The organism is Pontibacterium granulatum, from assembly GCF_029961155.1.
In the GTDB taxonomy this organism is placed as follows: Bacteria; Pseudomonadota; Gammaproteobacteria; order Pseudomonadales; family Balneatricaceae; genus Pontibacterium; species Pontibacterium granulatum.
In genome coordinates, this window is record NZ_JASBRH010000002.1 from 284,187 (window position 1) to 332,858 (window position 48,672).

At 49.6% G+C, this 48,672-nt stretch carries 38 protein-coding genes and 1 tRNA gene (1 of these 39 cut by a window edge); 34 read left to right on the forward strand and 5 right to left on the reverse strand.

Annotated features, from left to right (window positions below):
• The 3 genes from astA to QKW35_RS03175 form a co-directional block, all read right to left on the reverse strand.
• Positions 1-105, reverse strand: partial view of an arginine N-succinyltransferase gene (gene astA, locus QKW35_RS03165; RefSeq protein WP_282350707.1) — the start only. 927 nt of this gene lie to the left of the window's left edge; the window shows 105 of its 1,032 coding nt (coding positions 1-105); its start codon is at positions 103-105; its stop codon lies off the left edge, out of view.
• Positions 96-1,337, reverse strand: a complete 1,242-nt coding sequence (locus QKW35_RS03170; protein ID WP_282350709.1) for a hydrolase — start codon at positions 1,335-1,337, stop codon at positions 96-98. Before QKW35_RS03170 ends, astA begins: the two co-directional genes overlap by 10 nt.
• A gap of 197 nt (positions 1,338-1,534) precedes the next feature.
• Positions 1,535-2,764, reverse strand: coding sequence for an aspartate aminotransferase family protein (locus QKW35_RS03175; RefSeq protein WP_282350710.1), 1,230 nt, complete (start codon positions 2,762-2,764; stop codon positions 1,535-1,537).
• 307 nt (positions 2,765-3,071) lie between these two features.
• Here QKW35_RS03175 and QKW35_RS03180 point away from each other — a divergent pair, with 307 nt between their 5' ends.
• From QKW35_RS03180 to QKW35_RS03255, 16 genes are all read left to right on the forward strand, one after another.
• The gene (locus QKW35_RS03180; protein WP_282350711.1) at positions 3,072-4,112 is read left to right on the forward strand and encodes a GlxA family transcriptional regulator; all 1,041 of its coding nucleotides are present in this window, start codon (positions 3,072-3,074) and stop codon (positions 4,110-4,112) included.
• A gap of 282 nt (positions 4,113-4,394) precedes the next feature.
• Positions 4,395-5,165, forward strand: coding sequence for an ABC transporter ATP-binding protein (locus QKW35_RS03185; protein WP_282350712.1), 771 nt, complete (start codon positions 4,395-4,397; stop codon positions 5,163-5,165).
• 78 nt (positions 5,166-5,243) lie between these two features.
• On the forward strand, positions 5,244-6,002 hold the full coding sequence (locus tag QKW35_RS03190; RefSeq protein WP_282350713.1) for an ABC transporter substrate-binding protein: 759 nt from the start codon (positions 5,244-5,246) through the stop codon (positions 6,000-6,002).
• 127 nt (positions 6,003-6,129) lie between these two features.
• Entirely contained in the window at positions 6,130-6,819 is a 690-nt protein-coding gene (locus QKW35_RS03195; protein ID WP_282350714.1) for an ABC transporter permease, read from the forward strand.
• Positions 6,819-7,517, forward strand: coding sequence for an ABC transporter permease (locus QKW35_RS03200; protein WP_282350715.1), 699 nt, complete (start codon positions 6,819-6,821; stop codon positions 7,515-7,517). Before QKW35_RS03195 ends, QKW35_RS03200 begins: the two co-directional genes overlap by 1 nt.
• Before the next feature lie 187 nt (positions 7,518-7,704).
• Positions 7,705-12,528, forward strand: a complete 4,824-nt coding sequence (locus QKW35_RS03205; RefSeq protein ID WP_282350717.1) for an NAD-glutamate dehydrogenase — start codon at positions 7,705-7,707, stop codon at positions 12,526-12,528.
• Between the two features lie 82 nt (positions 12,529-12,610).
• Positions 12,611-12,826: a hypothetical protein gene (locus tag QKW35_RS03210; protein WP_282350719.1), complete on the forward strand. Its 216-nt coding sequence runs from the start codon at positions 12,611-12,613 to the stop codon at positions 12,824-12,826.
• 202 nt (positions 12,827-13,028) lie between these two features.
• Positions 13,029-14,945, forward strand: a complete 1,917-nt coding sequence (thrS, locus tag QKW35_RS03215) for a threonine--tRNA ligase (RefSeq protein ID WP_282350720.1) — start codon at positions 13,029-13,031, stop codon at positions 14,943-14,945.
• 66 nt (positions 14,946-15,011) lie between these two features.
• Positions 15,012-15,509, forward strand: coding sequence for a translation initiation factor IF-3 (gene infC, locus QKW35_RS03220; protein WP_282350721.1), 498 nt, complete (start codon positions 15,012-15,014; stop codon positions 15,507-15,509).
• Positions 15,510-15,609: 100 nt separating this feature from the next.
• Positions 15,610-15,804, forward strand: coding sequence for a 50S ribosomal protein L35 (gene rpmI, locus QKW35_RS03225; RefSeq protein WP_282350722.1), 195 nt, complete (start codon positions 15,610-15,612; stop codon positions 15,802-15,804).
• 51 nt (positions 15,805-15,855) lie between these two features.
• On the forward strand, positions 15,856-16,212 hold the full coding sequence (rplT, locus tag QKW35_RS03230) for a 50S ribosomal protein L20 (RefSeq protein WP_282350724.1): 357 nt from the start codon (positions 15,856-15,858) through the stop codon (positions 16,210-16,212).
• Between the two features lie 200 nt (positions 16,213-16,412).
• Positions 16,413-17,396: a phenylalanine--tRNA ligase subunit alpha gene (pheS, locus tag QKW35_RS03235; protein ID WP_282350726.1), complete on the forward strand. Its 984-nt coding sequence runs from the start codon at positions 16,413-16,415 to the stop codon at positions 17,394-17,396.
• Between the two features lie 52 nt (positions 17,397-17,448).
• Positions 17,449-19,848 (forward strand): phenylalanine--tRNA ligase subunit beta, encoded by a 2,400-nt coding sequence (gene pheT / locus QKW35_RS03240; protein ID WP_282350727.1) that lies wholly within the window; start codon positions 17,449-17,451, stop codon positions 19,846-19,848.
• 18 nt (positions 19,849-19,866) lie between these two features.
• Positions 19,867-20,172, forward strand: coding sequence for an integration host factor subunit alpha (gene ihfA, locus QKW35_RS03245; protein ID WP_282350729.1), 306 nt, complete (start codon positions 19,867-19,869; stop codon positions 20,170-20,172).
• Positions 20,150-20,512, forward strand: coding sequence for a MerR family transcriptional regulator (locus tag QKW35_RS03250; protein WP_282350730.1), 363 nt, complete (start codon positions 20,150-20,152; stop codon positions 20,510-20,512). The genes ihfA and QKW35_RS03250 overlap by 23 nt, the downstream gene beginning before the upstream one ends.
• Before the next feature lie 72 nt (positions 20,513-20,584).
• Positions 20,585-20,661, forward strand: a tRNA-Pro gene (locus QKW35_RS03255).
• 39 nt (positions 20,662-20,700) lie between these two features.
• On the opposite strand, the gene QKW35_RS03260 is transcribed toward QKW35_RS03255, so the two are convergent.
• The gene (locus tag QKW35_RS03260) at positions 20,701-21,534 is read right to left on the reverse strand and encodes a hypothetical protein (protein WP_282350731.1); all 834 of its coding nucleotides are present in this window, start codon (positions 21,532-21,534) and stop codon (positions 20,701-20,703) included.
• A 160-nt stretch (positions 21,535-21,694) separates the two neighbouring features.
• On the opposite strand from QKW35_RS03260, the gene QKW35_RS03265 reads away from it, so the two are divergent.
• Together QKW35_RS03265 and QKW35_RS03270 are read left to right on the forward strand one after the other, a co-directional pair.
• Positions 21,695-23,017: a MarR family transcriptional regulator gene (locus QKW35_RS03265; RefSeq protein ID WP_282350732.1), complete on the forward strand. Its 1,323-nt coding sequence runs from the start codon at positions 21,695-21,697 to the stop codon at positions 23,015-23,017.
• A gap of 207 nt (positions 23,018-23,224) precedes the next feature.
• Positions 23,225-23,881, forward strand: coding sequence for an inovirus Gp2 family protein (locus tag QKW35_RS03270; RefSeq protein ID WP_282350733.1), 657 nt, complete (start codon positions 23,225-23,227; stop codon positions 23,879-23,881).
• Positions 23,882-23,905: 24 nt separating this feature from the next.
• Here QKW35_RS03270 and radC read toward each other — a convergent pair whose 3' ends face one another.
• Complete coding sequence (gene radC / locus QKW35_RS03275) at positions 23,906-24,382, reverse strand: RadC family protein (RefSeq protein WP_282350734.1); 477 nt, start codon at positions 24,380-24,382, stop codon at positions 23,906-23,908.
• A 457-nt stretch (positions 24,383-24,839) separates the two neighbouring features.
• Between radC and QKW35_RS03280 the strand changes: the two genes are divergently transcribed.
• From QKW35_RS03280 to QKW35_RS03355, 16 genes are all read left to right on the forward strand, one after another.
• Positions 24,840-25,028: an AlpA family transcriptional regulator gene (locus tag QKW35_RS03280; RefSeq protein WP_282350735.1), complete on the forward strand. Its 189-nt coding sequence runs from the start codon at positions 24,840-24,842 to the stop codon at positions 25,026-25,028.
• Between the two features lie 130 nt (positions 25,029-25,158).
• Positions 25,159-26,661 (forward strand): sigma-54 interaction domain-containing protein, encoded by a 1,503-nt coding sequence (locus tag QKW35_RS03285; protein WP_282350736.1) that lies wholly within the window; start codon positions 25,159-25,161, stop codon positions 26,659-26,661.
• A 64-nt stretch (positions 26,662-26,725) separates the two neighbouring features.
• Positions 26,726-30,172 (forward strand): DEAD/DEAH box helicase family protein, encoded by a 3,447-nt coding sequence (locus tag QKW35_RS03290; protein WP_282350737.1) that lies wholly within the window; start codon positions 26,726-26,728, stop codon positions 30,170-30,172.
• A 32-nt stretch (positions 30,173-30,204) separates the two neighbouring features.
• On the forward strand, positions 30,205-31,746 hold the full coding sequence (locus tag QKW35_RS03295) for a type I restriction-modification system subunit M (protein WP_282350738.1): 1,542 nt from the start codon (positions 30,205-30,207) through the stop codon (positions 31,744-31,746).
• Positions 31,746-32,942 (forward strand): restriction endonuclease subunit S, encoded by a 1,197-nt coding sequence (locus tag QKW35_RS03300; RefSeq protein WP_282350739.1) that lies wholly within the window; start codon positions 31,746-31,748, stop codon positions 32,940-32,942. Before QKW35_RS03295 ends, QKW35_RS03300 begins: the two co-directional genes overlap by 1 nt.
• Positions 32,943-33,145: 203 nt before the next feature.
• Positions 33,146-34,873: a DUF3696 domain-containing protein gene (locus tag QKW35_RS03305; RefSeq protein ID WP_282350740.1), complete on the forward strand. Its 1,728-nt coding sequence runs from the start codon at positions 33,146-33,148 to the stop codon at positions 34,871-34,873.
• On the forward strand, positions 34,870-35,781 hold the full coding sequence (locus QKW35_RS03310) for a hypothetical protein (RefSeq protein WP_282350741.1): 912 nt from the start codon (positions 34,870-34,872) through the stop codon (positions 35,779-35,781). The genes QKW35_RS03305 and QKW35_RS03310 overlap by 4 nt, the downstream gene beginning before the upstream one ends.
• A gap of 235 nt (positions 35,782-36,016) precedes the next feature.
• On the forward strand, positions 36,017-37,369 hold the full coding sequence (locus QKW35_RS03315) for a phospholipase D-like domain-containing protein (RefSeq protein ID WP_282350742.1): 1,353 nt from the start codon (positions 36,017-36,019) through the stop codon (positions 37,367-37,369).
• 48 nt (positions 37,370-37,417) lie between these two features.
• Positions 37,418-38,485 carry a PDDEXK family nuclease gene (locus tag QKW35_RS03320; protein ID WP_282350743.1) on the forward strand — a complete coding sequence of 356 codons (1,068 nt, stop codon included), beginning with the start codon at positions 37,418-37,420 and terminating at the stop codon, positions 38,483-38,485.
• Between the two features lie 218 nt (positions 38,486-38,703).
• Positions 38,704-39,975: a DUF2130 domain-containing protein gene (locus QKW35_RS03325; RefSeq protein WP_282350744.1), complete on the forward strand. Its 1,272-nt coding sequence runs from the start codon at positions 38,704-38,706 to the stop codon at positions 39,973-39,975.
• A 105-nt stretch (positions 39,976-40,080) separates the two neighbouring features.
• Positions 40,081-41,601 (forward strand): AAA family ATPase, encoded by a 1,521-nt coding sequence (locus QKW35_RS03330; protein WP_282350745.1) that lies wholly within the window; start codon positions 40,081-40,083, stop codon positions 41,599-41,601.
• A gap of 37 nt (positions 41,602-41,638) precedes the next feature.
• Positions 41,639-43,150, forward strand: a complete 1,512-nt coding sequence (locus QKW35_RS03335) for a VWA domain-containing protein (RefSeq protein ID WP_282350746.1) — start codon at positions 41,639-41,641, stop codon at positions 43,148-43,150.
• 30 nt (positions 43,151-43,180) lie between these two features.
• On the forward strand, positions 43,181-43,711 hold the full coding sequence (locus QKW35_RS03340; RefSeq protein ID WP_282350747.1) for a HEPN domain-containing protein: 531 nt from the start codon (positions 43,181-43,183) through the stop codon (positions 43,709-43,711).
• 247 nt (positions 43,712-43,958) lie between these two features.
• Positions 43,959-46,373 carry a dynamin family protein gene (locus QKW35_RS03345; RefSeq protein ID WP_282350748.1) on the forward strand — a complete coding sequence of 805 codons (2,415 nt, stop codon included), beginning with the start codon at positions 43,959-43,961 and terminating at the stop codon, positions 46,371-46,373.
• Positions 46,370-47,266: a diguanylate cyclase regulator RdcB family protein gene (locus QKW35_RS03350; protein WP_282350749.1), complete on the forward strand. Its 897-nt coding sequence runs from the start codon at positions 46,370-46,372 to the stop codon at positions 47,264-47,266. Before QKW35_RS03345 ends, QKW35_RS03350 begins: the two co-directional genes overlap by 4 nt.
• Positions 47,247-48,395: a patatin-like phospholipase family protein gene (locus QKW35_RS03355; RefSeq protein ID WP_282350750.1), complete on the forward strand. Its 1,149-nt coding sequence runs from the start codon at positions 47,247-47,249 to the stop codon at positions 48,393-48,395. The genes QKW35_RS03350 and QKW35_RS03355 overlap by 20 nt, the downstream gene beginning before the upstream one ends.
• Positions 48,396-48,672: the final 277 nt, after the last annotated feature.

Here is a 48,672-nt window from a genome sequence, read left to right on the forward strand (position 1 = left end):
GTGGTCGCGATTTGCAGGGAGGGTGGTCATGCTGCCGCCGGAGATTACCGCCAGACGTTCGAGGCCCTGGATATCGGTGAAGTTCAGGGGGCGTACTAACAGCATTGGTTTTCCTCCAGCCAGCTCAGGTCGTCGCTGGCAGCCAGTTTCATAAGCATCAGCGCACTCAGCTTAGCGCGTTCGGTGAGGCTTTTCACTTTCAGGTACTCATCGCTGGAGTGGATCTTGCCACCCTGTACCCCGAGGGTATCGATGTTAGGGATACCGGCGGCCGCCAGGTTGTTGCCGTCGCAACAGCCGCCGGTAGGTAACCACTGCAGTTCCATGCCCAGGGTGTGGCCGCATTCACGCGCCAGTTCAAACAGTTTCTTGTTGGCGCCGCTCAGCACTTTGGGTTTACGGCCAAAGCCGCCCAGCAGCTCGATGCTGATACCGTCACGGTCGTTGATCATCGCCACCAGTTCATCAAGTCGGTCCAGACACCATTGCTCATCTTCCGGACGTTCAAGGCGGATGTTGAAGCGGGAGATACAGAGATCCGGCACGATGTTTACCGCACCGCCACCTTCGATAAAGCCCGGGTTGATGGTGACGCCGTTGCGCTGACCGTTAAGGTCATCCAGTGCGGCAACAAAGTCACACATGGCACGTACGGCATTGCGACCCAGGTGGTGTTCGCGACCTGCATGTGCGGCCTTGCCGGTCACTTTGACGCTGAAGTTGCCGCTGCCTTTGCGCTCGCCCGCCAGGTTTCCGTCCGGGAAGCTGGGTTCGTAGATCATGCCCAGATGCACGCGCTTGGCGGCCTCTTCGATCAGTGGGGCAGAGCCCGGGGAGCCTATCTCTTCATCCGGATTAAACAGGATCTCCCAGCCGATCTGTTCGGCAAACGGGCTTCGCTCCAGTGCCTGCAGCGCTTTGATCATCACCAGGATGCCGCCTTTCAGGTCGGCTACGCCCGGACCGTTCAGGGTTTCGTCATCCAGCCACTTCACCTGCTGAAATGGGTGATCGATGGCAAAAACCGTGTCCATGTGGCCGCAGAAGAAGATCTGCAGCGGGGCTTCGGGGCGCTTGCGGATGCGCAGGGCGTCACCCAGCGGGAAGGTTTCAATTTCACCGTTGCTGCCCAGATGTTCGTAGGGCGCAACCGGAACCACGTCTACCTCACCGTCCAGCACCTGGCAGTATTCGGTCAGCAACGCACGCACCTTGTTCACACCGTCGGCGTTGAGGGTGCCGGAGTTGATCTCTGCCAGTTCGATGGTTTTGGCCAGCATCTCGTCGTGCTGGGCGTCAAGCCATTCGATCCAGGGGGTAAAGTTGGTCGTGGTCATTGCTGGGTTCCTTCTATTCCGTTCTATCCATTATTGGAGATCAGCGCGATAGAATCTGTCAGTGATGCGACCCGAACTTCAGAAATTAGGGCGCGTTTGACGGGGGATTTTAGAAGAGCGGATGCGCAGCAAACCGCCCTGAGGACGGTCGCTGCGCGGGGAGAAAAGTTCGAGCTTATTTTACGGGCTTTGTGGGATTAGGCTTCGGCAGTTTCTGTTTCCAGAACGTGGGCAATGGCCTTTTCCAGACGCGCCATACCTTCACGGATGTCCGCTTCCGGGATGATCAGGGATGGGGTCATACGCAAAACGTTAGGGCCGGCTACCAGAATCATCACACCAGCATCGCGTGCTGCGGCCAGGAACTTGGCTGCCTTTCCATGCCATACGTCAATCAGCTCAGCACCGATCAGCAGGCCTGCACCACGGATCTCTTTGAAGATCTGGTGTTTGGCGTTGATCTTCTCCAGCTCTTCCACAAAGATCGCGCGCTTGTCAGCCACGCCGGACAACACTTCCGGGGTGTTGATGGTGTCGATTGCCGCTTCTGCTACAGCACACGCCAGCGGGTTGCCGCCGTAGGTGCTGCCGTGGGTACCAAAGCCCAGGCTTGGCGCTACTTTGTCGGTGCACAGCATGGCGCCAACCGGGAAGCCGCCACCCAGTGCTTTTGCGGTGGTCATGATGTCCGGCGCTACGCCCAGACCTTCGTAAGCATACAGATGACCGGTACGGCCAACGCCAGTCTGAACTTCATCGTATACCAGCAGGGCGTTGTGCTCGTCACACAGTTCACGCACCGCGCGGGCAAACTCAGGATCGGCCGGGATAATGCCACCTTCGCCCTGGATCGGTTCCATCACCACAGCGCAGGTCTTGTCGGAGATCGCTGCTTTCAGAGCGTCGATATCGTTGAACGGTACGTGGCTGATGCCGCCTGGTACCGGCTCAAAACCTTCACGGTATTTCTGCTGGCCACCCACAGACACGGTAAACAGGGTGCGGCCGTGGAATGCCTGGGTGAAAGCGATGATTTCGTGCTTCTCTGGGCCGAAGTTGTCGTAGGCGTATTTACGCGCCAGCTTGAATGCCGCTTCGTTGGCTTCACCGCCGGAGCTGCAGAAGAATACCTTGTCGGCAAACGTCGCGTCGGTCAGTTTCTTAGCCAGGCGCAGTGCCGGCTCGTTGGTGCAGGTGTTGCTCAGGTGCCACAGTTTGTCAGCCTGGTCTTTCAGTGCGGAAACCAGGGCAGGGTGTGCGTGACCCAGTGCATTTACCGCGATGCCACCGGCAAAGTCGACGTACTCACGGTCGTCCTGATCCCACACGCGGGAACCTTCGCCACGTACCGGCACGAACTGCTGTGGGTTGTAGTTAGGGACCATTACATCATCAAAAAGCGCGCGGGTTACTGGCACTGTAGTCATAGCGATTTTCCTCATTTCCGGCCGCTGACGATAACGGCGACCTGGTGAACTCTGTTCTAATGTTTGTTTTGAGCTTTGCGTGATCAGCCCATGGATTGGTCAGGGCTGTTGCACGGGAGCGGCTATATTTAGTATCAGCAAAAGGGATCGCCTAGTGCCAGATGGAGAATTTCTATAGGGCGACATGAACTTGCACTAAGTTGACATTTAGGTCGGCTGAAGAAGTCAGTGATCTGGAATATCAGTATCCTGCACACTCCGAAATTTAATTTGCCCGAGCCACATTTGCCCGGAGGAAAACGTTTTAGTGGGTAATCCGTTGTCAAACGACAGTTCTCAGCGCAAACCGCACCGTTTTGGTTTTCTGTTGCTGCCCAACTTCTCCTTGATCGCCTTCTCCTCGGCGATTGAGCCGTTGCGTATGGCCAACTGGGTGACCGGCGAAGACTGTTACGAGACGGTGCTGATCAGTCACGACGGTGAAGCGGTATCGAGCAGCTTTGGTGTACAGACGCTGGTGGACTGCAGTCTGAAGGAGATTCCCCCGCTCGACGCGATCTTTGTTTGTGGTGCCAGCCCGATTGCCCGTACCGGCAACGAGGCGGTGATTGGCTGGTTGCGCCGTCAGGGGCAGGCCAGTATGGCGTTGGGTGGTATCGGTACCGGCTCTTATCTGCTGGCTTGTGCAGGTTTACTGAATGACTATCGGGCGACAATTCATTGGTGGGATCTGGATGCGTTGCGCGAAGAGTTTCCAGACACCCAGGTGACCAACAACCTCTACGAAATTGATGGTAACCGTTACACCTGCAGCGGCGGCACGGCATCGATGGATATGATGCTGTTCCTGATCGGACAACACTACGACATGAATCTGGCTGCCAAGATCTCCGAGCAGTTTATCTGCGAACGTATGCGCACCAGCGATGACCAGCAACGGATTCCTCTCAAGGCGCGTATCGGAGCCAGTCAGCCTAAGCTGATCGAAGCGGTGACGCTGATGGAAGCTAATATCGAGGAGCCACTGAGCACCGACGATCTGGCGTTTCATGTGGGTGTATCCCGCCGACACCTGGAGCGGCTGTTTAAGAAACACCTGCAGACGGTGCCGTCGAAGTACTACCTGGAGCTGCGCTTGGAAAAAGCCCGCCAGATGTTGCGCCAGAGCGACAAGCCTGCTTTACAGGTCGGGTTGGCCTGCGGTTTTTCCAGTGCGTCCTATTTCAGTACCGCCTACCGCAACCATTACGGTGTGACACCGCGTGAAGAACGCAAGCGCGCTGCCGAAACTGAAGAACGTCAGCCTGTGGGTACTCAGTTCGGTCGCTCGACCTTGATAAATAACTGATCTCGTAGAAGTTTTTTCTGAAAAAAGGGGCGTTTTCCGCCGATTCTTTCGTTTTCCTGTCTTTTGGTCAAGTCGCGATGACTGAAATTGGTGGCCGAATTTCAAAATATCGACCTCCTGCAATTTGTTACCTTCAAATTGCGCGCTATGGCCTGTGGCAAAACACGTTCATTTAGAGTGTCTTGCATTGTGCGGCACACATAGCACGTTCCCCCGGTTAGCCCTAAGCAGGCTGGATCAGAGAGCCGGGTAATTAACCTGGCAATATAGAGAACAATAAAAATGCCTGAGAATTCTGCTATCTACCTGAAGAACATTCATAAGTCGTTCGGCGATCTCGAAGTCCTGAAAGGGATCGATTTGCAAGCCCATGAACACGATGTGATTTCGATCATTGGTTCCAGTGGTTCAGGTAAAAGTACTTTCCTGCGTTGCATCAACCTGCTGGAAACCCCAACCGAAGGGGAGATCTACATCACCGGTGAAAAACTGAGCCTCAAACGCAACAAACAGGGGGACCTGGATGCCTCTGATGCCCGTCAGCTGGCGGCAATGCGCTCCCGCGTTGGTTTCGTATTCCAGAATTTCAACTTGTGGCCACACAAGACACTGATCGAAAACGTAATCGAAGGTCCGATCCAGGTACTGGGTAAGAAACGTGAAGAAGCCATTGCCCACGCCGAAGAGCTGCTGGGCAAAGTTGGCCTGCTGGAGCGTAAGGATTTCTATCCGAACCAGCTGTCGGGTGGTCAACAGCAGCGTGTAGCGATTGCCCGTACCCTGGCGATGGAACCGCAGGTGCTGCTGTTTGATGAGCCAACCTCTGCACTGGACCCGGAGCTGGTAGGTGAGGTGCTGAACGTAATGCGTGATCTGGCGGCCGAAGGTCGCACCATGCTGATCGTCACCCACGAGATGACTTTTGCCCGCGAAGTTTCCAACAAGGTGATGTTCCTGCATCAGGGACAGGTGGAGGAGTTTGGTCCTCCTGAGCAAGTTTTTGAAAACCCGACATCCGAACGGTGTCGTGAGTTTATCTCCAGTATTTTCTGATGCCCGGCATCTGAGAATCTCCAACGCCCATCCTTGGGTTACTCCTGCAAATCAAAAAAATAAGAAAGGAAGTGCAAGATGAAACTGAAAACGACTCTGGTTGGCGGTCTGCTGGCTGCTGCAATGTCTCTGAGCGCGGGCCTGGCACAGGCTGGCGACACAATCCGTATCGCAACCGAAGGCGCGTATGCACCGTTCAACATGGTGGATGCCAGTGGTCAGCTGCAGGGCTTTGACGTGGATATCGCCAAAGCGCTGTGTGCCGAGATGAAAGCGGACTGCGATATCGTGGCTCAGGACTGGGATGGCATCATTCCGGGTCTGCGTGCTAAGAAATACGACGCGATCATTGCGTCCATGTCGATCACTGAAGAACGCCAGCGCGTCGTAGACTTCACCGATGCTTACTACTCCAACGTACTGGCGTTTGTAGCGGCGAAAGGCAAATCCCTGGATACCAGTAAAGACGGCCTGAAAGGTCTGGTGGTAGGTGCGCAGCGTGCGACTATCGCCGGCCAGCACCTGGAAGACCAGTTGGGTGATGTAGTTACCGTTAAGCTATACGACACTCAGGACAATGCGTACCTGGACCTGGAAGCAGGCCGCCTGGATGCACTGCTGTCCGACAAATTCCCGGCCTACGACTGGCTGAGCACCGATGCGGGCCAGACGTTTGAGTTCAAAGGCAGCGACATCGACATCAACGACAAGATCGGCATCGCGGTACGTAAAAATGATCCGCTGACCGACAAGTTCAACCGCGCTCTGAAAGCGATCGTGGATAACGGCAAATACGCCGAGATCAACGCCCGCTACTTCCCGTTCTCTATTTATTAAGGAAATACAGGTCCGAATCTGTTCAGGCTCTCAGAAACTTTTCGGACCAGTTTCCCTTTCGTATAGCGAACGATTTCCCGCCAGCGCTCCGTTGGCGGGCTGCTCCATCTCCCGTTGAGGATTACCGATGTTTGATATCAGAGGATTCGGCGACCAGCTTTGGGCTGGTACGTTAGTCACCATCGAGCTGGCGTTGGCCAGTCTGTTACTGGGCTTGGTCCTAGGCTTGTTGGGTGCGACGGCCCGACTGTCGGGTAACCGCGTTGCCCGTACGATCTCCACCGCCTATACCACCGTGATTCGTGGCATTCCCGAGCTGCTGACGGTGCTGATCATCTACTTCGGTGCGACAACGGTCCTGATGAGCGTGGCCAGCATGTTTGGCTACGACGAATATATCGAAGTGGGTCCGTTTGCCGCCGGTGTGGTGGCGCTGGGCCTGACCTTTGGTGCCTATGCCAGTGAAGTATTCCGCGGTGCGATTCAGGCAATCCCGAAAGGCCAGCAGGAAGCGGGCTTGGCGATTGGTATGACACCGTTGAAGATCTTCTGGCGTATCACCATGCCGCAGTTGTGGCGCCTGGCGCTTCCTGGGTTGGGTAACCTGTTTCTGGTGTTGCTGAAAGATACGGCACTGGTGTCCGTGGTGGGTTTGCACGACATCATGCTGAAAACCCGCGATGCGGTGAGCTACACCAAAGAGCCGTTCCTGTTTTATATGGCCGCAGCGTTTATCTATCTGACACTGACCATTATCTCCATGGTGTTTATTCACTACATGGAAAAACGTAACAACCGCTGGGTGGGGAGAGCGTAATGGATTTTTCTGTTGTTATTGAGTACTTCCCACGCCTCATGCAGGGGGCGTTGACCACCCTTGAGCTGGTTCTGATCTCCGGCATTATCGGCTCGGTGCTGGCACTGCCTATTGGCCTTGCGCGTCATTCACGCCGCCTGTGGCTGCGTGCGATCCCGTATTGCTACATCTTTTTCTTCCGTGGCACACCGCTGCTGGTGCAGATCTTCCTGGTGTACTACGGCCTGGCCCAGTTTGAAGAGGTTAAAAACAGTTCGCTCTGGCCGTACCTGCGCGAGCCGTACTGGTGCGCCATTATCGCCTTCTCTCTTAATACCGCTGCCTATACCGCAGAGATCCTGCGTGGCGCGCTGGCGGCCGTGCCCAAAGGAGAGGTCGAAGCTGCAAAAACTATCGGTATGCGCCAGGTGCAATTGTACCGCCGCATTATGCTGCCGCGTGCGTTTGGCATGATCATGCCGGCGTACGGTAACGAGGTGATCCTGATGCTGAAGGGCAGTGCGCTGGCATCCACGATTACTCTGCTGGACCTGACTGGCATGGCACGCACGATTATTGCCCGTACCTACACCCCAATTGAGATCTTCCTGGCGGCGGGAGGTATTTATCTGGTGATCAGTATGGTGATCATCATGCTGTTCCGTCAGCTGGAGCGTCGCCAAAATCGTCATCTGCAACCGATTGCAGTGCGAGGGTAGATCGCGGTAGGTTAAGACATAAATGTTCAGGTTGAATTGGTTCTTTTGTCGCGCATCGCCGCTGCAAACGTACCGATTCGACTATGATTGATCTTTAAGGAAAGAACGACTGTGTCTTGATCGTGCAGCGGTAAGCTTATTTCAGGCAGGAGCCACATTGCGGCTCCGAATGGAGAATAAATACAAGATGTCCAACCATTGCAGCCGTAAAGAAAAACTTCTCAACCAACTGGCAGAGCAGGTTAACCACAACCTGCCTGCGGATGTTGCCACCAAACTCAACACCTTCTCCGAACTCTATTACCAGGTCTCTCCCGACGAAGAAGTGTCGGCGCGTCCTCTGGAGCAGCTGTACGACGCCACGCTCTCCTGTTGGGAGTTCATTCAGGATTATGATTACGAAGCGCCGAAGGTACGCGTCTTCAACCCGGATCTGGAAAAGCACGGTTGGCACAGCAACCACACGGTGATTCAGATCCTGTTCCCGGATATGCCGTTTCTGGTGGATTCGGTACGGATGGAGTTGAACCGTCGTGAGGTGTCGATCCATGCGATCCACAATGCGGTATTGCAGGTTGAGCGTGACGGCGACAAGCTGAAAGGTTTCTCCCATGAAGGGCGTGATGAGTCCTTTATCTACTTGGAAGTGGACCGCCACAGCGATAAGGAGTGGATAAAAACTACGTGTGATGCCTTGGTTGAGATACACCGCATTGTCGAATGTGCGGTGCATGACTATAAGCCGATGAAGGCTCGAGCCCAGGAAATGGTGTCAGAGCTGCGCGCCGCAGAGCATGTGCGCGACCGCACAGAAGCCGAAGAAGCGGCTGAGTTCATAGCCTGGCTGTTGGATGATCACTTTACCTTCCTGGCGTACGACGAACTGGATTTTGAGCAAGGTGAAGACAGCTTCAGCGCGTCGCTGAAGAAGGATAGTGTGCTCGGCACCCTGCGCTTGGAAAATATTTCGGCCTTGGCGCAACGTTACGCGTCGCTGAGTGCCGATGAAGAGTGCTCCATGCAGGACAATGCGCCGTTGCTGCTGGCTAAGTACAGCAAGCGCTCTCGAGTGCATCGCCCGGCCTACATGGACCTGATCGTGGTAAAACGTTTTGACGATGAAGGTCGTGTAGTCGGTGAACGTCGTTTCTACGGTTTGTATACTTCTCCGGTCTACCATGAGCGCCTGAATCGTATCCCGCTGATCCGTCGCAAGGTCGAGCGCACCTTGCATGCCAGTGGCTTCTCCCACAGCGGGTACAGTGGCAAAGCACTGTTGACGATCCTGAACGATATGCCGCGGGATGAGTTATTCCTCTCTACCGACAGTGAGTTGATGGATCTGGCGATGGGGATCCTGAACCTGCAGGAGCGTCGCAAAGCCCGTCTGCTGATGCGCCGGGACCGTTGCGGCAAGTTCTGTACCTTCCTCTACTACGTACCGCGTGATGTGTTTGGGACCGTGCTGCGTTTGCAGGTCCAGGACATCATTGCAGGCGCCCTGAAGGCAACGGATTCAGAGTTTACCACCACCTTCACCGAGTCGGTCCTGGCGCGTGTGTATTACGTGATGCGTATCGATCCGACTACAGAGTCCGAGATCGACTTTGATGCAATCGAGGCGGAAGTGGTACAGGCATCCCGTTCTTGGGACGATGATCTTCACCATGCGCTGGTGGAAACCTGCGGTGAGGAGAAGGGCAACCGCTATACCAACCAGTACCGCCATGCATTTAGGTCCGCCTACCGTGAGCACTTCTCGCCGGCCAGTGCTGTGTATGACATTCAACGCATTGAGGCGTTGTCGGAAGACAATCCGGTAACCATGAGTTTCTATCGCGTGCTGGAGCAGACCCAGGACCTGCTGCGCTTTAAGCTGTTCAATGCAGATAAACCGCTGATTCTCTCCGATGTGATCCCAGTGTTGGAAAATCTGGGGATGCAGGTGGTGGGGGAGCACCCGTACGAGGTGCACAAGACTAATGGCAATGTGTATTGGATTCACGATTTTACCCTGATCTATCACCACGGCGAGACCGTGGTTTTGGAAGATGTGAAGCAGGTTTTTCAGGAAGCCTTTGCCAGCATCTGGAGTGGTCGAGCGGAGAATGATGAATTTAACAAACTGGTTATTGGTGGCAACCTGAGCTGGCGTGAAGTGGCGATGTTGCGCGCCTATGCTCGCTATAATCAGCAGATCCGTTTTGGTTTCTCCCAGCCGTATATCGCCGATACGCTGGCGCGTCACTTGCAGGTTTCCAAGCTACTGGTGGCGCTTTTCCGCGCGCGGTTTGAGCCGAGTCGTCAGGACAGCAGTAAGGTAGAAGCCCTGGTCGGTCGTATCGAGTCGAGCATTGTGGATGCTCTGGATAAAGTGGATAACCTCAATGATGACCAGATCCTGCGTCGCTACCTGGAGCTGATTAAAGCGACCCTGCGTACCAACTACTTCCAGAAGGATGCTCAGGGCGAATTGAAGGATTACTTCTCATTCAAACTGAGCCCGCATGCGATTGCGGACATTCCATTGCCGCGCCCGATGTTCGAGGTGTTTGTGTACTCCGCCCGTGTGGAGGGCGTGCACTTGCGCGGCGGTAAGGTGGCCCGTGGTGGCTTGCGCTGGTCCGATCGACTGGAGGATTACCGCACCGAGGTGCTGGGTCTAGTGAAGGCCCAGCAGGTGAAAAACGCAGTCATCGTGCCGGTGGGGGCTAAAGGTGGCTTTGTCGCTAAGCAGCTGCCAGAGCGTGGTAGCCGTGAAGAGATCCAGGCGGAAGGCATCGCTAGCTATCAGACATTTATCAGTGCACTGCTGGATATCACTGATGACCTGAAAGCGGGTGAGGTGGTGCCACCGGTGGATGTGGTGCGTCTTGATGAGGACGACCCGTACTTTGTCGTGGCCGCCGATAAGGGCACCGCAACCTTCTCCGATATTGCCAACGAGATCGCGGAAAGCCGAGATTTCTGGCTGGGTGATGCGTTTGCCTCCGGCGGCTCCCAGGGATACGATCACAAGGGCATGGGGATCACCGCCCGTGGCGCCTGGGAGTCTGTAAAACTGCACTTCCGCGAGCTGGGTCTGGATACCCAGAGCGAAGACTTCACCGTGATCGGTATCGGCGATATGGCGGGTGATGTGTTTGGTAACGGCATGCTGCTGTCTGAGCATATCCAGCTCTGTGCCGCCTTTAACCACATGCATATCTTTATCGATCCGAACCCGGATGCGGCTAGCACCTACGTTGAGCGCAAGCGTATGTTCGAGCTGCCACGCTCCAGCTGGGAGGACTACGACAAGTCACTGATTTCCGCTGGTGGCGGCGTTTTCTCCCGTGCTGCGAAGTGGATTGAGATCAGTCCGGAGATGAAAGCGCGCTTTGATATCAAAGAAGACCGCCTCTCTCCGAATGATCTGTTGCGTGCGCTTCTGAAAGCACCGGTAGACCTGATCTGGAACGGCGGTATTGGTACGTACGTGAAGGGCTCCGGCGAAACCCACGCCGATGTGGGGGACAAAGCTAACGACAGTCTGCGTATCAACGGTAACGAGCTGCGCTGCAGGGTGCTGGGCGAGGGCGGCAACCTGGGCTTCACCCAGCTGGGCCGTGTTGAGTTCTGTGCCAAAGGCGGTAAATCCAATACCGACTTTATAGACAACGCTGGTGGCGTGGACTGCTCCGACCACGAAGTCAACATCAAGATCCTGCTCAACGAGGTGGTGGCGAACGGTGATATGACCGTGAAACAGCGTAACGCCTTGTTGCGCGAAATGACCGACGAAGTAGCCGAGCTGGTGCTGCAGAACAACTATCACCAGGCGCAGGCGATCAGTGTGGCGGAAGGTCATGCCCGTAATTCCATTGACGACTATATCCATCTGATCGACCGTCTCGAGGACGAGGGCAAACTGAATCGTGCCCTGGAGTTTATCCCGGCGGATGATGATCTGCAGGAGCGCAAAGCACGGCAGCAAGGGCTTACCCGCCCAGAGTTGTCGGTACTGATCTCGTATGTTAAAGCAGAGTTAAAAGAGAGTCTGATCGATTCCTGGATTACCTCCGATGATTACCTGAGTAACGAGATCCTGACCGCGTTTCCGCAGCGTCTGGTGAGCGACTTCGAGCAGGAGATCCGTCAGCACCGACTGTACCGTGAAATCATCGCGACCCAGACTGCCAACGGCATGGTGAATACCATGGGTATCACCTTCGTGGAACGCCTGCGTCAGAGCAGTGGTGCAGGCCTGTCCGAAATCTCTGCCGCCTACGTGATCGCCCGGGATGTCTTTGATATCCAGCAACTGTGGGCAGATATAGAAGCCCTGGATAACCAGGTGCCATCTGCGCTGCAGCAGAAAATGATGGCCGACATGATCCGTCTGGTGCGCCGCGCAACCTTGTGGTTCCTGCGTCATCGCCACCAGGAAACATCGGTAAGCGATATAGTTGCTGAATTCCGTCCGGGTGTGCGTACCGTCCGTAACATGATGGCTGATCTGATCAAGGGTGATCCGCGGGAAAGCTGGCAGCGTAAAAACGATGCGCTGGTGGACGCGGGCATCCCAGAGGAGCTGGCAGCCGTCGTGGCCGGATCTGACAGCCTTTATTCGTTGCTGGGTATCATTAAAGCAGTGGAAGAGACCGGGCAGCCGCTGGAACGTGTGGCACAGATCTACTTTGATCTGGGCGAGCGTTTGGAGTTGCATTGGTTTGACCAGCAGTTGAAGGAGATCAAAGTCAGTAACCTGTGGCAGACAATGGCCCGTGACGGCTGCCGCGAAGACCTCACCAGTCACCAGCAAGCGATAACCGTGTCGCTGATCAACGCTGCGCAGGCATCCGGTACAGAGGACAGTGAGCTCTGCGCTGAAGAGTGGCTGAGTAAACGCGAAGCCTTGCTGCACCGCTGGCAGCGTTTCCTGTCTGAGATTCGTAGCAGCAGCAGCAATGATTTTTCTATCTTTAGTGTGGCAACCCGCGAGTTGCTTGAACTGGCACAGGCGCGGTAACCCCGCGCTTTAGCCTCCTAATCAACAAAAATAATAATTCCGGACTGGTTACCCATCGGTCCGGCTCATCGCGAGACTATCCATGACCGCTATTCACTCCTTTGCACCCATCCGCACCGCTTATCGAATTCACCAGGCCGCTGCCGACAGCTGGTGGGTGTACCACCACAACGTGGGTAAAAACGGTAACCTGAGCCTCGCGTCCCGCGTGGTGTTCTTTGGTAACAGTCAGTCCCAGATCAAGGAGTGGCTTCAGCGCCGTGATGATCAGCAGGTGTTCCTGTTGGGTGATATCTGATCCATTCTCATAATGCTGTGTAGGACGGATGACGCCCACTAAAAAACAGGCAAATTTCTTAGTCTCGGTTCTGGGTTATCCAGTGCCTTTGCGTTAAAATATCGCCCCTTTGTCGGTAGCTCCGGCTAGAATTTATTTATCACTCAAACGCAAAGTACTTATGTGGCCTGTCGTAGGGGCCACCACTGAGCAAGGATTAAAAATGCCTGTAATTACCCTCCCTGACGGAAGTAAACGTGAGTTCGAACAGTCAGTTACTGTCTTTGACGTAGCCGCGGATATTGGCGCTGGTCTGGCAAAAGCGACCCTGGCTGGCAAAGTAAACGGTGAGCTGGTTGACGCAAGTTTCACCATCACCGAAGACAGCGAACTTTCGATTGTCACGGCTCGCGATGAAGAAGGCCTGGAAGTGATCCGTCACTCTTGTGCTCACCTGATGGCGATGGCTGTACAGGAACTGTTCCCGGGTGCACAGGTAACCATCGGTCCGGTTATCGAAGACGGCTTCTACTACGACTTCGCTTATGAGCGTCCGTTTACCCCGGAAGACCTGGTTGCGATTGAGAAGAAAATGGGCGAACTGGCCAAGCAGAACCTGCCGGTAAGCCGTTCTCTGATGAACCGCGACGAAGCGGTTGCGATGTTCGAGAAGATGGGTGAGAAATACAAAGTCGAGCTGCTGGAAGCGATTCCGGACGAGCAAGACCTGTCTTTTTACTCCCAGGGCGACTTTATCGACCTGTGTCGTGGACCACACGTACCGTCCACCGGTCATATCAAAGCGTTCAAATTGATGAAAGTTGCCGGTGCATACTGGCGCGGCGACTCCAACAACGAGATGCTGCAGCGTATCTACGGCACCGCGTGGGGCGACAAGAAAGCGCTGAAAGCGTACCTGCACCGCCTGGAGGAAGCAGAGAAGCGCGACCACCGCAAACTGGGTAAACAGCTGAACCTGTTCCATCTGCAGGAAGAAGCGCCGGGTATGGTGTTCTGGCACCCGCACGGCTGGACCCTGTATCAGGAGATCGAGCAGTACATGCGTGGCAAGCTGCGCCGTCGCAACTACGTTGAGGTGAAAACCCCTCAGGTTGTTGAGCGTACGCTGTGGGAGAAATCCGGTCACTGGGAGAAATTCTCTGAGGAGATGTTTACCACTCACTCCGAGAGCCGTGATTTTGCTGTTAAGCCGATGAACTGCCCATGTCATATTCAGGTGTTCAACCAGGGCCTGCGTTCCTACCGTGACCTGCCGTTGCGTATGGCGGAGTTTGGTTCTTGTCACCGTAACGAGCCGTCTGGTGCATTGCACGGTATCATGCGCGTGCGTGGCTTCGTGCAGGATGATGGTCACATCTTCTGTGCTGAAAACAGCATCCAAAGCGAAGTATCCGAATTTATCGACTTCCTGCACGAAGTGTACGAAGACTTCGGCTTTAACGAAATTCAGTATAAGCTGTCTACCCGTCCTGAAAAGCGCGTGGGTAGCGATGAAGTGTGGGACAAAGCTGAGAAAGCGTTGTCCGATGCACTGGACAATGCAGGTCTGAAATGGGAACTGCTGCCGGGTGAAGGCGCGTTCTACGGACCTAAAATCGAATTCTCCCTGAAAGACTGCCTGGGCCGTGTATGGCAGTGCGGTACTATTCAGGTGGACTTCTCTATGCCAGGACGTCTGGACGCACAATTCGTAAACGAAGAAGGCAACCGCGAAACTCCGGTTATGTTGCACCGTGCGATCCTGGGTTCTTTTGAACGTTTTATCGGTATTTTGATTGAAAACTCCGCGGGCGCACTGCCAACCTGGTTGGCTCCGGTGCAGGCGGTTGTGATGAATATTACCGATAAACAGGGCGAATATTGTGAAAAAGTAGCTCAACGTCTTGAAGATGCTGGCTTTAGAGCACAAGCAGACTTGAGAAATGAGAAGATCGGCTTTAAAATTCGCGAGCGCACTTTACAGAAGGTGCCGTTCCTACTAGTTGTAGGTGATAAGGAAGTAGAGTCTGGATCCGTAGCCGTGCGTACTCGGACGGGTGAGGACCTGGGTACCTTATCCGTAGACGAGTTTATTGCTCTTCTTGGCAACGAGGTTGCTAAGAAAGGCCGCCAGGAATAAATCTGATCAGGAGATATAACCATCAGGCGCGATAACAGAAGGAACCCTCGCCGCGAGCAGGGTCCAATGATCAACGATAATATCCGAGCAAAAGAGTGCCGACTGATTGGTCCAGACGGTAGCCAGATTGGTATCGTACCGTTTAAAGATGCTCTTGAGGCTGCTCAAGATGCAGGACTTGACCTAGTACAGATCGCTGATTCCGATCCCATCGTATGTAAGGTGATGGATTACGGTAAGCACGTGTACGAACAGAAGAAGCAGGCTGCTGAAGCGAAGAAGAAGCAGCACCAGATTCAGGTCAAGGAAGTGAAATTCCGTCCTAATACGGAAGAAGGGGATTATCAGGTAAAACTACGCAACCTGATACGTTTCCTTGAAGCCGGAGACAAAGCGAAGGTAACCCTGCGTTACCGTGGTCGTGAGATGGCCCACCAGGAGCTGGGTATGCAGCTGATGCGTCGGATCGAGGAAGATCTGATTGAGCTGGGTACCGTTGAGCAGCGTCCTAAGATGGAAGGCCGTCAACTGACCATGATGATTGCTCCGAAGAAGAAAAAGTAACCTGTATTTCAGCATACCCGTAACTGCTTCCAGGTGGAGCAGCTACGGGTTTTGTTGTTTGTCAGGTGAAAGATAACTAACGAATGCGTGGAGATTAGTAATGCCTAAAATTAAATCTTGCCGCGGTGCGGCTAAGCGTTTCAAGAAAACTGCCAACGGCTTCAAGCACAAGCAGTCTTTCACTAGCCACATTCTGACTAAGAAATCTACCAAGCGTAAGCGTCAGCTGCGCCCTATGATGCAGGTTCACGCTGCTGATCAGGCTCTGATCAAACGCATGCTGCCATACATCTAAGTATTGGTTTTTATTTTTTAGTTTAAGAATTTGTAAAGAAGGAAGATTGTCATGGCTCGCGTTAAACGTGGTGTGATTGCACGTCGTCGTCATAAGAAAGTCCTGAAGCAGGCAAAAGGTTACTACGGTGCTCGTTCTCGAGTATTCCGCGTAGCTAAACAGGCAGTTATCAAAGCTGGTCAGTATGCATACCGTGACCGTCGTCAGCGTAAGCGTCAGTTCCGCGCTCTGTGGATTGCACGTATCAACGCTGCTGCACGTATCAACGGCATGTCTTACAGCCGTTTCATTGCTGGCCTGAAAAAAGCCAACATCGAAATCGACCGTAAGGTTCTGGCTGACCTGGCTGTATACGAGCAGGCTGGTTTTGCTGCTGTTGTAGAGAAAGCGAAAGCTGCTCTGGCATAAGCGACCCACCTCTTGTAGGTAATTGATTATTTGAATAGGGGAAGGGCGCAAGCTCTTCCCTTATTTTTTGGGAACTCTGGTGAGCCTGTTTGGCAACTCGTACCAGAGATTTATAGCCAAGTTGGCTGAGCAGAGTTTCCTGGAACACGCTGCACGTATATATCTGAAGCAGCATTCCATCCCAGAATTTGGAGCCGGAAATGGAAAACATCGAAACCCTTTTGGCAGAAGGTATTGCAGCCGCAGAGAAGGCTGAAAACGCGCAGGATCTGGATCAGGTTCGCGTTGAATATTTGGGTAAAAAAGGCGCACTGAGTCAGCTGCGTAAAGGTCTGGGTAAACTGTCTCCGGAAGAGCGTCCGGCAGCCGGTGCCCGCATCAACGAAGTGATTCAGGCGGTAACCGCTAAGCTGAATGCGCGTAAAGCTGAGTTTGACGCAGCAGCGCTGGAAGCAAAACTGGCGTCCGAAACGATCGACGTTTCCCTGCCGGGTCGTGGTGAAGAGCTGGGTGGTCTGCACCCGGTAACCAAAACCATGGCGCGTATCGAAGAGTTCTTCGCAGGTATCGGTTACAGCGTAGCGGAAGGTCCGGAAATCGAAGACGATTACCACAACTTCGAAGCTTTGAATATTCCTGCGCACCACCCGGCACGTGCGATGCACGATACCTTCTATTTCGATGCTCACACTCTGCTGCGTACCCATACTTCCGGTGTTCAGATCCGTACCATGGAAAACCAGAAACCACCGGTACGAATCGTCTGCCCGGGTCGCGTATACCGTTGCGACTACGACCAGACCCACTCTCCGATGTTCCACCAGGTAGAAGGTCTGCTGGTCGACAAAGATGTGAGCTTCGCTGACCTGAAGGGTACGCTGGAACAGTTCCTGCGTGAGTTCTTTGAAGAGGACGTAAAAGTCCGTTTCCGTCCTTCCTACTTCCCGTTCACCGAGCCATCCATCGAAGTGGATATTGACCGTGGTGACGGTAAGTGGATGGAAGTACTGGGCTGCGGCATGGTACATCCGAAAGTCTTTGAATCTGTTGGTATCGATCCTGAGGAATACACCGGCTTTGCCTTTGGCATGGGTGTAGAGCGACTGGCGATGCTGCGTTATGGCGTAAACGATCTGCGCCTGTTCTTTGAGAACGACCTGAAATTCCTGCGTCAGTTTTCGTAAGCAGGTCAGGACACACGATAGCGGTTAACAACAGAATTCCCAGGAAAGATAAATGAAATTCAGCGAACAGTGGTTGCGCGAGCTGGTAAACCCAGCGGTAGATACAGATGAACTGGCCCATCAGGTGACTATGGCCGGTCTGGAAGTGGACGACGTCGAGTCAGTTGCCAAAGATTTCTCCGGTGTGGTTGTTGGTGAGATCCTGACGGCGGAGCAGCACCCGAATGCGGATAAGCTGCAGGTCTGTAAAGTTTCCAACGGCGTCGAAGAGTTTCAGGTGGTATGCGGTGCACCAAACGCCCGTGCCGGTCTGAAGACTGCGTTTGCAATGGTGGGGGCAAAACTGCCGACACCGGAAGGTGACACGTTCAAAATCAAGAAAGCCAAGCTGCGTCATGTAGAGTCCTTCGGCATGTTGTGCGCGGAAGACGAGCTGGGCCTGTCTGAAGACCACGGCGGTATCATGGAGCTGGCTGCAGACGCACCGGTTGGTACCGATCTGCGCGAGTACCTGAACCTGGATGACAAGATCATCGACGTAGACCTGACGCCGAACCGCGCTGACTGTCTGAGCATCAGCGGTATCGCGCGTGAAGTGGGTGTGCTGTTTAAAGCACCGGTAACCTACGTTGAAGCGAAACCTACCGAAGCGGTTATCAACGATACCTTCCCGGTTGCGCTGGAAGCGCCACAGCAGTGCCCACGTTTTGTGGGGCGTGTGGTTCGCAACGTTAACGTACAGGCTCAGTCGCCGCTGTGGATGGTTGAGAAGCTGCGTCGTGCGGGTGTACGTTCTATTGATCCGGTTGTGGATATCACCAACTACGTACTGCAGGAGCTGGGTCAGCCGATGCACGCGTACGATCTGGACAAGCTGACTGGTGGCATCTTTGCACGTATGGCGGATCAGGGCGAAAAACTGACCCTGCTGGATGGCCAGGAAATCGAACTGAACAACGACACACTGGTTATTGCCGACCAGAACGGTCCGCTGGGTATCGCGGGTATCATGGGTGGCGAAGCATCCGGTGTGAATGCTGAAACCAAGGATGTATTCCTGGAAGCGGCGTTCTTCAACCCAATTGCTATCGCGGGACGCGCGCGTTCTTACGGCCTGCACACCGATTCCTCCCACCGTTTTGAGCGCGGTGTGGACTGGCAGCTGCAGGCAAAAGCGATGGAGCGTGCGACCGAACTGCTGATCGAGATCTGCGGTGGTGAAGCCGGTCCTGTGATTGAAGTGGCCAGCGAAGAGAACCTGCCAAAGGTTGAAAAAATACGTCTGCGTCACGCTAAAGTGAACAGCTACCTGTCTTTCGATATGCCGGTGGAAGAGATTGAAGAGATCCTGATTCGCTTGGGTATGTCGATCACTAAAGATGGCGACGATGCATGGCTGGTGGATGTTCCTTCCTACCGTTTCGACATCAGTATCGAAGTGGATCTGATCGAAGAGCTGGCACGTGTTTACGGCTACAACAACCTGCCGGTACGTGTACCAAAAGCATCCCTGCCGTTCAAAGCGGACGTTGAAGCGAACATCGGCCTGACCCACATCCGTCGCACGCTGGTGGCACGCGGTTACCAGGAAGCGATCACCTACAGCTTCATCGAAGCGGGTCTGCAGGAAAAATTCGATAACGAAAACAAAGCGGTTGCGCTGGCTAACCCGATATCTGCGGAGATGGCGGTCATGCGTACCACCGTATGGCCTGGCCTGGTGAAAGCGGTTCAGTACAACCAGAACCGTCAGCAGAGCCGTGTACGCCTGTTCGAAACCGGTCAGCGCTTCCTGCCTCGCGGCGAGAACATGGCTGACATGCTGCAGGAGAACGTGGTGTCCGGTGTTGTGACCGGTGCTCGTCACCCTGAAGGCTGGACCGCAGGTAACGATGCCGTTGATTTCTTCGACGTTAAAGGCGATGTGGAAGCCCTGCTGGCACTGGGCGGTGCTGCGGATGAGTTTTCCTTCGTTGCCGATCGCCACGTTGCTCTGCACCCAGGTCAGACTGCACGCATCGAACGTAACGGCGAGACCATCGGTTACATGGGCGCACTGCACCCAAGCTTGGCGAAGGATCTGGGCATGAACGGTGCGGTATACCTGTTTGAACTGAGCATGGATGCAATCACTGCAGGTCGTCTGCCACGCTATGCTGAACTGTCTAAATTCCCTGAGTCCCGCCGTGACCTGGCACTGATCGTTGATGAGAAAGTTGCCTTCGAAGAGCTGCGTCAGGGGGCACTGGAAAATGCCGGCGAATACCTGAAAAACATCACCCTATTTGACGTTTATCAGGGCCAAGGTATTGAAGTTGGACGAAAAAGTATCGCCTTGGGCTTGACCTGGCAGCATCCATCGCGCACTCTTAATGATGATGAAATTAATGGAGCAGTAGACTCCGTTATCACTGCGCTGAAAGAAAAGTTCGGTGCATCATTACGAGAGTAAACGACAAGGGTGACTGTCATGGGCTCGTTGACTAAAGCTGATATGGCCGAGCGTCTGTTTGAAGAACTTGGTTTGAATAAACGTGAAGCCAAAGATATGGTTGAGTCGTTTTTCGATGAGATTCGCGAAAGTCTGGCGACCAATGAGCAAGTGAAGTTGTCGGGTTTCGGCAACTTCGATCTGCGGGATAAAGGTCAGCGTCCTGGCCGTAATCCAAAGACGGGTGAAGAGGTGCCGATCTCGGCGCGTCGGGTTGTCACCTTCCGTCCTGGGCAGAAACTAAAGGATCGTGTAGAGGCTTATGCGGGACAGCGAGAACAGTAACGCTCCAGATTCTGTTCCTATTCCCAATAAGCGATACTTTACGATTGGTGAGGTTGGCAAACTCTGTGACCTGAAGCCGCACGTATTGCGCTACTGGGAACAGGAGTTTGAACAGATTGAGCCGGTCAAACGGAACAACCGTCGCTACTATCAGTGTCAGGATGTTCTGCTTATCCGTCAGATCAAAGGCCTGCTGCATGAGCAAGGCTATACCATCAGTGGTGCCCGCCAATATCTGGCAGGGGATAACAACGGTGACGATCAGACGAAATATAAGCAACTGCTCAGACAGACCATCACCGAACTGGAAGACCTGCTTGTAACCCTGAAGCAGGTCTGAAACCTTCCCTGAATCAAACTCTTAAGCTAGTATGGCTAGCTCTAACAGAGCGTTTCTCGCTCTGGCCACAGTCGGGATGTAGCGCAGCTTGGTAGCGCACCTGCATGGGGTGCAGGGGGTCGAAGGTTCAAATCCTTTCATCCCGACCATATAAATCAATAAGTTGAAGAGTTTTGTTTCTCTCTCTTTTATTGTCTGGTAAGTTTTCTTGGTTTTGGTGCCCGTTTCGTGCCCAATTGTCTTTGTCTAACCTGTTCTTGAAGTTTTTTGCTCAGGCGCTTTCTGCGCCTCTCTGAGAGTATGTTTTTTGTACTGCGTCTCTTCTTTACAACTAATGTGATTGTTTTTCTCTTGTGTAGAGGCTCTTTGGAAGAGCTTGTTTGAGAGAGGGCTTGGACTGTTGCTGGCGTATGGCTGCTTTCTGGAGATTTTCTTAGGGCTTCGAGTTCGTCCTTTGTTTCTTCGTGCTTCCGATTAAGTAGATTTAAGGTTTCCTGCAGCTCTTTGTATTTCTGGTTGAGAGTTTCTAGGTCCGATAGAGCTTTCTGATGGTCCTTCAGTGGGATAGCGCCGAGGACTTCGTTCCATCTTTCTCTGTTACGTATCTCCCGTACCTCAAGCTGTCGTTTCTTTCTTTCCTGTTTCTCCTGCTTATATTGGTCAGTAATCAGAGCCTCAAGCGCTTGATTGCGTGTGCCTCCAAGCTGTCTGGCTAAGTAGTCTAGTTGCGTATTTACACTCTTGGATAGCACGAAACTGTGTTGTTCTTTATTACGTTTTCTATTCGACTTGCGGTATCGCTCTTGCCGCCAGGCGGCCCTCATCTTTTCTATTAGCTCTCTGTCTTCAGGAATGTCTCTGACTGTGTTTATAAAACTAACGATTTGAGTGCTTGGTTCTAAGTGATGGTATTGGTTGCTTAAAAATCCGGGCCATTTTTTGGTTAGGTATTTGTATGTCCACTCACACTGTTGCTGATCGTTGAGGTCAATCCATTGAGTAATTTTTTCAGTGTGTGACATATTTCGTCCTACTAAGTCGTTTAGAACTGATTCATCAATAAGATAAATTAAGACACGTTACATGTAACGTTACACGTAACGAAAATAAATAGTACTATTTTTAACCCAGGGGTTATCATGAGATAAAAGTTACTTACGTTACATGTTCATTGGAGAGGATATGCATATAGCTGTATTGCAGACGGAGTTGATTGGAGCTAGCCCAGAGATTAGATATTTCTTAGTTGCCTATATTTATCAGTTTGGCGACAGGGTTGTGCATCATACGGTTAAGGAATTATCGCTAAAGCTAGGTGTATCTACTCATGTGGTTTCGGACGCAATTAGTTACTTTGAGAAACGAGGATGGTTGGTCCGAGAAAGGAATGTATCAGGCCGTGGTCGGCCTAGTTTCACTTATGTTCTTAAGAGTCAATGTAGAAGCTCTCTTCAGACTTGTTCTGATGAGATTTCATTGAAGCAGACAGGTGCTATCGCATCGTTGCTCAAACTGGATTGTTGTTCAGAAAAGATTTCCAAAACGCAGCGCCTAAGCATATCGAATAAATTGTTTCTTGGGGTGTTGCTGGCACATATGGATGCATGCGGCGTAGTGAGGTCTCTTGGTCGTTCGGACTTAAGGAGATTAACTGGGATGAGTGATGAGCGATTAAAGTCTCAGCTCAAGAAAATGCTCGCTCTTGGTTATGTCCGAACTTACGTCGCTGGCGCAACGCATCGTTTGTTGTTTGGGGCCGCCAAGGGCTCTTACTATCTAAATCTACCTAAACTGTACGATGGGTACTCCACAGCTGGAGTTATAGTGTTTTGTAAGAATACCAATTTCCGAATGGGGGCGGGGGCGTTGTTTAGCGAAATGAATCGGCTTCAGGGAATTGGTAGGTACAAAGAATGTGAAGAAGGGCTATTGAACCCGGACAGAGTAGTGTTACAGATGGAAGGTAGGGTTTGTTTAGTAGCGAAGGGGGTTGAAAAGCTGTTCATGTTTTTTAACGAGAAGACCTCATCTCGTTTTCAAATGTATTTTCAGTCCAAGTTGAACGAATATGCATCTGACCTGCTTTCCAGAAGTTGGGGTAATTTGCTTTGCGAGACATGGGAGGGGGATAAGTATGTGAAAGATAAAATTGAGAAAGAACTTAAAAATATTTCGCTATCAAATCCTTCTTTTCAAAAAGATCCAACAGAAGATCAGTGGAATGAGCTAGCCTCTCTGATCTATCGGTTGTCGCTTCGAATAGCTGTGAAAGTTCGTAAGCTACAGCATGCAAGCACAGAGATTCCTATGTGTGAAATGGATCATGTGATTCACCTGTCTCCCTTTCTTCAAGGTGTTTTCACTCTAGTTGTTGAATCACATCCAAAGGAGCTGGAGTCATCCGCAAAAGAGTGGCGGAAAGTTGGTGTTGATGGAGATGTCATGGTGCGATACGAAAGCGAGGAAAAGGTGCCGAAAGAGCTGCGAGAACTCCTCAAACTATGAAGTGCGACAATGCCCGTCTATGAACTAATTCCAGAGCTGGACTTGGCCCAAAGGGACTGGCATCTAAGGGATGTAGTTCATCAAATTTACGCTGCAATGAGGTTCAGAATTGTTGGTTTGGTAGTATTTATTAGGTTTTGAGGGCATGTAGTAAAAAAATATTATCTTTGCCTCTCCTATGAATCAAAACATCATAGGAAGGGTTTCATGAACAGTAATCAACTAGCTAGCTACGGTCCACTAAATAACCACTATCAGTCGAGAATAGAAGAGACAATACAATATGCTCTATCCGAGTATCCACGAACTTTGGCAATTAGGGTAGATCTGCGGTTGCCTGATCAAGTGGGTTCCTTGTACGGAAGTTCGGATGATCCCCTGATAGCATCTATACGAACAGATTCGGCTGTGATTTCAAGATTCTTTGCGTCTCTAAATGCTCAGATCTCAGCGGATGTTCAGCGCAAGATTGTCGAAGGAAAAAGAGCCTACCCATGTACGTTGAGGTACGTGTGGGTGAGGGAAAAAAATAAACAGCACAAAGATCACTACCATGTAGTGCTGCTGTTGAATAAAGATGCTTACCATACATTGGGTAGCTACCAATCTTCTGGACCTAACTTGGCTAACCGCATTCGTAAAGCATGGCTTAGTGCTTTAGGCTTGTACCCAGATACGGAGGTTGGTTTTTTTGGGAGTTTGGTTCATTTTCCTGAAAATCCCTATTACATTCTGAATGTTAATGATCCCGCTCAGTTCAATGAAACGTACAGAAATCTAATATTTCGGACGAGCTATTTAGCCAAAAAAGAAACCAAGCATTACGATGACGGAAATCGTTGGTTTGGTTGCAGTCGACGTTAGGTCGACTGCATACCCTGTTCCTCCTCACAGAAGCCCTCGTTCAGCAAAAGAAACGCTGTTCTGTCCCACCACGATGTGATCCAGGACGCGGACATCAATCAAGGCCAAAGACTCAACAAGCCGTTGGGTGATTGATATGTCAGCGCTGGATGGCTCGGCGATACCTGAAGGGTGGTTGTGGGCGAATATGACGGCAGCGGCATTATCCGCCAAAACAGCTTTTACGACTTCTCTTGGATAAATGCTTGCTGAATCAATCGTGCCAAAAAACAGCTCTTTGAAATCGATAAGTCTGTGCCGGTTGTCTAGTAGCATCACCCCGAAAACCTCGCGTTCATAATGACTCATTTTGAACTCTAAAAAGGCTTTAGCTTTTTCTGGGGCGCTATAGACGTCTGATTCTATCAGTTGCTGAGCAAGGATCTCAGAGGCTTTTTCCAGGATCTGGTGCTGAGTTAAAGGGCCGTTGAGGACATAAGTGGTATCTGCAGAGTTGTGCATAGTTTCTTCTCCAGTGTTTTTGGGTTATGCACATAGGTGATATAGGTTCAAAAAAAAGCTGAATGTAAGAACGGGAGAGCCAGTAGGCTCTCCCGTTTGTTTTTCTGCCTTAGTGACTAGAGGTCTTCGGATACTGCCCAGTTGTAACCAGCAACAACACCGATGACAAAGAGCTCTGCAGCAGGTTTAGCGGTTAAAAATGCGAACATTGTCGTTCTCCTTTAGGGAGCAATAGATGCCAACACCGGTGATAAAGCCAGCAACGAATACAATTGGCATAAGGTTCTCCTTACTTGCGTTTTGAAGTGAATGAGCGTCGGTTATCCACCGAGCGTTTGGATGGTGCAGGTAGGTAATATCTATCTGAAATTTCGGTGAAACAGCTTTAGGCGTTGGACTCAGAATAATTTATTACTAGCGCCCCGTATCTCATGACCTAATTCAAGAGGAACGAGTCATGAGACTGATCAAACTGAAGGAAGTAATGAACACCACAGGGTTGGCACGCTCTACTATCTACAAATACATCTCGGAGGGGGCTTTTCCAAAGCCAGTTTCGCTGGGAGAACGCGCGGTTGCATGGGTAGAAAGCGAAGTAAGCGACTGGATTCTAGACAAGATCGAGAAGCGTGATTTGGCGAGCTAAGTTGAGCTTATTATCCTGTTCCCACCAGCTATGCAGACGGCTGGTGGGGAGGCTTTGGGTTCGTCGCATAGTCGGATTGATAACTGTGTGGTAATTTATTTTACAAATCTGCATAAGGATTTGTGGTGATATGAAGAAGCAGTTGCTCCTCACATGGCTTGGCAAGCACGATCTGGATGCCGAGAGTAACCAAGAACTCGGTGCCATCGGGTCAATTCTGATGGAAACACCTTTTCCATTTGATGAAGTGCATATCCTGGTCCAGAACTGGAAGGAACAGGCCCAGCAGTATGAATCTTGGTTGAAGCAGGTACTTCGAAAGCAATCCCGAAATACAAGAATAGTTCTCAAGCCCGTTGAGCTCAGTAGTCCTATTGATTACGAGGCTATCTATGGGATTGTCCATGAGCAGCTGGCGGCTCTGACGAGTAGTGACTTTAAAGTAACACTGAATCTAACCTCTGGGACGCCAGCGATGACCGCTATCTGGGTTTTGCTGGGTAAAGGGGTGTTTGATTGTCAGTTAACTCAAACTTCACGTCAGGACGGTGCTTCAAAAGTTGAGCTTCCTTTTGATGTCTCTGTTGCCTATCAACAGCACCAGGACGCTAGGCTTGGCTCAATTGCTTCAGCATTGCCCTCCACCAACAGTGAGTTTTCCCACATTCAGGCAAACTCTACTGCAATGAAAGAATGTGTCTCTTTGGCACAACGCATTGCTCAGAGGGACATCCCAGCCATCATTCATGGCGAAACTGGTTCTGGTAAAGAGGTTATGGCAAACGCTATTCATAGCGGTTCGTTGCGGGCTGAAAAGCCATTTGTGGCGGTGAACTGCGGTGCGATTCCCGAAAGTCTCATAGATTCTCACCTGTTTGGTCATAAAAAAGGTGCTTTTACGGGAGCGGTTGCCGACAGCCAGGGGTACTTTGAGGTGGCGAGCGGCGGCACATTGTTTCTTGATGAAGTTGGGGAGCTCCCCCTGGATGCTCAGGCCAAGCTACTTAGAGCGCTGCAGCAACAGGAGATCATGCCTGTAGGTGGTAGTAAACCAGTAAAGGTGGATGTTCGCATTATTGCTGCGACGCACCGAAATCTCTTAACGATGATCGACGACGGTTCGTTTCGTGAGGATCTGTTTTACCGGTTGGCAGTGGGAGTGATTAGCTTGCCTCCATTGCGGGAGCGAAAAGAGGATATTGAGTCCCTTGTTTCGGTATTGATTGATAACCTGAATGATGAAGCGAAGAGTCAGCCGGGATATATAAGTAAGAAAATTTCCAAAGAGGGAATAGAATTTATCAAATCCCAAAGATGGTCAGGGAATATTCGAGAGCTTTGGAATACGCTAGTTCGAGCGTCCATCTGGAGTGACGGAGAGATATTAGATGTTGAGCACCTGGAGAGAGCGCTTATCCTGCGGACTAAAAAAGGAGCTCAAGCAGGGCTGGAATTTGATATTGCCAGTGGTATCGATATCAATGAAGTTTTAGAAAAAACAAAGAGATACGCGATTGAACAAGCACTAAAAATAACTGCTGGCCAAAAAGGAAAAGCTGCTAGACTGATAGGTCTCAGTAATCACCAGACGCTTTCGAATTGGATGAAACAGTTAGAAATACCTGATCAATAGAAAGCGCATTTCGCTAAATTGGCACGATATCTGAAGTACAGGAAGTAACTAAAGGCTACATGACATGAAGTCCATGAATTTTGAACACCTCCGAAACAATTGGCCAGCACTCGCAGACTTAGGAGCATATGCCGAAACCTATGCCTGCACTGATCCACAAAGCGCCCTAGTTAAGCTGCGTTGCTTCGTCGAGAAGCTGGTGGGCGAGATCTACAAAGATCTAAAGCTCCCAATTCAGCCAAACTCCACTTTCATGGATCGCTTGAACAACAACGGCTTTACCTCTGTTGTTCCTCGCGTCATTCTCGACAAGCTGCATGCGGTTCGTATCCATGGGAACAAAGCTGCCCATGAAGGTGATGTTTCTGTATCGACTGCAGTGTGGCTGGTTGAGGAAGCTTACTACCTTGGGTGCTGGTTATTTGTAGCGCAAGGAGAAGGTAGTCGGGAAACCTGCCCTGATTATCAGGCTCCGAAGCTTGATTCATCAGGAGGTGCAAAGGCCGAGTTCAAGAAAAAGAACAAAGCGCTCCAGGAGAAATTAGCCAGCCAATCGGCTCAGCTGGAAGTTGCGCTTAAAGAGCTGGAGGACGCCAAACATTCTGCACTTGAGGCGCAGCAGCAAGCTGCAAAGCTAAAAGTACAGATTGATGAAGCCAAAGCTCAGAGGTTTAGTGAGGGCAGCAAGAAAGCGACTCAAACTCTCAACTTTAACGAAGCGGAGACACGTCGTCGCCTAATCGACAGTGAATTGCGTTTGGCGGGTTGGGATATCGCGGCGGATGGTAGCGATACCGAACAAGTCACGCTAGAGCACGAAGTCGATGGCCAGCCTACGAAGTCTGGTATCGGATATTGCGATTATGTTCTCTGGGATGATAACGGCAAACCGTTGGCGGTGGTTGAAGCTAAGCGTGCACGTGAAAATCCAGAGAAGGGGCGGCAACAGGCCAAGCTATATGCTGATGCGCTGGAGAAGAAACATCAGCAGCGACCAGTGATCTTCTACACCAACGGATACGATATCTGGCTCTGGGATGATGTGCTGGATACTGTACCGCGCAAGTTGTACGGCTATTACAGCAAAGACAGTCTGCAGTACCTAATTGGCCAGCGTCAGCTTCGTAAAGAACTCAACAGCACAACTATCGATACTAATATTGCCGGTCGTCTCTACCAGATGGAGTCGATCACCCGCGTCAGTGAGCGCTTCAGCGACGGTCATCGTAAGGCGCTGATTGTTCAGGCGACGGGTACCGGTAAAACACGAGTCTCTATCGCCTTGACCAAGCGCCTGCTGGATGCGGGGTGGGCTAAGCGCGTACTTTTCTTGTGCGACCGTAAAGAGCTGCGTAAGCAAGCAAAAAATGCCTACAGCGAATTTGTTAAAGAGCCTCTTTACGTAGTGGGGCGTAGTAAAAAGGAAGATCAGCATAACGCACGTATCTATATTGCGACCTATCCGGGAATGATGGGGATCTATGAGCAGTTTGATGTGGGTTACTTTGATCTGATCATTGCTGATGAATCTCATCGTTCGGTCTACAACGTCTTTGGTGATCTGTTTAAGTACTTCGATGCTCGCCAGGTGGGCTTGACCGCAACTCCGGTTGAGATGGTGAGTCGATCTACCTGTAAGCTGTTTGGTTGTGACTACAAAATGCCAACGGCCAACTACCCGTTAGAGCAGGCTGTGGAAGAAGGCAACCTGGTGCCCTTTAAGGTTGTAACCCACACCACTCAATTCCTGCGTGAAGGTATCAAAGGTCATACTCTGTCTGATGAACAAATCGCAGAGTTAGAAGATCAAGGCTTTGATCCGAACGAGATGGATTTCGATGTACCGGACGTGGATAAAGCGGTATTTAACAAAGATACCAATCGCGCCATCCTGCGTAACTTGATGGAGCGGGGGCTGCGCGATGTGGATGGGCAGTTACCAGGTAAGAGTATTGTCTTTGCGCGTAGTATTCAGCATGCCGAACTATTAGCTGAGCTGTTTGGCGAAATGTATCCCCAGCATGGCGGAAACTTCTGTCGAGTGATTCACTCCAAATACGAGCGCGCCGAAGAGCTGATTGACGACTTTAAGAAAACCGATGGCTCAGCGGATCAAATAACCATCGCCGTATCTGTAGATATGTTGGATACCGGGATTGATGTACCGGAAGTGGTTAACCTAGTTTTTGCCAAGCCGGTTAAATCCAAGGTTAAATTTTGGCAGATGGTGGGGCGCGGTACCCGTCTATGTGAGCATCTCTATGGCACAGGAAATCATAAAACCCACTTCCTAATCTTCGACCATTGGGCCAACTTCGATTACTTCGAAATGGACCCTCCAGAAGATGATGGTCGCACGGGTAAATCACTCTGTGAAAAGCTATTTGAGACGCGGATTGAGTTGGCAGAAACTGCGCTTCAAAAGGCTGAAATGGAGCTGTTCAAGCAAGTCATCGCGCTGGTCAGGGAGGACATTGACGCACTGGATGATCGTTGTATTGCCGTGCGTGATAAGTGGCAACTGAAAGCACAGCTGTCTGATGCGAAACAGCTTGATCAGTTTGCGCCGGATACACGGCACTTGTTGCGTGCTGAAATGGCACCGCTGATGCAGTGGCGTGATATTCGGGGAGAAGCGGAAGCGCTTCGTTGGGATCAACAGATAACCGAGCTGCAGCAGATCCTGCTGACAAAGCCTTCTCAAATGGATGTGGCTAAATTAGCGGTGTTGACCAAGGTTGCTCAGCTCTCTATGCATCTGAATCCGGTACGGGCCAAAGCAGGGGATATCAAAGAGATTCAGCAGGATGCTTTCTGGCAAAGCCTTACCTTTGATGCACTTGAGCAGAAACGTATGGCACTGCGTGGCATTATCCACTTACGGGATAAAGGGTCTCTGCCACCTGCAGAACCATTGCCGGTGATCGATATAAAGGAGGATCAGGGTGGATATCATATCGCCGAGCGTCCGACGACTATTGTCACAGTGGATTACCAGATCTTTCGGCAGGAAGTAGAACAGACCTTGGCTCCACTGTTTGATACTGATCCTGTCTTGCAGAAGATACGCAATGGAGAACCGGTATCTGATGCTGAGTTGCAACAGTTGAACGCACTGGTCCACGTACAGAATCCTAACTTGGATCTGGATACGCTCACGGAGTTTTTCCCTGAGTCAGGTGCAAGCCTTGATCAGATGCTGCGCACCTTGATTGGAATGGATGCAAAAGCGGTTGAGTCTGCCTTTACCGAGTTTGTACAATCGCACCACATCAACTTGAACGCTCAGCAGCAGCGTTTTATTGCACTGCTAAAAAACCACCTCTGTAAGTACGGCACAATCAACGTTGCCCAGCTTTACGACCCCCCATTTACCGCCGTTCACCACGATGGCCTGGATGGCATTTTCAACCGTGAAGAGCAGGCAGATGCGCTGGTGGCCCTCGTAAAACAGTTTGGTGTTGAGTTAGGGCAGCGTCGGGAATCAACCACGCGTACCATTGACCGTTAATCGCAGAATAGAGCACGTATTGAGAACATTGAATGATTACAGGCGAATTGAAAAGCAAGATCGATAAACTTTGGGAAGAGTTCTGGACGGGAGGTATCACCAATCCGTTGACCGTTATTGAACAGATCACCTTCCTGATGTACGCCCGTATGCTGGACATGAATGAGCGTCGCGACGAAAAGCGTGCTGAGCGTACAGGTAAAACCTTCAATCGCCGCTTTACACCACCTGAGCAGCATCTGCGTTGGGAAGCGTTCCATCACCTGCCTGCAGAGCAGATGTTTGAGCTAATGAGGGATGAAGTGTTTCCGCACTTTAAGGACCTCGCGGGTGAAGGCACGTTGTTCGCTGAGTTTATGAAAGACGCTCAGTTGATGATCCAGAAACCAAGTCTGTTGGTGAAAGCGGTCAATATGGTAAATGAGCTGCCTCTAGAGAAAAGCGATACCAAGGGTGATCTCTACGAATACCTGCTCTCTAAGCTTACTACGGCAGGTATCAATGGACAGTTCCGGACGCCGCGCCATGTGATCCGTGCGATGGTGGAAATGCTAGAGCCGGAGGCGAAACACCGTATTGCTGATCCTGCTTGCGGTACAGCAGGCTTCCTCTCCGTCTGCTATGAGTACCTGTTGGAGAAATACAGCTCGCCCGAGGGAGTGGTTACAGAGATGGTAACCAATGAAAAAGGCGAACAGGTAGAGAACAAAATCTTCACCGGCGACCTGCTATATGACCACCGTAAGCATGTGGATACCGATATGTTCCACGGTTTCGACTTTGATGCCACCATGCTGCGTATCGCCGCAATGAACTTGGTGATGCATGGCGTGGCTGAGCCGGATATTCACTATCAGGACACTCTCAGCCAACGTTTCTCAGAGCGTTTCCCTAAGGCCGCAGACGAAGGTTTTGACCTGATCCTTGCCAATCCTCCGTTCAAAGGCAGTTTGGATGAAGAGGACGTAGATCCAGCGCTGTTGCGGGTGGTTAAAACTAAAAAGACCGAACTGCTTTTTGTAGCACTGATTATGCGTATGCTGCGTGTGGGTGGGCGTAGCGCCACCATCGTACCGGATGGCGTTTTGTTTGGCTCCTCTAAGGCCCACCAGCAACTGCGTAAGCATCTCGTGGATGATAACCAGTTGGAAGCTGTGATCAGTCTGCCAAGTGGTGTGTTTAAGCCCTATGCGGGTGTTTCAACCGCCATTCTAATCTTTACCAAAGGTGGTGAGACCGACCATGTTTGGTTTTACGATGTAAAGAATGATGGTTTCTCGCTGGATGATAGACGTCAACCACTGGATGAGAACGATCTGCCTGATTTGGTAGCGAAGTTTAAAACGCGGGACAAAACGACAGCTGAAACAGATGCCAACGACCGCACTACCAAAGCGTTCTGGGTTGGTCACGATGAGATCGTGAACAACAAATATGACCTGTCGCTGAACCGTTACAAGGAGCAGAAGTATGAGGCTGAGAAGTACGACTCTCCCAAGGAGATACTGGCACGGTTGATGTCTCTGGAGGCAGAGATTCAGCGGGATCTAGATGAGTTAGAGGGGATGCTGTAATGGGTTACATCCCCACACCTATCGCTAACTGCGTAACGAAGGTTTCTAAATGGAATCCGAGACAAGAAGCTGATGCAAAGGCGTTTCCATATGTGGATCTGAGTTCGGTAAACAAAGAGACCAAAAGTATCTCATTGGAAGATGTTCCGATTGTTGCTCCGGCTGAAGCGCCAAGTCGTGCCAGACAGCTCATTGCTGCAGGAGATGTGTTGGTATCCACGGTGCGCCCTAACTTGAATGGTGTCGCATTGGTTTGTGACCAGTTCGATGGGGCGACCGCTTCAACGGGATATTGTGTACTTCGGCCTAACCCAAACAAGCTGGACAGTAAGTATTTATTTTATTGGGTTCAGATGCCGAACTTTGTTGAATTGATGATGAAGCAAGCTACTGGTGCAAGCTATCCTGCTGTTTCTGATCGTGTGGTGAAAGGATCTGAAATCCCCCTCCCTCCCCTAACCGAGCAACAGCGTATCGCAGTCATCCTCGACAAGGCCGACGCGCTGCGCCGCAAACGTCAGCGAGCCATCGATCTCGCCGACCAGTTCCTTCGCAGCGTGTTTCTGGAGATGTTCGGCGATCCGGTCACCAATCCGAAGGAGTGGGAGGAGCGTACGCTTTCAGATATCGCTCTGGTTCGTTCTGGTGTGACAAAAGGCCGGAAGCTGGAGGGCAAGAAAACTGTGTCTGTACCATACATGCGAGTTGCCAATGTCCAGGATGGCCATATCAAACTAGATGACGTCCAAGAAATTGAAGTGCTCGAGACAGATGTAGAGCGCTATGCTCTCAATCCAGGAGACTTACTATTAACCGAGGGTGGTGACCCCGATAAGTTGGGTCGTGGGGCTGTTTGGCACGGTGAAGTAATGCCCTGCATACACCAGAACCATATCTTCTGTGTGCGTGCCGATGCAGAGACTGTACACCCTGAATTCTTAAGTGCACAAATCGGCTCCCAGAGAGGGAAGCGCTATTTCCTAAAGGTCGGCAAGCAGACAACGGGCATAGCAACAATTAACAAAACCGTACTGAGCGCTTACCCAGCAATCGTTCCACCAATGGATCAGCAGCTTAAATACGTTGCCCTCGTAGAGAAAGTTAGATCCAGTTTATCGAGAGTTAGCGCTAGCGACACTGAGATAAAATCGTTATTTCATTCGATGTCGCAGCAAGCCTTCAGTGGAAAACTATGAAGCATATGCCAGCCGCTACGCAACCATAAAGAACCTCCCAATAACACGGACGTTGCCATGGCGAAATCTCAATACTTCAACTTGCTTGCTTGCTTGCTTGCCTGTGCTGTCAGCCGACCGGCAGGTGTGCTACAGCGCCTTGCAGGCAGGTCTCCCTTTATATTTTTCAACGAAGCCGCTTTTAAGAGTTAATGGACCTCACTATGCGAATCACATCTTTGGAGTTAACGAATTTCCGGTCATTTCGATCTACACAAAAGATCGACTTCGCTCCGGTAACGCTGTTGTTCGGGCCGAATAGCGTTGGTAAAAGTACTGTGCTGATGGCGTTGTTTTATGTCCAACAGATATTGGAAAAAGGCCACTGTGACCCGGTTCGATTGGATGCTGAAGGGGAAAAGCATATTGGTGGATTTAAGAATCTTGTCAACGGTCGCGACCTCAGCAAGCAGATTGTTCTCAAGATAACTTGCGATAAGAGAGGCACAATTGGTTCGAGCTACAATCAAGTCGCGGAATTAATTGATGAAGAGCTGGGACTTACGGTCGACACTCCGGCGGCAGACGCGGATAAGATTGCGATCGAACTTCACATCGGTACATCCAAAAGGACCAATGCTGCTTATGTGGCGTGCTATAGGGTATGGTTTGACGATCAGCTGATCGCCGAACTGACCAGCGATGATGGCCTTAAACAGCCCGTCATTAGCTACTTGAACTACCGCCATCAGGCGTTGATATGTGACGAGGATGCGGACTATCAATCTGACTTCGATGATGGAGATTTCGTCAGTCGTTTTCAGGAGATCGTTAACGAACCGCGGATGGTTGAAGGGTACTCACCCGGTGTGGCCTATGACGAAAACATTGAAGTACTGACTCATGTCCCGATCGGGTTTAAAGGTTTTGCTGGAGCATTACCGGTACTGCATAAAGCCTTGCACACATCCCTCTATTTCCATGACCGGATCATCTCGGCCAGGGTTCACGAAATTCTCTCGGATGTGGTTGTTGCACCGCTCGATAATCTATTGGAGCTGCTCAAAGACAGTTTGTGTATTGGTCCGCTTCGTGTGGTTCCTGACGCATTACATCAAACCAACCCCTACCCGCAGCAAAAAGACTGGTATTCAGGGGCTGCCGCCTGGGACGTTGTTGGGCGTACTGGGAACCAGGTTTTAGCCATAAACCAGTGGATGGGAGACGCCAATCGACTGAATTTAGGCTATTCAATTCGTAATAAATCGGTCATGAGTCGGGTAGTGTATACCGGAGGACGTGATGCATTAAGCGAGTTGGGGGCAGCGATTGAGCAGTTTGGTGATGAGCTCCAACTCACCATATCGAAAGAGGATCTTGCAGAAAACCCCCAGGCCGAGCAGGTTCCTGTGAGCATTGAGGATGTAAAAGCGGTTTTTCATAAAACTGAAAAATACGCTGAATCGAAAAATCTACCAAAGAATACTGAAGCTCATAACAAAGTCGTGTTATGGGATGAGATTAACAACATTGAAGTGTCTTCATCTGATATCGGTGTTGGTGTTTCTCAACTATTTCCTCTCATTGTTGCTGCGGTTGACCGCCAGAAAGGCATTGTTGCCTGCGAGCAGCCAGAACTACACGTTCACCCGCGAGTTCAGGTAGGTATCGGTGATTTGCTGACGCAGAATTCAGGCAAGAAAAACTTCTTGATCGAGACCCACAGTGAGCACCTGATTCTTCGTATTCTGAAGCGAATTCGCCAAACCACTGATAACGAGCTTCCTGAAGATGTCTGCCCGGTTCATCCTGGTGATGTATCTATCGTTTATATGGAGCCAACGCCCTATGGCACGAAAGCCAAGCGGATCGAAATCGATGAGGATGGTGAGTTCCGACAGCGTTGGCCAAAAGGGTTCTTTGCTGAACGTCGAGAGGAGTTAATGTCGTGATACATGAATACGCCCTCGATCCAGAGTTACTTAAAACATGGGCATCGAGTGATCGGGACTACAATGAATTCTTCCGAGAATATGGGTTGGGTACTCCACGCCTTGCAAGCTCCTTCCCAAAGCAAAAAGCGGCTAAATACCGTAATTTCTACTTGCGGGAGGGTCCTGCAGATGAGCAGTCTCTGCAAGCTCAGCGTTATATTGAAATGGTTAACCACCTCACCTGTGCGCTTGTTCATAGAGATGGCTTTGAATGTGCATCTTCTGAATGGTCTGAAAGCGTGATATCTGAGGACGCTAGAGAGCCATTCTATGCATTGCTAGCTTCGGCACCTCTGGAAAGCGATCGGTGCTTGACCCCCGCTACTATGTACTCACGGGAGAGTATTTGGAATCACCCTCGACAGCAGAACGTAGCTCGAACCTATGAAAGCTGCTCACCGGTGTTGCGAGATGTTCTGCGCCTTGCTAAGGACAGAATCGTTTTCGTTGACAGCTTTGGTTGGAATCAGAGAGCTATTGGGTTTATCGGGCGCTTAATTGGTGATGCCTTTCAGGGAAGAGTCCACAGTGCTATTCCCGAGATAGTTTTGTACTACAAGAAAAAAAGGAATGGGGGAACACCGTCTGCATCTCATGTTAAGGCAGAAATTGAACGACGAGTGGGTGGGTGTGCACAGGCTTTAATCCTTCGAGTGTATGAACTTGAGGAGATTGAAGGCGAAGATGTGTTCCACAACCGCTGTATACTGACAGAGCTCGGTGGAGTTAGTCTTGGGAACGGCGTTGATGTATCTGAGAGGCCTTCTCATACCGATGAACTCACGCTCTTAGAGAGAGAAGTTTACGAAAAGAAGTGGAAGCAGTTCGTTGAAGAGTTGTGTTTTGAAGTTGTTTCACAAGCCTAAAAATGTGATTAAAGCATTTTGGAAAAATGTTACCTAAATAGGAAAAAAGGGGAGCTATGTATGGGGTCTGGCAGACGTGAGACCTTTGGCCCAGCCCGTTTCTTATCTCCATGGAAGCAGGGTCAGTCCAATCTATGACTGAGAGCTGCTTATCAAACTGGTGAAGATTCATCTCTAGAAGTGGTGACGTAAACAATTAAGTACGCTTCTTGGGAGTAGGAGAAGGATTTTACATATGAAGTTTGTTGCTAATCGTATCAATCAGGTCCACCTTCGAGACTTATTACCGACTCTATCAGAGCAAGTACAAGTCGACAGCATATTGGCAGCCATAGCTTATGGCCGTAGCGCTGCGGATGAAACTAAAGATCTTGTGGGGCATGCTGTTGCAAATAAATTACGTTTGGATCTGTGGATGCGATATGACCATACAGTTCCGGTCGCGCTGCCTCTACTTGCTCGCTTATTAAGGCATCTTCCTGACAATATTTTCACTAAGTTTGTACCTGATTGTTTTCATGCGAAAGTGATTTGGTGGAGAGGCTACGGTGCATATATTGGGTCAGCAAATCACACAGATCGAGGGTGGCTAACAAACGTAGAAGCCGGAGTCTTTTTGGAGGAAGATGAATTAGTGGCGAGCGGAATGGATAATCAGTTGTTGGATTTTTTTGATTATCTTAGAGGACTGAATAACGCAATACCCATCTCAAAAGAGTATGTTTCTGAGATGGAGAGACTGAGCGAGCTTAATAAAGAGGCTCATGCTAAATCCAAAAAGGAAAGGGCGTACCCGATTTGGGAAGGGCCTGCTTATGTGAGCAAAAAAGATGCTTTTTCTAAGCGCAAGGAACGCTTTAGAGCTGAGTGGCAGGAAACGCTGGGAATTCTGCAAAGTATTCAACAGCAGTTGCCTGATTATAGGCCTCAATGGATAGATAGTAGTGTGCCTACTGCATGGCAAGTAGATCAGTTCTTACATGCCTATTACTACAATCAAGTAGGCGACAATGTACGCAAGCCTTACGAAGAGTATTACGAAAAAAACAAATCAAACCCTAAGATCGCGTTGCAAGAGCAGCTGACGTGGTGGAAAGGTTTGTCTGAAGCGCCAACTAGCGAACATGAAATGCTCTATGAACATGCTCCAGAAATTAAGCGTTTACTAGATAAAGGGAACGTTTTGGAGCTCACCGTTAAGGATTTAGAAAGGCTATTTGCTAAAACACATGCAACGAAAGATCATGTGATTAAGATTCCAATGGCGGTTTTAGGGCGTCCAGAAATTAAGAGTATGGATCGAGAGGGGCGTTTATCTTTGTTCGCTCAAATGATGGAAAATGTGCGCAACGAGCTAGGTTGGGATGTGAGACAACTACTCCATTATGTACTCTATGGTGGAGATGAAAGCAAAGTGTGGGAGCGCCTTTATCATGCTGGCCGTGATAGCAAATACAGCATTTCTCGATACGGACTTAACTCTATAGCTGAAGTGGTTGGTTGGGCAAGGCCAGAGGTTGCTCCGCCTAGAAATGGACGTACTAGTAAGGCTTTACGTGCTCTTGGTTTTGACGTCAACGTCTATTGATAGCTTCGTTAATTGGTAGCCACTTCATCACTATACAAAGGAACGCGAATGGCCGTCGAACACGGAATGTGGAAAATCGGCGAGCGCCCCAAGGCGCTCGCTCCTGCCAAGCTGGATACTGAAGAGCTGTTGGAAGAACAGATCTTTCAGGATGTCTCCATCCTAAACTGCAACTGGCTGCTGATTGGTCGCCAGGTCTATACCGATTTCGGAAAATACATCGATCTGTTAGCGATTGATGCCTTCGGCTCGGTAATCGTCATTGAACTGAAGAAACACAAAACCCCTCGGGATGTGGTGGCGCAGACCATTGATTACGCATCCTGGGTGGAAGCACTACCTACTGAACGAATCAGTCAGATCTACCACAAGTTCGCCATCAGCTATGGCTTGGAAATCACCAATTTTGATGATGCATTTCAGGTTAAGTTTGGTGTGAAGCCATCCGAAGATGAGGTGAACAGTTCACACCAAATGGTGATTGTTGCCGCTGAACTGGATGCAAGTACCGAACGGATTATCAATTATCTCAATAGTAAGGCCGGTATTGCGGTTAATGCGGTGTTCTTTACTGTATTCCAGGATGGTAAAAGTCAGTATCTCAGCCGTGCATGGATGATCGATCCGGTTGAAACCGAAGATAAAGCGGTCAGTGATAGCAGTAAAGGGGAGTGGAACGGTGAGTTCTATGCTTCCTTTGGTGTTGCTCATGACAGTCGCAGTTGGCAGGACGCTCAGCGCTGCGGATTTATCTCTGCGGGTGGTGGGCGCTGGTACAGCAAAACACTTTTCAAACTTGCTCCTGGTGATCGTGTTTGGGTGAACATTCCAAAGACAGGTTATGTAGGCGTTGCCAAAGTGGTTGGTACAGCGTTGGTCGCAGATGAGTTCATTCAGGACGATATGCAACTGGTGGGTAGCTATGGTACTGAGGCTGAGCATGGAGAGGATAACGCAGAGTACTTCGTACCCGTCGAGTGGCTTTATGCGGTGGCTGAGAACGAAGCGGTGAATGAAGTTGGTTTGTTCGGAAACCAGAACTCTGTTGCTCAACCGAAAACATCTAAGTGGGACTATACCGTTGAGCGGTTGAAAGAGGTTTGGGCTGTGAGCTGAACGCTCAGATTCTGATATCTGATTTGTCCAAAAATAACCCGGCGAAACTTAAGGGTGGCTAATATTTTTTCTATAAGGGAAAGTTCTTTACATTCTCTTTTGTAGGAGAAATTGTTTTCTGAAAATACTCTTTTAAAAACAAATATTTATAAGTGTAAGACGTTTGGCACGGTTACTGTATTACAAGGAGTGTAACCGAATAGTTAGGGAGCATGACCATGGCCGATAAAATTATCCTAGATCCGCAAGAACACATCACCTGCCCTCACTGCGAGCAGCAGTTTGCACTGCGCGATGCGCTCACCCATCAACTGATCGACCGCTACGAAGACGAATACGCAACAATGCTGGCGAAGGAGCGCGAAGCACTGGAACAGCGTATTGGTAAGGAGCAGGCACGCAAACAGACCCGAGAATTTGAAGCGAAGCTCGCCGAACTGAGAGGCCAGCTTGAAGACAGTCAGGTTCAGGCTTCCAGCGCAAAAAAACAGCTAGAGGCTGCGAAGCTTAAAGCTGCAGAGCAGGTACGTATCGAAGCTCAGCACGAAGCTAAGGCGCTACAGGATGAGCTCGCTGAAAAGGATAAGAAGCTGGCCGAGTTTCGTGAAGCAGAATTAACACTTCGTAAACAACAGAAGCAGTTGGAGGAGAAACAGGCCGACATGGCATTGGAGCTGGAGCGTAAGCTCTCAGCTGAAAAATCTACGATCGAAAACAAAGTTCGCGACAGTTTTGCGTTGCGTGAAGCTGAGTTGAAAAAGAAGATCGCTGATGCTCAGAAATCTAATGAAGAGTTGACTCGAAAACTGGAGCAGGGCTCTCAGCAGTTGCAGGGAGAAGTGCTAGAGCTAGAGATTGAGAGCATGCTTCGTCAGAGCTACCCCTTTGATGAAATTAAAGAGGTTAAAAAGGGCGCACGTGGCGCTGACGTGATCCAGAGTGTTCATCTGCGCTCTGGTACTGCCTGCGGGATGATCGTGTGGGAAACCAAACGCGCTGAAAACTGGTCCGGCAGTTGGGTTCCAAAACTCAAGGAAGATCAACAAGCGGTTGGCGCAGACATCGCCGTATTAGTCAGCACTGCCTTTCCCGCAGATATCAACGAGCCGATGTTGGTTCACGATGGAGTATGGCTGGTTAAGCCTGAACTGGCTAAAGGGCTTTCCGAAGCACTGCGTACCGTATTGATCGAAGCACAGCGGCAACGAACTGTTAGTGTTGGTAAGAACGAGCAGATGGAAGCTCTATTCGATTACATCTGCAGTAACCAATTTGCTCAACGTGTGCGATCAGTAGTTGAAGGGTATGAAGAGATGCATAGCGATCTCGATAAGGAGAAGAGGGCAATGCAGCGATTATGGAAGAAGCGTGAAGGCCAGATAGGTCGTATCAGTAACCAAATGATCAGCCTGTGTGGTGAGTTGCAGGGGATTTCTGCTAGTTCTCTCCCACATCTGGATAGTATCGCTGTTCTGGAATTCGAAGAGTAGATTTCTTCTTCAACTTTATAGGGACTCTCTCTAAGTTTATCGGATATCTGAGAGAGTCCGAATTTTAAGAAGTTATTCGAGTAAATGTTAAGGACGTTATCAAACATGGAAAACACGCTCGTAATTACTCCTGATCGGAAGTCTAAATTAAAGAAGCTGTTGTTGGAGATGCAGCAGGGGCTGTTGGAGCGAGAGACTCAAACCAAACTGATTTTGTTGGCGGCTCTGGCAGGTGAGCATGTGTTGCTTCTTGGGCCTCCCGGAACCGCCAAAAGTGAGTTGGCCAAGCGCCTGAAAAGCATCTTTGTTGAAGCGAATTACTTTGAGCGGTTGCTGACGCGCTTTTCCGTACCGGAAGAGTTGTTTGGTCCGCTATCGATACGTGCGTTGGAGGAGGATCGCTATAACCGCCTTACCAGTGGTTATCTTCCTGAGGCATCGGTGGCGTTTATTGATGAAATCTTTAAAGCCAACAGTGCCATCCTCAACAGCCTTTTGACTCTTTTGAATGAACGCCAATTTGATAACGGAAATCGACGGCACGAGGTGCCGTTGATCTCCGTTATTGCTGCTAGTAATGAGCTGCCCGAAGGGGAGGAGCTAACAGCTCTCTATGATCGCTTTATGTTGCGCAGCTTTGTGGAACCGGTTTCTGACAATGCGTTTAGATCACTGCTTTGCTTGGAAAGCGATGAATGTGATCCTGATTTAGCTACTCGTTTGAGAGTGGATGAGCTTAAGGAGGTACAAGCTCTTTCAGCGAAGGTGACACTGTCATCCAGTGTGTTGGTGTTGTGTGAAGCTTTTCGGAAATACCTGGTCCAAGAGAACATTTATGTATCGGACCGCCGTTGGCGAAAGATCATCAAGCTGTTGCAGGTTTCTGCATTTACCAACAACCAGACCGAGGTGTCTGTGTACGACGCTTGGCTTTTGCCGCACTGCCTGTGGGAAACGCCAGATCAGCTGGAAGGGCTGATTAAACTCTATAAGACCAATATTGCGATAGATGGTGATTTTCAGCCAACAAGGTTGACCAAGGTGCTATTGGCTTGGGAAGCGAAGCTAGAACTGGATAGAAATAATAAGCAGCACGTTCACAATGAAAAGGGCGACCCATTATTTGTTGGTAAGAAGGGAGAACCTATTCTCTCGAAGAGTAGCAAGAAGCAAAAGCTAGATGATGAAGGGAAGCCGTTGTTTGATGATGGATATGGTGAAGAGACATATAGCGAGAGAAGTTATGGGTCTTCGAATAAACCGCTATTGGTTGATACACCCAACCAGCCATTTTTGGCAACGATCTGCTATTCAGCCGCACATATAGAAAGTCGGGTTGAGCAAGTACAAAAACTACAACGAGAAATATCGACGTTTCATGATCTGTTATGTGATCAGCGCTCTTCAGCTGCAAGACTATTATCCGATCACATCTGGGCAGATGCTTCTATCTTGCCGGAGTTAAGTGAAAGTCTTCAAACCGCTATACAGCAGACTGAAAGGCTGCTTGAACGTACGGATAAATTGATTAATGGGTTCAACGAACTACCCCGTGAAAGCGAAGATCTAGAGTCTTTTGATGGTCCTCAGGAACCTGAAGTGATCGAAGGTGAACTCTGTGACTGAGACAAACAGTACGGAGTCGAGTCCGGGAGATCTGTTGGTGTTGTCGCGATTTGACGATGCTTACTCTCAGCTGGATCTCTTACCAGAAGCTCTGCTTCCAACAGTGGTGACTCATCCGCATGGAGAGTTTCAAAGCAGGGTAGAAGGTGTTCTTCAGCTTAGACACGCGTTATTGCTGGGAAAGCTGCCCACTGAGTCATTGCCTTGGCCAGCAGTGCCTATTCAGCAGCAGCTGAATAAAACGTTACGCCAGCTAGACCTACCAAGGTTTTGTCGCGAAAACGAAGAAGTTGTTGATGCCTTGTTGGCTGATGTTCTGTTGACGATAGAAGAGCTTCAGCCCTCATTTCTAAAGACAAAGTTGGTGCTTGCGCTGGAGTACCAAAAAGCGGAACTCAATCGTCTGAAGGAAGAGCTGTCTTCCCGGAAGCGTAAACGTCGTAAACAACCAAGCGTCAAAATACCCGCCGAGAAGCTCGCGGAGTTAGATGCTTTATCCGAAGTAAAAGGCTGGATCAGTTTCTTGTCCGCTGAAGGATTGAGGGTCCCTGATGTTTGGCACGAACGTTTAAGCATTTGGGGTGAACTAGAAGCTGTTTTTCGTGATCTGCAGTTGGTGACGAGTCTGGGCTTTGATTTGTCAAAGGGGCTTTTCCAAAGTCATGGCTGGCTCAATCTGGTGAAGCTAAGAGAAGTCCTCAAAACACTGCCTCAGCTGCAAGATGTTATTCGTACGATTGGGCGAATGAAAAGTGCCGATGGAGCCCTCATCGTCGAATCAATACTGCAGGCAATACGTGTAAGCCGAATGCGGGACCGAGAGATAAAAAGCCCCCTTATCCCCATGGAAACACGTGGTGTCACCCGTTCAGATTCTATAAGCCGGATGCTGCCCCAGGAAGCTGCGTACTTGGGGCACCCAGTCTTAAAGGGACTATGGCATGCGAGAAGAGCTGAACATGCGCTTTTGAGTTATGCGGTGGAAGGTACTGAACTCGAAGCCGTTGAAGAAGAACAAGAAGTGTTATCGGAAGTACAGCGAGTAGGAAAGAAGCGAAATGAAGAGCGCGGACCGATGATTATCTGCCTGGATACCTCCGGTTCTATGCGTGGCACACCAGAGAACGTTGCGAAAGCTCTCGTGCTTGAGTGCTTGAGTGTCTCCGCCCAAGAAAAACGAGGGTGTTATGTCTATCTGTTTGGTAGCCGAAATGAAGTCAAAGAGCTTGAACTAAGCCCTAACGAGCAAGGGCTCGAGCGCCTGATAAGTTTTCTTTCAATGTCATTCGGTGGCGGGACTGATGTAGAAGGTCCGTTGCAGATGGCGCTGGAAAAGTGCAAACAAAAGCAGTGGGAACGAGCGGATATATTGCTTGTAACCGATGGTGAGTTTGCCTGCCCAGACAACCTGGTTTCTAAAATTAAAAGACGTAAGAAAAGTCATGCACTTGCTGTGCATGGAGTGCTTATTGGTGAACATAGCCAGGTGATGGAGAGACTATGTGATCCACTTCATATGTTTTCTGACTGGCTGGAATTAGCTCCTTAATGGGAGCAAGAGAAAAAGGATATTTTGACAATGTCTGTAGCATACGAAAATTTCAAAATCTCAATTTTGGATTCTGAACGGATCTTAGAAGCGTATGACCTCCTAAATAAGGACAGAGCTGGTGGTCGTGAACCAGAGGAGCTTAAGCGAGCAGCGCTAATTATGACCCTGACCGCCTGGGAAACCTATGTTGAAGACCGCGTGAAAGAAGAGGTGGATTCTCGTTTGCGTGCCTTAGATGGGAGTCAGGTCGCCAACTATATTCGAAAGCAGCTGGAGAACGATCTGAAGTTTTTCCATAACCCTAACTCTAAGAAGACGAAGCATATCTTCGAAGACTTTGTTGGTCTGGACGTCACTGAGCACTGGAAATGGGACAACATGGATCAAGAGGCTGTACGTACTAAGTTGAATAAGTGGATCCAAAAAAGAGGAGATGCAGTTCACCGATCTGTCACGGATAAACAGTCAAGTCATTTAGTAAGCCGAGAAGACATGAAAAAATGTATAGGATTTTTTAAACGCTTAGTTGAAAATACAGATGCCTCATTGAAGGTCTGAGGATGGCTGTGTGGTAGAAAATATAGTAGCTGTACCTCGTAGTTAAAGCCTTCACTTAAAAATAAAAGACTAGCACTCAGGGTAGAGTGCTGTTGCAAGGATTGCGATCTTAAAATGGAAATAGCATGAAGCTGATAGCATTTAATATCTTGCCTCGTTGTAGCCTTTCCCAACTCGCCTTCCGTATCGACCACGTTTACGCCCTTTAATTTGGATATATGGGCGTTTCTATTCTAAGGACTTGAAGATGCACGATATCAATATTGACCTACTACGCGAAGAAGCATGTCGTTTAGTGAAAGTAGAAACAGATTTTCTGAAAGAAATGCTGGATACCCCTGATCTGCTTACGGATATGGAAGGTCAAAGCTTTACCCGTGAATCTGCGCATAAGCGTATTGAGATATTACAAGAAGAAGCTAATAAGTTAGAAAAGCTTGAGATGGTGCTTGCAGTTGTAGGTACGATGAAAGCGGGAAAATCTACTACTATTAATGCAATTGTTGGCGCAGAGGTTCTGCCAAGCCGCAACGAGCCAATGACAGCAATCCCGACCTTAATTCGGCATAAAGTTGATCAGAAGGAACCTATTCTTAGCTTTGAGCATACCCAGCCTGTAATTGAACTTGCGAAAAAGCTTGGTGATCTCATTGCTAAAATGACTTCAGAGCAATTGGAGATGCTTCATAAAGAGCTCCCAAATCCTGAAATTATTGACTCAGTTGTCGCCAGGTTGAAGCCAAAAACGAAATACTCAGGTTCAGAACAAATCTTTGTATTTCTTAAACAGCTTAATGACCTAGTGCGGTTGGCAAACGCACTGGAAATAGAATTTCCGTTCTCTGAGTATGAGAAGATATATCACCTTCCAGTGATTGAAGTGGAGTTTGTTCATCTTAGGGAAGTAGAAGCAGCAAAGGGACAGTTTGCGCTTCTAGATACGCCTGGACCTAATGAGGCGGGCCAGGAGCAGCTGAAAGCCATGTTGACGGAACAGCTTAGAAAGGCGTCGGGTGTGCTTGCTGTAATGGACTATACCCAATTGCGTTCAGATGCTGATCACCAGGTTAGGGAAGAGCTGCGCGCCATTGCAAGCGTTACTGGCGACCGTATGTTTGCACTGGTAAATAAATTTGATCAGAAAGATCGCAATGGATTGGATGAAAAAGGTGTGAAAGCACTTGTGGCAGATGGCTTGATGGAAGGCGAAATACTTCAAGATTCTGTCTTTCCCGTATCTGCAAATTGGGCATACCTAGCGAACCGTGCACGTCACGAGCTCTATCAGGCAGGAAATTTACCTGATGCTGATGAAAATGAGTGGGTAGCTGATTTTGGTGAAGAAGGGTTAGGTAAGCGTTGGCATCGTAAGATTAATGATCTAGATGAGGTTAACGAAGCAATCGAGGCATTATGGGAGGACTCGATGTTTGCTGAGCCCCTAGATCAAGTTATTCAAAAAGCACATGGTGATGCCGCATTTCTTGCTCTAGATTCTGCTGTAGCTAAATTACAAGATACTTTGCTGTCGATTAGTAATCTGGTTAATCTTCGTAGTACTGCATTAAGTAAAGATATTGATAGGCTTTTTGAACTGATTGGTGACCTAAAGGCTGATATAGATGAAGTTAATAGGCTTGAGAAAGAGGTAAAAAAGAAGTCGGACGGCCTATTTGAAGACCTTAAAGATAGTGTTGAAAGTATTTTTGATCGTTCGTATCACGATATGGAAAGGGATATTGAAGAGTACTTTAAAGAAGGTAAGTTAGAAGAAAAGAAAAGATATGAACTAGAAGCTGTCTCTAAAAAGGCTGGTTTAGGTGAAAGTCATAAAGGTATTTATGGCCATCTTCTTAGCGATTTTTTTTCACTTAATGCTAAGAAGAAAGAGAAAGGTCGTGACTTTAATTCTAACGCCTCAGAGATTAGGTTTGATACAAAAGAGGAAGAACGGTCGTTTATAGAAACTATCGAGGATCGGGCATGCTCTCTCTTTTCAAATATAAATGATGAAGTGTCTGAAAGGGTGCTTAGCTCTACTGAGTCATTTTCCTTGCTGTTTGAGCAAGAAGTGGTTTATCAGTCAAAAAACCTACTAGATCGTTTGAATAAAAAAATGGAAAAGGAAGGGTTTCAGCTAGATATCAATGTTCCTCAGGCCGGAGAGTTTTCTCGTCTTGAGTCTGAAGGGCTTAAGCTAGCAGGATTAGTTAAATCTAAGTCAGAGAAGAAAGTTTATAGAGTTAAGCAAAGAGGAGCTTGGGGTGGGGTTAAGCGATTCTTTGACTTCTTTGATAATGATTGGGGCTATGAAGAAAGGGAAAAAACCGTTAAATATAGGGTGATAAATCTAGATGCCCTGAAAAATGCTGTCACCCAAGGGTTAAATCAATCATTTTCTGCTCTAAGAAAGGAGGTGAATAAGCAAACCTCTGGCCTGAAAACCCAGCAGGAAGCTGCCTTTTCTGAGTTGAGGGAGGTTGTAGAAAGCTTGCGTTCTGACCTTCTCGCAAGTGAGAGAGACCATAGGCTGAATCAAGATAAACAAAAAGCTCTAATGGGCTTTTTGGAGCTGTTGGTAGTTAAAGTAGTTCCTGTAAAGGAAGACCTTGATGGCTTGGTTGGTGATCGTAAATCTCTTGCAAAGGAGGCTTCTGAATGAATACGGCTGTTTGTACAGAAGCTGGAATCAAGGAAGTTTGTGACTTATTACCCTGTTTGCAAGAAAAGTACATTGTTGACTTTGCCAACAGTATTGACGTGACAAAAGATCATTTACGAACACAGGATAACCGTTCTTCGTTCTTTTGTAGGGTTGGGGACCACCTAACTGGAGATAGCGCAAGGCGGCAGACGGAAATAAACGCAAGTCTAGTTGATGGTGTGGAAGGGGCATTGAAATGGTTAACTGAATTAACATCTTCAGTAGCCAAAAGTAACTACGCGTTATGCCAAGTTAGTGCTCGTATTGATGACGTTCAGAAGAATGTGGCGTTTCTCTCGGATCAAACCTATTTGTTGCATGACAAGCTGGAAGCTCTATCGCTCCATGTTGAGAGTAGAGTTAATGAGCTTCAGGCAGAGTTGAGTAGGGTGGACTTGGAGCAAAGCGCATCTCGGCAGCTCCAGCAACAATTTGATCGATGGAAGGCAGGTCATTTCAATCAGTTGCCTGTGTTGACGCGTTGCTATGTAGTAGCGGAGGAGCTCAGATGGGGGGCATTTGGTGATTGTGTTCGTGCAGCTAGTCAAGATCTGAAGAACTCTCTTAAGCAGCAATTGATGGATAAACTCACAGTTCAGTTGGCGGAGGACCTTAACGCTTCCCAGCATATGCGAGTTGCCTCAACAAAATGGATGGCTCCTTCAGAGGTGAGTCGTAATCTGGCTCTTGAAGAGGGTATTCAGTATCTAGGTGAATGGGCTGATTCTAGAGAACATCCTTTTGTGTGTTTTAGCTCCCAGCCGCTAAATACAGAACTAGTGTACATGCCACGAATTTTTTCATCTAAGCGGGCCAGCGGTGCCTTTGTTGATGAGCTATTTGGGAAGTGAAATTATGAGTATGGATAGCGTAGGTCTTGTACTTTCAGGTGGTGGAGCAAAAGGGGCATACCAAGTAGGCGTCGTTCGGGCTTTGGAGGAGTTGGGAGTAAAGGTAGATAAAATAGCCGGTGCTAGTATTGGTGCATTGAATGGCGCTGTTTTGGCGTGTTCGCCAGATTTAGCAGAGGGTTCTCGAAGACTGGAACAGTTGTGGAGAACGTTAGCTCAATCCTCACCATTACAAGTGAATGGTAAGGCCGTGCCTTATTATTTGGTGCTATTGGCAGGTTTCGGGCTAGAAGCAAGAGGACTTGTTGCGCTTCGAACGTTGCTCGGAAAGCTGGAGAGAGTGATTACTCTCGAATTCATTCCTGACTTTCTAAAAACTAGCTGGGAGCAGATGGACAAGCTCTCTCAAGGCTTAATGGATGATTCTCCTTTACGAGAACAACTGGCGCGTTTCTTTTCTTCAGAAAGCTTGATGAAGGGTTTGCCTTTATACGTATCTTTGTATCCGAGCGAAGGTGCTTTGCCAGACTTCCTTGCAAGTGTAGGTGCTGCGTTAGGCATCAAGGATACAGTTGAATCTGAATTCCTTCTTTTGCAGTCTCTTGAATCTGAATCAGAGCAACACGAAGCGCTCCTTGCTTCTGCAGCGATCCCTCTACTTTTTTCTCCACGCAGAGTAAATGGCTCGTTGTACTCCGATGGGGGGCAAGGCGGGTGGTCACGAGTGCAGGGAAATACGCCAATTCAGCCATTGTTGGATGCTGGATGTAAAACGATCATTGTCACCCATTTGAGTGATGGCTCTTTGTGGAGTAGGCAAAGATTCAGAGATGCCAATATTTTAGAAATTAGGCCTGAATCAGATATTTCTAAAGCTGGTTTTGGTGTCGATATGCTGGGGTTTGATGAAGGCACGTTGGATTCTTGGACAGAGCAAGGATATGAAGATACGAAGCGCTGTCTTGGTAGAGTGATAGATGCGCAAAACAGTCGATTCGAATTGGCAGAGTCAGAAAAATCTGTGGATGTATCACTTGATAATCTTAGCGATTCTAAACTAGAGATGGATCGATCAATTGAACGTCTTAAGGCGCGTACCAGGAAGTCAGAGTTGATTGATACCAAGTAGTTGGGTGGGCTTTCGACTTTACGTTTTGTAGCGTAGGTATTAGAAGGAAGTGTTAGAGGTAAAACATATGGAATTGAAAGCAACAGACTTGTGTTTTGAGAAGTTGAAGCTGCGTCAGCGTCGAGAGAGAGATTTATACCCTGAATCTTTAGGTTTAAGGGTTCATCGGGCGCTGAGTTGGTTATGTAAACCTCCCCTAATTAGTTACACGCATAATTAGAGTTTTCCAGCGGGTCATGTTTGGCCAGATATTCCCAGGGGGTGAGGTCACCCAATG

What these genes read in the sequence shown, in the direction of transcription:
- QKW35_RS03170 (WP_282350709.1), bottom strand. Translation starts at nt 1,337, where the DNA reads ATGACCACGACCAACTTTACCCCCTGGATCGAATGGCTTGACGCCCAG.
- QKW35_RS03175 (WP_282350710.1), bottom strand. Translation starts at nt 2,764, where the DNA reads ATGACTACAGTGCCAGTAACCCGCGCGCTTTTTGATGATGTAATGGTC.
- QKW35_RS03185 (WP_282350712.1), top strand. Translation starts at nt 4,395, where the DNA reads ATGCCTGAGAATTCTGCTATCTACCTGAAGAACATTCATAAGTCGTTC.
- QKW35_RS03190 (WP_282350713.1), top strand. Translation starts at nt 5,244, where the DNA reads ATGAAACTGAAAACGACTCTGGTTGGCGGTCTGCTGGCTGCTGCAATG.
- QKW35_RS03195 (WP_282350714.1), top strand. Translation starts at nt 6,130, where the DNA reads ATGTTTGATATCAGAGGATTCGGCGACCAGCTTTGGGCTGGTACGTTA.
- QKW35_RS03200 (WP_282350715.1), top strand. Translation starts at nt 6,819, where the DNA reads ATGGATTTTTCTGTTGTTATTGAGTACTTCCCACGCCTCATGCAGGGG.
- QKW35_RS03205 (WP_282350717.1), top strand. Translation starts at nt 7,705, where the DNA reads ATGTCCAACCATTGCAGCCGTAAAGAAAAACTTCTCAACCAACTGGCA.
- QKW35_RS03210 (WP_282350719.1), top strand. Translation starts at nt 12,611, where the DNA reads ATGACCGCTATTCACTCCTTTGCACCCATCCGCACCGCTTATCGAATT.
- thrS (WP_282350720.1), top strand. Translation starts at nt 13,029, where the DNA reads ATGCCTGTAATTACCCTCCCTGACGGAAGTAAACGTGAGTTCGAACAG.
- infC (WP_282350721.1), top strand. Translation starts at nt 15,012, where the DNA reads ATGATCAACGATAATATCCGAGCAAAAGAGTGCCGACTGATTGGTCCA.
- rpmI (WP_282350722.1), top strand. Translation starts at nt 15,610, where the DNA reads ATGCCTAAAATTAAATCTTGCCGCGGTGCGGCTAAGCGTTTCAAGAAA.
- rplT (WP_282350724.1), top strand. Translation starts at nt 15,856, where the DNA reads ATGGCTCGCGTTAAACGTGGTGTGATTGCACGTCGTCGTCATAAGAAA.
- pheS (WP_282350726.1), top strand. Translation starts at nt 16,413, where the DNA reads ATGGAAAACATCGAAACCCTTTTGGCAGAAGGTATTGCAGCCGCAGAG.
- pheT (WP_282350727.1), top strand. Translation starts at nt 17,449, where the DNA reads ATGAAATTCAGCGAACAGTGGTTGCGCGAGCTGGTAAACCCAGCGGTA.
- ihfA (WP_282350729.1), top strand. Translation starts at nt 19,867, where the DNA reads ATGGGCTCGTTGACTAAAGCTGATATGGCCGAGCGTCTGTTTGAAGAA.
- QKW35_RS03250 (WP_282350730.1), top strand. Translation starts at nt 20,150, where the DNA reads ATGCGGGACAGCGAGAACAGTAACGCTCCAGATTCTGTTCCTATTCCC.
- QKW35_RS03260 (WP_282350731.1), bottom strand. Translation starts at nt 21,534, where the DNA reads ATGTCACACACTGAAAAAATTACTCAATGGATTGACCTCAACGATCAG.
- QKW35_RS03265 (WP_282350732.1), top strand. Translation starts at nt 21,695, where the DNA reads ATGCATATAGCTGTATTGCAGACGGAGTTGATTGGAGCTAGCCCAGAG.
- QKW35_RS03270 (WP_282350733.1), top strand. Translation starts at nt 23,225, where the DNA reads ATGAACAGTAATCAACTAGCTAGCTACGGTCCACTAAATAACCACTAT.
- radC (WP_282350734.1), bottom strand. Translation starts at nt 24,382, where the DNA reads ATGCACAACTCTGCAGATACCACTTATGTCCTCAACGGCCCTTTAACT.
- QKW35_RS03280 (WP_282350735.1), top strand. Translation starts at nt 24,840, where the DNA reads ATGAGACTGATCAAACTGAAGGAAGTAATGAACACCACAGGGTTGGCA.
- QKW35_RS03285 (WP_282350736.1), top strand. Translation starts at nt 25,159, where the DNA reads ATGAAGAAGCAGTTGCTCCTCACATGGCTTGGCAAGCACGATCTGGAT.
- QKW35_RS03290 (WP_282350737.1), top strand. Translation starts at nt 26,726, where the DNA reads ATGAAGTCCATGAATTTTGAACACCTCCGAAACAATTGGCCAGCACTC.
- QKW35_RS03295 (WP_282350738.1), top strand. Translation starts at nt 30,205, where the DNA reads ATGATTACAGGCGAATTGAAAAGCAAGATCGATAAACTTTGGGAAGAG.
- QKW35_RS03300 (WP_282350739.1), top strand. Translation starts at nt 31,746, where the DNA reads ATGGGTTACATCCCCACACCTATCGCTAACTGCGTAACGAAGGTTTCT.
- QKW35_RS03305 (WP_282350740.1), top strand. Translation starts at nt 33,146, where the DNA reads ATGCGAATCACATCTTTGGAGTTAACGAATTTCCGGTCATTTCGATCT.
- QKW35_RS03315 (WP_282350742.1), top strand. Translation starts at nt 36,017, where the DNA reads ATGAAGTTTGTTGCTAATCGTATCAATCAGGTCCACCTTCGAGACTTA.
- QKW35_RS03320 (WP_282350743.1), top strand. Translation starts at nt 37,418, where the DNA reads ATGGCCGTCGAACACGGAATGTGGAAAATCGGCGAGCGCCCCAAGGCG.
- QKW35_RS03325 (WP_282350744.1), top strand. Translation starts at nt 38,704, where the DNA reads ATGGCCGATAAAATTATCCTAGATCCGCAAGAACACATCACCTGCCCT.
- QKW35_RS03330 (WP_282350745.1), top strand. Translation starts at nt 40,081, where the DNA reads ATGGAAAACACGCTCGTAATTACTCCTGATCGGAAGTCTAAATTAAAG.
- QKW35_RS03340 (WP_282350747.1), top strand. Translation starts at nt 43,181, where the DNA reads ATGTCTGTAGCATACGAAAATTTCAAAATCTCAATTTTGGATTCTGAA.
- QKW35_RS03345 (WP_282350748.1), top strand. Translation starts at nt 43,959, where the DNA reads ATGCACGATATCAATATTGACCTACTACGCGAAGAAGCATGTCGTTTA.
- QKW35_RS03350 (WP_282350749.1), top strand. Translation starts at nt 46,370, where the DNA reads ATGAATACGGCTGTTTGTACAGAAGCTGGAATCAAGGAAGTTTGTGAC.
- QKW35_RS03355 (WP_282350750.1), top strand. Translation starts at nt 47,247, where the DNA reads ATGAGCTATTTGGGAAGTGAAATTATGAGTATGGATAGCGTAGGTCTT.